This window comes from Pseudomonas sp. BF-R-24 (genome assembly GCF_019947335.1).
GTDB lineage: Bacteria > Pseudomonadota > Gammaproteobacteria > Pseudomonadales > Pseudomonadaceae > Aquipseudomonas > Aquipseudomonas jessenii.
In genome coordinates this window covers 1-48,514 of record NZ_JAGYGG010000041.1, presented here as the reverse complement: position 1 = coordinate 48,514, position 48,514 = coordinate 1, and the positions used below count along the sequence as shown (strand labels likewise).

Here is a 48,514-nt window from a genome sequence, read left to right as displayed (position 1 = left end):
CCCTCCCATATTCCCTGGTCTAGCCTTTTGATGATTTCATCATGAGAGAGGGCAAGGGAATGCCTGAGCTGTCAGCTTCACACCGCCTGCGCATCGGCCGGTACGCCGAGCAAAACCGCATCTATCTACTGACTGCCAATACCCTGAAGCGAGAGCCCGTTTTCAGGGACTACCGCTTGGGCAGGTTGGTGGTGAATCACTTCAGGCAAGCGCAGAGTGAGGGATTTGCCGATTCCTTGGCCTGGGTGGTCATGCCCGATCATTTTCATTGGTTGATTCAGTTGCAAAAGGGGACGCTGGCGCAATTGATGTGTCAGGCGAAATCCCTGAGCACTCGAGCAGTCAATTCGGCGCTCGGAAGAACAGGTAGCCTTTGGCAGCAAGGCTTTCATGATCATGCGCTGCGAAAAGAGGAAGATCTGGTAAAGCTGGCTCGATATGTCGTGGCTAACCCGTTGCGGGCAGGGTTGGTCGAGAAGCTTGGCGACTATCCGTTGTGGGATGCGATCTGGGTTTGATCTAAAACCGAGTTGTCGCCATTCGCGAGCAAGCCCGCTCCCACACTGGATTTTCAGCGCCCACCAATCCGCTGTGGGAGCGGGCCTGCTGGCGAAGGCCGCGCCGCAGTCTACCGCTCGGGCTCACACCCTTTGAGTACCAACCGGATAATCGTCTGCGCCGCCGCTTCATAGTCCACTTCATCCAGCTTCGCCTTGCCGGTGATGGCGGTGATTTGCCAGTCGAAGTCGGCGTAGGTCTGGGTCGCGGCCCAGATGCTGAACATCAGGTGGTTGGGATCGATGGGGGCGATTTGCCCGCGGTCGATCCAGGTCTGGATGCACTCGATGTTGTGTTTGGCCTGGCCATTGAGCTGTTCGACCAGATCGCTGCTCAGGTGGGGGGCGCCGTGCATGATTTCGCTGGCGAACACCTTCGAGGCGAAAGGCAGGTCGCGGGAGATGCGGATTTTCGAGCGGATGTAGCCGCTGAGCACTTCACCGGGCTCGCCGTCCGGATTGAACGGTGTCGAGGCCTGCAGGATGGGCTCGATGATGCTTTCCAGAACCTCGCGGTAGAGGTTTTCCTTGGACTTGAAGTAGTAGTAGACGTTGGGCTTTGGCAATCCCGCCTTGGCTGCGATGTCGCTGGTTTTGGTCGCAGCGAAGCCTTTGTCGGCGAATTCCTCACTGGCGGCACGCAGGATCAGTTGTTTGTTGCGCTCGCGGATAGTGCTCATAAACCGGGTGATTCCTTGCCTGTTCTGGCGGTTGCGCATGGTATCACCGGCCTCGCGCGGCGCTCAAGAATGCACCGTAGGCTCTTATGTCGCGCTATGCTGCTGCGCATTCATTGCAGAAGGAAACCTGATTCATGGCAGGAAGCAGTTTGCTGGTGCTGATCGACGACATCGCGACCGTGCTGGATGACGTGTCCTTGATGACCCAAATGGCCGCCAAGAAAACGGCCGGCGTACTCGGTGACGACCTGGCGCTCAACGCTCAGCAAGTCAGTGGAGTGCGTGCCGAACGGGAAATCCCGGTGGTCTGGGCGGTCGCCAAGGGTTCGTTCATCAATAAACTGATCCTGGTGCCGTCGGCGCTGGCGATCAGTGCGTTCATTCCGTGGCTGGTTACACCGCTGTTGATGGTCGGCGGTGCCTATCTGTGCTTTGAAGGGTTTGAGAAGCTCGCCCACAAGTTCCTGCACAGCAAGGCTGAAGACGCCGCCGAGCATGCGCAGCTGGTTGAGGCGGTGGCCGATCCTGCCACCGATCTGGTGGCGTTCGAGAAGGACAAGATCAAAGGCGCGATCCGCACCGACTTCATTCTTTCGGCGGAAATCATCGCCATCACCCTCGGCACCGTGGCCGGCGCTCCATTGACCCAGCAAATCATCGTGCTTTCGGGCATTGCCATTGTCATGACGGTCGGCGTGTACGGATTGGTAGCGGGTATCGTCAAGCTCGACGACCTTGGCCTGTGGTTGACCCAAAAACCCGGGCAGATGGCGAAAAGCATCGGTGGCGGGATTCTGCGTGCGGCACCGTACATGATGAAGAGCCTGTCGGTGATCGGCACGGCGGCGATGTTTCTGGTGGGCGGCGGGATTCTCACGCACGGTGTGCCGGTGGTGCATCACTGGATCGAAAGTGTCGGTGCGGCGGCGGGTGGCGGCGGATTTATCGTGCCGGTGTTGCTCAATGGCGTGGCGGGGATTGTGGCGGGGGCGGGGGTGTTGGTTGGCGTGATGGCTGTCAGCAAGATCTGGAAGGCGCTGAAAGGCTGAAAGCAACACAAGGCAAATGTGGGAGCGGGCTTGCTCGCGAAGAGGTCGTGTCAGTCACCAAATAGGTTGTCTGACACACCGCTTTCGCGAGCAAGCCCGCTCCCACAGTGTTTTTCGGTTGCCGGGCTTACTCGGCAACCTGCAACTTGCGCGCTTCGGTGTACACGTAACGCACTTTCTCGTACTCGAATGGCGAGTTCATCTGACCATAGCGGAAGCCGGTCTGGTGGCGCTTGTCGATGCCGCGCAGGATCACGACTTCCGGATGGTTGGAGCTGACTTCGGCCACGTTGAGGAAGTTGATCGCATTCTCGGCCGAGTAATCCACCAGCAGGCCGCCGGTGTCACGCAGGTTCGACGGACCGAGGATCGGCAGGACGAAATAAGCGCCGCCCGGCACGCCGTAGAAGCCTAAAGTCTGGCCGAAGTCTTCGCTCTGACGCGGCAGGCCCATGGCGGTGGCCGGGTCCCACAGGCCGGCGATGCCGATGGTGGTGTTGAGCAGTAGTCGCCCGGTGGTTTCCAGCGAGCGCTGGCCCTTGAGTTGCAGCAGGCTGTTCATCAGGTTCGGCACGTCGCCGAGGTTGTTGAAGAAGTTGCTGACACCGGTGCGCAGGAAGCTCGGGGTAACGTAGCGGTAACCATTGACCACCGGCAGGAACACCCATTGGTCGAAGCGGTAGTTGAAGTGATAGACGCGCCGGTTCCACTCCTCCAGCGGATCGTAGACGGCCAGCGCGTTGAGCGTCGAACGCTCGAACTCGCGTTGATCCAGGCCCGGGTTGAATTTGAGTTTGCTCAGCGGCTCCTTGAAGCCATCGCTGTCGACGACCACGGGGGCATTGGCTTTGCTGTTGTCGGCATTGGCGACGCCTGCACAGAGTAACGCTGCGAAAAGCAGGAGATATTTAGCCACGGAAAAACTCCAGCATGGCGTCGCTGTTGACGCGGTAGTTAATGTTGCCGCAGTGGCCGCCATACGGGTAAACGGTCAGGCGATCACCGAAGGTCTTGCGAAGGAAGCCCAGGTCGCCAGGACCGAGGATTACGTCATCGGCGTTGTGCATGACCGCGATTTTCGGGCTTTCGTGCAGGTAGTCCTTCAGTGCATACAGGCTCACCTGGTCAATCAGTTGCAGCAGGCTGCCGCCGTCGGTGCGGGCGCGCCACATCGGGATCACTTGTTCGGTGATGTAGCAGTCGAAGTCGCATTGCAGCGCACGCTTGAGGAATGGCGTGAGGCTGGTGCCCTCGGTGATCGGGAACTTGGGTGGGGTGATCAGGCCGCGACGATTGACCAGGTCCGAAGTGAAGGCGATGTCGGCCGCCGAAAAGCGGAACGAGGTGCCGATCAACATGGCCATCTGCTCGTTGGTCAGGTGCTGCTTGGACTGCTGGAAGTCGTAGAGCAGGGCGTCATTGAGGTCGATGTAGCCCTTCTGCTGGAAGTAGCGGGTGAGCTTGTCCAGTACCAGTTCATAGAATGTGGTGCTGGTGTTGATGCCCTTGACCTCGGTCTGGACCAGCTTGTCGAGGTTGGTGATCGAGGTGTAGAGGTTGACCGGCGGGTTGAGCAGCAGGACTTTCTTGAAGTTGAAGCTGCGGCGGGTTTCGTCCAGGTGAGAGACGAAAGCGGCATCCAGTGCACCCAGGCTGTACCCGGTCAGGTAGTAATCGGTGACCGGCACTTTTGGATTCTGTGCCCGTACGGCCTGCATCACCCGGTACAGATCTTCGGCGTCTTCCTTGGAAACACCCGGCGTGGCGAAGCGTGATGCGGCGCTCATGAAGTCATAGCTGGTGGGCGATGACAACTGCACCACGTGGTAGCCGGCTTTGTAATAGAGCTTCTTCAGGTATTCGTTCAGGGTGCTGTCATAGCGCGCGCCGGTGCCGGCGATCAGGAACATCAGCGGTGCGGCGTGATCCTGTGTGGCAATGCGATAGTCGAGCGTCTTGACCGCCCAGAAGTTGTTCGGCAATTCGAACGCCCGTTCCGGACGCAAGGTGACACTGCGCACCGTCTGATCGATGTCTTCGTCCAGGGGTAACTCCGGACGCAGGTCCGGCGGTGTGGTCGCGATGGTCGCCTCGAACGGGTTGGTCAGGGGGTAGCCATAGCTGGCGGCGTCAATGTCGGCCGCCAGTGCGGACGCACTCAATATAAGGCCGCCGAACAGGGCAGCGAAGCGCAAGGAACGGAGCATGACTAAATCCCTTAGAGGAAGGTACCGAATGAATTTCGCAGGCTATGACCACCGGATTTGCGCCAAAGTGCCAACCCTCGGCACCAAACAGGCTTAATTTCGAAGTAATAGTAGCTGGACGATACACTTTGCAGCGATTGAAAGACCAGTTAACAGTTGTTATCGCTTGCGAAACGCTTAAGGGCGATTAAGCTGGCCGCCGCTTTTCGCCAATTGGAGTGTTTCATGTCTCGCCGCTTGCCCGTGATTCTGCTGCTTGTTTTGCTGCCTTTATGGTTGGCCGCCAGTTATGGCGCGCGCTATGGCTTCATGGAGGATGCGCAGTGGGTCGGCATTTGCGTGGATGAAGCGAATCGTTGGGAATGCCTGGTACGTTCGAAGCTGGGGCTGATGATTCATTTCGGGGTGCTGGGCTGGGCTGCGCTGGGTGCGGCGATCATCGGCTTTGTCGTGCCGGGGCGGGCAGGCTGGTGGCTGGCGGTGCTGGCGCTGGTGTTCGGTTTTCCGGCACTGGCGTTGTACAACACCACGCTGGCAGTGTTTGCGGTGGTGATTGCGGGGTTGCGGTTGGTCAGGGCTTCTCGCAGCGCTTAAAAGTCCGTCTTCGCGAGCAAGCCCGCTCCCACATTTGATCTTTATCGCACGCAAACATTGTGTTCACAGAAGATCTACTGGGGGAGCGAGCTTGCTCGCGATGAGGTCAGTCAGGTCGCTAAAGAGTTAAACCTTGCGAACCCGCAAGCAGCGCCACAACGCAGCCACGATCAACACACTCACCAGCGCCCAACCCCAGGCCTGCTGGTTCTGCAAACCTTCACGGTACAGCTGCGGTGCAATGCCGGCACCGATGATGAAGGTCAGCAGCGCAATCTCGCGGCGCGGCACGTTCACCGGGCGGCACAGATAGACCAGTGCCGGCACGATGAACGCGACACTCGGGAAGCTGCGATAACGCGGATCGAGCACCAGTTCCAGCATCATCACGGCTGCTGCGAAACCTGTCGTTGCAACCAGCCAGCCAGCTCGGCGCTCAAGCAGGTTGAAAGCTCGCCCACGCCAACCGTTGCGAGGGCTCAATGTCAGCGCGGCATGAGCCAGCACCAGCAGATTCAGGGCGGTCAGCAATCCGACCCATAGCCATTCACTGGTAAAACGCGTGGTCACCCGTGCCAGGTCACCCCAGGCGCCAATCGAACACGCAGCCAAGGCACCGAGCAGGGGCAGCACCAGTGCCGACCGCGTCGTGCGGACCCGACCGCCGAGCAGCAAGGTGCCGATGAAGATCAAGCCGCCAACCGCCAGCCACTGCGACCAGTACGGTACGTTTGTCACGGGCCCCGCCAGCACGCCCTTGTCCTGGCGATCGGCGTCGAACAAGCCCCAGTACCCACCGACCGCACCTTCACTGGCGCGTTTCCAGGGCTGGTCGAAGGCTTCGATCAGGTTGTAGTGCCAACCCTGTTGCTCGGCCATGGCGACAAAGCCGCGAATGAACTTGGCTTCGTTGACCCGGCTCGGCAGGGCCGTTTCGCGCTGGCGACCTTCGCTTGGCCAGCCGGTTTCGCCGATCAGCACATCCTTGGGCGCGAACTTGTTGCCGAACACCTGGCGTACATCGGCCACATGTTGCAGGGCAGCGTCGATGTTCGACGGATCATCTTCCCAGTAGGGCAGCAAGTGAATGGTCAGGAAGTCCACGGCGGGGGCAATTTCCGGATGCTTGAGCCAGAACTCCCAGACGTCGGCGTAGGTGACAGGCTGTTTGACCTGGCTCTTGACCTTGTTGATCAGTTTCGCCAATTGAGCGCCAGTGATTTCCTTGCGCAGCAGGGTTTCGTTGCCGACGATCACTGCGCTCACCACATCCGGGTTGGCATTGGCCGAGGCGATCAGCAGGTCGACTTCTTTCTCGGTGTCCACCGGGTTGCTGTTGACCCAGGCACCGATCATCAGCTTCAAGCCATGCTTGCGCGCCAGGTCCGGCAGGGCTTCGAGGCCGGTCATGGAATAGGTGCGGATGCATTCGAAGCTTTTGGACAGCAGCGCGAGGTCGGCATCCATGCGCTCGGGGCGCAAGTTGAATGGCACGTCAAACGGCGATTGATCCTTGTCGAACGGGGTGTAGGAGGCGCATTGCAGCTTGTGCGTCGCGCTGGCGACGTCCGGTAGGATCACCGGTTTGCCGAGGCCGTACCAGAAGCCGCCAAGGGCAAACAGCCCGAGCAGGCAAGCGAATAGATAAGCAGCAAAAGGGAAGCGGGAGGTCGCGGACATGGTCAGGCCGTGTGGGAGCAAAGCGGCGCATGTTACCTGCATTTGCCGCGTGCTTGGTGGCCTGCATGATTTTGACATGCAAAGTTCGAGCGGATTGGCAGGGGTGTTTGTTGCGCTGAAGATTAATGGCTTTCTGATGTCGTTTCTCGATGCCTTGAGGTCGCTGGCAGAGCAGGTCGCCATGAGCGTCAGGTTGATTATCGCAAGTGTCAGTACTCCGCTGATGTTCGAACGAGTTTGCGGTGGGCGTGATGGGGGCGCTGTGCACCATAACAATACGTTTAAGCGACTCGGCATCCGTCGAGCGCAGCACTTTCGGGGAAGTAACGATGAAGATGCGACGACTCTTGGGCGCAGGTGCGGCTTTGGTGCTGGCGATCAGTTCGGCCGTGGCGAGCGCCGCCGGCAAGGACGTGACGCTCGGTTATGTCGACGGTTGGTCGGACAGTGTCGCCACGACCAACGTGGCGGCTGAAGTGATCAGGCAGAAACTCGGTTATGACGTGAAGCTGCAAGCCGTCGCTACCGGGATCATGTGGCAGGGCGTGGCCACCGGCAAACTCGACGCCATGCTGTCGGCCTGGCTGCCGGTGACCCACGGTGAGTACTGGACGAAGAACAAGGATCAGGTCGTCGACTACGGCCCGAACTTCAAGGACGCGAAAATCGGCCTGATCGTGCCGGAGTACGTCAAGGCCAAGTCCATTGACGACCTCAAGACCGATGACACCTTCAAGAACCGCATTGTCGGCATCGACGCCGGTTCAGGCGTGATGCTCAAGACCGATCAGGCGATCAAGGACTACGACCTGACAGGTTATCAACTCAAGGCCAGTTCTGGCGCCGGCATGATCGCCGAGCTGACCCGTGCCGAGAAGAAGAACGAATCCATCGCGGTCACCGGGTGGGTACCGCACTGGATGTTCGCCAAGTGGAAACTGCGCTTCCTCGAAGACCCGAAAGGCGTGTACGGCGCGGCTGAAACCGTGAACAGCATCGGCAGCAAGGGTCTGGAAGCCAAGGCGCCGGAAGTGGCCAAGTTCCTGAAGAACTTCCAGTGGGAATCCAAGGATGAAATCGGCCAGGTGATGTTGGCGATTCAGGATGGTGCCAAACCTGAAGCCGCGGCGAAGGATTGGATCGCCAAACACCCTGAGCGTGTGGCTGACTGGACTAAATAACAGGCACCTCGCTTTAAATTGTGGGAGCGGGCTTGCTCGCGAAAGCGGTGTAACAGTCAACAATAATGTTGAATGTTATGGCCTCTTCGCGAGCAAGCCCGCTCCCACACTTGTGTATGGCGTACTGAAATTTGGCGAAAACCCCCATGGGGTTCTAAGACTAAGGTCGTCTGGAACCTGCCCCGCAGCCGCATAGAGTGGATACCGTTCCAACTAAATCTGTGCTGCGAGGATAAAAACAATGAACGACAGCATTTACCTCTCGATTCAAAACAGCCCGCGCTTCAAGGAGCTGGTTAGCAAGAGGGAACGATTCGCCTGGATTCTTTCGGCGATCATGCTAGGGCTTTACTCCGGATTCATCCTTCTGATTGCCTACGGGCCGCAGGTGCTGGGGGCGAAAATCAGCCCTGAGTCCTCGATTACCTGGGGCATACCGATCGGTATCGGGCTGATCGTTTCGGCTTTCATCCTGACCGGTATCTACGTACGACGCGCCAACGGCGAGTTCGACGACCTGAACAATGCGATTCTCAAGGAGGCTCAGCAATGATCCGCCGTCTAATGGCTCTTTTGAGCATCGCAGCTTTCGCACCTGGCGCCTGGGCGGCTGACGCCCTGACCGGTGCCGTGCAGAAGCAACCGCTTAACGTGTCCGCGATCGTGATGTTTGTCGCCTTCGTCGGTGCCACCCTGTGCATCACCTACTGGGCTTCCAAGCGTAATAATTCGGCAGCCGACTACTACGCCGCTGGCGGCAAGATCACCGGTTTCCAGAACGGTCTGGCGATTGCCGGTGACTACATGTCGGCTGCGTCCTTCCTGGGTATTTCCGCGCTGGTGTTCACCTCTGGCTACGACGGCCTGATCTACTCGATCGGCTTCCTGGTGGGCTGGCCGATCATTCTGTTCCTGATCGCCGAGCGTCTGCGTAACCTGGGCAAATACACCTTTGCCGACGTGGCGTCCTATCGCCTGGGGCAAACCCAGATCCGCTCGCTGTCCGCTTGTGGTTCGCTGGTGGTGGTGGCGTTCTACCTGATCGCGCAAATGGTCGGTGCCGGCAAGCTGATCCAACTGCTGTTCGGTCTCGATTACCACGTTGCGGTGATCCTGGTCGGTATTCTGATGTGCCTTTACGTGTTGTTCGGCGGCATGCTGGCGACCACCTGGGTGCAAATCATCAAGGCTGTCCTGCTGCTGTCCGGCGCTTCCTTCATGGCGCTGATGGTGATGAAGCACGTCAACTTCGACTTCAACATGCTGTTCTCCGAGGCTATCAAGGTCCACCCGAAAGCTGATGCGATCATGAGCCCTGGCGGCCTGGTGAAAGATCCGATCTCGGCGTTCTCCCTCGGTCTGGCGCTGATGTTCGGTACCGCTGGCCTGCCACACATCCTGATGCGCTTCTTCACCGTGAGTGACGCAAAGGAAGCTCGCAAGAGCGTGTTGTACGCAACCGGTTTCATTGGCTACTTCTACATCCTGACCTTCATCATCGGCTTCGGCGCGATCCTGCTGGTCAGCACCAACCCGGCTTTCAAAGACGCTGCTGGCGCCTTGCTGGGCGGTAACAACATGGCGGCGGTGCACCTGGCCAACGCGGTTGGCGGCAGTATCTTCCTGGGCTTCATCTCGGCAGTAGCGTTTGCGACCATTCTGGCAGTGGTTGCCGGCCTGACCCTGGCCGGTGCTTCGGCGGTGTCCCACGACCTGTATGCCAGCGTGATCAAGAAGGGCAAGGCCAACGAGAAGGACGAGATTCGCGTCTCGAAAATCACCACCATCGCGCTGGCGGTGTTGGCGATCGGTCTGGGCATTCTGTTCGAAAGCCAGAACATCGCGTTCATGGTGGGCCTGGCGTTCTCCATCGCAGCGAGCTGTAACTTCCCGGTGCTGCTGCTTTCCATGTACTGGAAAAAGCTGACCACTCGCGGTGCGATGATCGGTGGCTGGATGGGGCTGGTCAGTGCCGTGGGCCTGATGGTGCTTGGTCCGACCATCTGGGTGCAGATCCTGCATCACGAGAAAGCTATCTTCCCGTATGAGTACCCGGCGCTGTTCTCGATGATGATTGCCTTTGTCGGGATCTGGTTCTTCTCGATCACTGACAAGTCCACTGCTGCGGATAATGAGCGGGCGTTGTTCTTCCCGCAGTTTGTTCGTTCGCAGACTGGCCTGGGTGCAAGTGGTGCTGTTTCGCACTAAGCGTTTGGGTTTGACTGTTTAAGTTGTGTTGAATGGAATGCCCCGGTCGAGAGATCGGGGCATTTTTTTATTGGGCGGTAATCGACCCGGTTTTTTGGATTTGCCCGTTTTACTGTAGGAGCGAGCCTGCTTGCGAAGACTTTGTGCCAGTTGGAGTGTTTTTTGAGGGTGTACATATCCATTCCTTCGGTAGCGGCGACTTATGGTTTCGCCCTTACGGCGAGTCACTTTTTTTACAAGCGCCTAAAAAAAGTAACCAAAAAAACGCTCGCCCCGAACGTACGGCCCCTCGCTAAGGCTCGGCGTTCCTTCGCTCCGGCATTCATCCGGGGGCATTGCCCTCCGGTCGGCTTCGCTTCGACCTACATGCAATGAGTTCGACTGCGTCGAACGGCGCTGCGCGCCAATCCCCGGATAAACACCTCCGCTCAGCCTTCCGAGGGGGCGGGTGGATCAAGATCAAGAGCTGCAGGCGAGCTAACGCTCGGCCTGATGAGTGGTGAAGGGCGTGGGGGTACGCGGCCCTGCTTTTGCTCTGCTCTTCTGTGGGAGCGAGCTTGCTCGCGATGGCGACCTGTCGGCCGATCGAAATTCTGCAGCGAGCTCAACCAGCAACCAGGCCGGCCGGTAGGCCGCCTCGGGTGCTGTGCGGTGTACGCCCCCTCGTGAGGCCGAGTGCAGGTTCTGCGCAGTGGGCAACCCGGCATGGATGCCGGGTTAGCCGCCCCCGGCCATGGATGGCCGATGGCGGCGGGCCCACGGAGCAGGACCGGAGCGAGGGAATGCCGAGCCTGGGCGAGGCACCGAATGTCAGGGGCAAAAGCGCTTGGTTACTTGGCGCTTTTCCAAGTGACCCGCCGTAAGGGCGGAACCAATAGCGGCCGTAACCGCAGAAACGGATATGTACACCATCAAAAAAGCGTACAAACAAAAACGGCCTCCTGCTCTTTATATAAAAAGCAGAGGCCGTTCCCGGTACAACTCAACACGCTACAGCAAGACAGATCTTACTTGCGGTCTTCCAGCTTGGTGATGTCACGCGACTCGTAGCCGGTGTACAACTGGCGCGGACGGCCGATCTTGTACGGGCTGGAGAGCATCTCTTTCCAGTGGGAGATCCAGCCGACGGTCCGCGCCAGGGCGAAGATCACGGTGAACATGCTGGTTGGAATGCCGATCGCCTTGAGGATGATCCCCGAGTAGAAGTCGACGTTCGGGTACAGCGAGCGTTCGATGAAGTACGGGTCGGTCAGGGCGATCTCTTCCAGGCGCATGGCCAGTTCGAGTTGCGGATCGTTCTGGATGCCCAGTTCCTTCAATACTTCGTCGCAGGTCTGCTTCATGACCGTGGCGCGCGGGTCGCGGTTTTTGTAAACGCGGTGACCGAAGCCCATCAGTTTGAACGGATCGTTCTTGTCCTTGGCCTTGGCGATGAACTTGTCGATGTTCGAAACATCGCCGATTTCATCGAGCATGGTCAGTACGGCTTCGTTCGCACCGCCGTGGGCAGGGCCCCACAGTGCAGCGATACCGGCGGCGATACAGGCGAACGGGTTGGCGCCCGAAGAACCCGCCAGGCGCACGGTGGACGTCGAGGCGTTCTGCTCGTGGTCGGCATGGAGGATGAAGATCCGGTCCATGGCCTTGGCGAGTACCGGGCTGATCGGTTTGATCTCGCACGGGGTGTTGAACATCATGTGCAGGAAGTTTTCCGCGTACGACAGGTCGTTGCGCGGGTACATCATGGGTTGGCCCATGGAGTACTTGTAAACCATCGCGGCCAGGGTCGGCATCTTGGCAACCAGGCGGATCGCGGAGATTTCGCGATGCTGCGGGTTATTGATGTCCAGGGAGTCGTGGTAGAACGCCGAGAGGGCGCCGACTACGCCGCACATGACGGCCATCGGGTGGGCGTCGCGACGGAAGCCGTTGAAGAAGGTCTTCAGCTGCTCGTGAACCATGGTGTGGTTCTTCACGGTGCTGACGAACTGGGCCTTCTGTTCTGCGGTCGGCAGTTCGCCGTTGAGCAGCAGATAGCAGGTTTCCAGGTAGTCCGACTTTTCAGCCAGCTGTTCGATCGGGTAGCCGCGGTGCAGCAGAATGCCGTTGTCGCCGTCGATATAGGTGATCTTCGACTCGCACGAGGCGGTCGACATGAAGCCAGGGTCAAAGGTGAAACGGCCCGTGGCCGTCAGGCCCCGAACATCGATAACATCGGGACCAACGGTGCCGGTTAAAATGGGCAGCTCGACGGGGGCTGCGCCCTCGATGATCAACTGCGCTTTTTTGTCAGCCATGTGGCCTCCTATTTATGCTTGAAATCATCAGACAGACCCCCCACGCAGGGCCCGCACCACTATAGTGAGATAAATTCGAATGTCAATTTGCCTAAAGTCTTGCTCCAGAAGGCTTTAACCGGACTTTTTTCTCGAAATTGGCTGCCATTTACGCCTTTTATGTCAGTTGCGCAATCAGCTGTTTGGGTTAGGTGTTTGCGTTGTCATTAGTAGCCTAACTGTCTATACTCGGCCACCGACCGCCAAGGGCTTTTGGGCTTGCTTTCATTGGGGGTCGCATCCCTGGGTGGTGGTTACCTGACCAGTGCACTCCCCAACAACTTTGCCCTGATTGTTAGGGGCTCTTCAGTGTGAAAAAAAAGCCGTGAAAAGCCAACGACCTGTAAACCTAGACCTAAGGACCATCAAACTCCCAGTCACTGCTTACACGTCCATCCTTCACCGAATCTCCGGTGTCATCCTCTTCGTGTGCCTTGCCATCATGCTTTACGCATTGGACAAGTCGCTGAGCTCCGAGGAAGGCTTCGGTCAGGTGAAAGCGTGTCTGACCAGTCCGCTAGCCAAGCTAGTGACATGGGGCATCCTGTCCGCTCTGCTTTATCACCTGGTAGCCGGTGTGCGCCATTTGATCATGGACATGGGCATCGGTGAGACGCTGGAAGGCGGCAAGCTGGGCTCGAAAATCGTTATCGCCGTTTCCGTGGTGGTAATCGTTCTGGCAGGAGTTTGGATATGGTAACTAACGTCACGAACCTGTCGCGTTCGGGCCTCTATGACTGGATGGCGCAACGTGTGTCTGCGGTCGTTCTCGCGGCTTACTTCATCTTCCTGATCGGATACATCGTGGCCAACCCTGGCCTCGAGTACGCCCAGTGGCATGAACTGTTCGCCCATAACGGAATGCGTATTTTCAGCCTCCTGGCCCTTGTTGCCCTCGGCGCTCACGCCTGGGTCGGCATGTGGACCATCGCGACCGACTACCTGACGCCAATGGCGTTCGGCAAGTCCGCGACCGCTATACGTTTCCTTTTCCAGGCAGTCTGCGGCGTTGCGATGTTCGCTTACTTCGTCTGGGGCGTGCAGATTCTCTGGGGTATCTGAGTCATGGCTAACATTCCAACGATTTCTTTCGACGCCATCATTATTGGTGGTGGCGGTGCCGGCATGCGCGCAGCGCTGCAACTGGCACAGGGCGGTCACAAGACTGCCGTGATCACCAAGGTTTTCCCGACCCGTTCGCACACTGTATCCGCCCAGGGCGGCATCACCTGCGCGATCGCGTCCGCTGACCCGAACGATGACTGGCGCTGGCACATGTACGATACCGTCAAGGGTTCCGACTACATCGGTGACCAGGACGCTATCGAATACATGTGTCAGGAAGGCCCGGCTGCCGTTTACGAGCTGGACCACATGGGTATGCCATTCTCGCGTACCGAGCAAGGTCGTATCTACCAGCGTCCATTCGGCGGTCAGTCCAAGGACTACGGTAAAGGCGGCCAGGCTGCGCGTACTTGCGCTGCGTCCGACCGTACCGGTCACGCTCTGCTGCACACCCTTTATCAGGGCAACCTGAAAGCCGGTACCGTGTTCCTGAACGAGTACTACGCTGTCGATCTGGTGAAGAACGGCGAAGGCGAGTTCGTCGGCGTGATCGCCATCTGCATCGAAACCGGCGAAACCACCTACATCCGCGCCAAGGCCACCGTACTGGCCACCGGCGGTGCAGGTCGTATCTACGCTTCGACCACCAACGCCCTGATCAACACCGGTGACGGCGTTGGCATGGCGCTGCGTGCTGGCGTACCGGTACAAGACATCGAAATGTGGCAGTTCCACCCGACCGGTATCGCCGGTGCTGGTGTACTGGTTACAGAAGGTTGCCGTGGTGAAGGTGGATACCTGATCAACAAGCACGGCGAGCGTTTCATGGAGCGTTATGCTCCGAACGCCAAAGACCTTGCCGGTCGTGACGTTGTTGCCCGTTCGATGGTTAAAGAGATCATCGCCGGCAACGGTTGCGGTCCGAACGGCGACCACGTGATGCTCAAGCTCGACCACCTGGGCGAAGAAGTGCTGCACAGCCGTCTGCCAGGCATCTGCGAGCTGTCGAAGACTTTTGCGCACGTTGACCCGGTTGTTGCTCCGGTTCCGGTTGTTCCGACCTGCCACTATATGATGGGCGGCGTTGCCACCAACATTCATGGCCAGGCAATCACCCAGAACGCCGAAGGCGTGGACGAGATCATCCCTGGTCTGTTCGCTGTAGGTGAAGTGGCTTGCGTATCGGTTCACGGTGCCAACCGTCTGGGCGGCAACTCGCTGCTCGACCTGGTGGTATTCGGCCGTGCTGCCGGTCTGCACCTGGAAAAGGCGCTGACCGACGGTATCGAATACGACGAAGCCACCGACGCCGACATCCAGGCTGCCCTGGCGCGCCTGTCCGCCCTGAACGAGCGTACCGAAGGCGAAGACGTGGCAACCCTGCGTCGCGAGCTGCAAAACTGCATGCAGAACTACTTCGGTGTATTCCGTACCGGCGAATACATGCAGAAGGGTATTGCCCAGCTGGCTGACCTGCGCAAGCGCATCGCCAACGTGAAGATCAACGATAAGTCGCAGGCGTTCAACACTGCACGTATCGAAGCTCTGGAGCTGCAGAACCTGCTGGAAGTGGCCGAAGCCACCGCCATCGCTGCTGAAGTGCGTAAAGAGTCCCGTGGTGCTCACGCCCGTGAAGACTTCGAAGATCGTGACGACGAAAACTGGCTGTGCCACACCCTTTACTTCCCGGGTGACAAGCGCGTGACCAAGCGTGCCGTGAACTTCTCGCCGAAGACTGTTCCGACTTTTGAACCTAAGATTCGGACTTATTAAGGGTGGCCGCCATGTTGCAAGTCAGCGTTTATCGTTACAACCCTGATCAGGACGCCGCGCCGTTCATGCAGGAATTCCAGGTTGATACCGGTGGTAAAGACCTGATGGTGCTGGACGTGCTGGCCCTGATCAAAGAGCAGGACGAGGGTTTCTCCTATCGTCGCTCTTGCCGTGAAGGTGTTTGCGGTTCCGACGGCATGAACATCAACGGCAAAAACGGCCTGGCGTGCGTCACGCCGCTGTCTGCTGTCGTAAAAGGTAACAAGTTGATCGTTCGTCCTCTGCCAGGTTTGCCGGTTATCCGTGACCTGGTCGTCGATATGAGCATCTTCTACAAGCAATACGAAAAGGTTAAGCCATACCTGCAGAACGACACGCCGGCTCCGGCCATCGAGCGCCTGCAGTCCCCTGAAGAACGTGAAAAGCTGGACGGTCTGTACGAGTGCATCCTGTGCGCTTGCTGCTCGACTTCCTGCCCGTCCTTCTGGTGGAACCCGGACAAGTTCCTGGGTCCAGCTGCCCTGCTGCAAGCGTACCGCTTCCTGGCAGACAGCCGTGACACCAAGACGTCCGAGCGTCTGGCTTCGCTGGATGACCCGTTCAGCGTATTCCGCTGCCGCGGGATCATGAACTGCGTCAACGTATGTCCGAAAGGCCTGAACCCGACTAAGGCCATCGGTCACATCCGTAACATGTTGCTCTCAAGCGGCGTGTGATTCAGCTGCTGTACCCGCTGTACCCGTAGATGCTACGGCGCAGGCTTCAACCGGCGCCGTAGTTTTAACCTGAGCAGCAGCTTAAAAGGCTGCGGCTCTTATTTTGAAGAAATGAGACAAGCAGGGGCATCCGGGCTGGTACCCGGACTATCAGTGTGATCCTAGTGGCTTGTTTTGGTCGCTGCATTCGGACTTCTGCAAGTTTGCTCGGTGTCGACATCGATGGTGTTCCCCTAACCGAGGGTGACCAAGCATGCAAGAAAGCGTGATGCAGCGCATGTGGAACAGCGCCTACCTATCCGGTAGTAACGCTGCCTATGTGGAAGAGCTTTACGAGCTCTACCTGCACGACCCTAACGCTGTGCCAGAAGAGTGGCGCACCTACTTCCAGAAGTTGCCTGCTGACGGCAACTCTGCCACCGATGTTTCGCACTCCACAATTCGCGATCATTTCGTCTTGCTGGCAAAGAACCAGCGCCGCGCCCAACCGGTTTCCGCCGGCAGCGTGAGCAGTGAGCACGAGAAGAAGCAAGTTGAAGTGCTGCGATTGATCCAGGCCTACCGTATGCGTGGCCACCAGGCAGCCCAGCTTGACCCGCTGGGGCTGTGGCAGCGTCCTGCACCTGCAGACCTGTCGATCAATCATTACGGCTTGACCAATGCCGATCTTGATACGACCTTCCGTGCCGGCGACCTGTTCATCGGCAAAGAGGAAGCGAGCCTACGCGAAATTCACGAAGCGTTGCAGCAGACATATTGCCGCACCATTGGCGCTGAATTCACGCACATCACCGATTCCGAGCAGCGCCAGTGGTTCCAGCAGCGTCTGGAAAGCGTGCGCGGTCGTCCGACGTACTCCGCCGACATCAAGAGCCACCTGCTCGAGCGCGTGACCGCCGGCGAAGGCCTGGAAAAATACCTGGGCACCAAATACCCGGGTACCAAGCGTTTCGGTCTGGAAGGCGGCGAAAGCCTGATTCCGATGCTCGACGAGCTGATCCAGCGTTCCGGTTCCTACGGCACCAAGGAAATCGTCATCGGCATGGCCCACCGTGGCCGTCTGAACGTGCTGGTCAACACCTTCGGCAAGAACCCGCGCGAGCTGTTCGACGAGTTCGAAGGCAAGAAGAAGGTCGAGCTGGGTTCCGGTGACGTGAAATACCACCAGGGCTTCTCGTCCAACGTGATGACCACCGGCGGTGAAGTTCACCTGGCCATGGCGTTCAACCCGTCCCACCTGGAAATCGTTTCCCCGGTGGTCGAGGGTTCGGTTCGCGCCCGTCAGGATCGTCGCAACGACCCGACCGGTGAGAAGGTTCTGCCGATCTCCATCCACGGTGACGCTGCATTCGCCGGTCAAGGCGTGGTCATGGAAACCTTCCAGATGTCGCAGACCCGCGGTTTCAAGACCGGCGGTACCGTGCACATCGTGATCAACAACCAGGTCGGTTTCACCATCAGCAACCCGCTGGACTCGCGTTCCACCGAGTACGCAACCGACGTTGCGAAAATGATCCAGGCGCCGATCCTCCATGTGAATGGTGATGATCCGGAAGCCGTATTGTTCGTGACCCAGCTGGCCATCGACTACCGCATGCAGTTCAAGCGTGACGTGGTGATCGACCTGGTCTGCTACCGTCGTCGCGGCCACAACGAGGCCGACGAGCCAAGCGGCACCCAGCCTCTGATGTATCAGCAGATCACCAAACAGCGCACCACCCGTGAGCTGTATGCCGATCGTCTGACCCAGGCCGGTGTGCTGGATGCTGAGCGTGTCAAGGCGAAAGTCGACGAGTACCGCAACGCCCTGGACAACGGTCTGCACGTGGTCAAAAGCCTGGTCAAAGAGCCGAACAAAGAGTTGTTCGTGGACTGGCGTCCGTATCTGGGCCACGCCTGGACCGCGCGTCACGACACTCGCTTCGACCTCAAGACCTTGCAGGAACTGTCCGCCAAGCTGCTGGAAATCCCGGAAGGCTTCGTGGTTCAGCGCCAGGTTGCCAAGATCTACGAAGACCGCCAGAAGATGCAAGCCGGCGGCCTGCCGATCAACTGGGGTTACGCCGAAACCATGGCGTACGCGACCCTGGCGTTCGAAGGTCACCCGATTCGCATGACTGGCCAGGACATCGGCCGCGGCACGTTCTCGCACCGCCATGCTGTCCTGCACAACCAGAAGGACGCGGGCACCTACATCCCGCTGCAGAACCTGTACGACGGTCAGCCACGCTTCGACCTGTACGACTCGTTCCTGTCCGAAGAAGCGGTATTGGCGTTCGAGTACGGTTACTCGACCACCACGCCGAATGCCCTGGTTATCTGGGAAGCCCAGTTCGGCGACTTCGCCAACGGCGCCCAGGTAGTTATCGACCAGTTCATCACCAGTGGCGAGCACAAGTGGGGCCGCCTGTGCGGTCTGACCATGCTGCTGCCGCACGGTTATGAAGGTCAGGGTCCGGAGCACTCCTCGGCTCGTCTGGAGCGTTACCTGCAGTTGTGCGCCGAGCACAACATTCAGGTGTGCATGCCGACGACGCCGGCTCAGATCTACCACTTGCTGCGCCGTCAGGTGATCCGCCCGCTGCGCAAGCCACTGGTAGTCCTGACTCCGAAGTCGCTGTTGCGCCACAAGCTGGCCATCTCGACGCTGGAAGATCTGGCCGAAGGTTCGTTCCAGACCGTTATCCCGGAAATCGATGCCCAAGACCCGAAAAAGGTCGAGCGCGTTGTTCTGTGTAGCGGCAAGGTCTACTACGACCTGCTGGAAAAACGCCGTGCCGAAGGTCGTGACGACATCGCTGTCGTGCGTATCGAGCAGCTGTACCCATTCCCTGAGGACGACTTGAAAGAAGTCCTGGCTCCTTATACCAACGTCAAGCATGCCGTCTGGTGTCAGGAAGAGCCGATGAACCAGGGTGCGTGGTACTGCAGCCAACACCACATGCGTCGCAGCATCAGCAACCTCAACAAGTCTCTCGTACTCGAGTACGCGGGCCGTGAGGCTTCTGCTGCACCTGCATGCGGTTACGCATCGATGCACGCCGAACAGCAGGAACAACTGCTGCAAGACGCCTTTACTGTTTAACGCCTTCGCGCACCTGAAACCGAATTTAAGGAACCACAGACAATGGCTATCGAGATCAAAGCCCCCACTTTCCCGGAATCGGTTGCCGATGGCACCGTTGCCACCTGGCACAAACAACCGGGCGACGCGGTCAAGCGCGACGAACTGATCGTCGACATCGAAACCGACAAAGTCGTGCTGGAAGTGCTGGCTACCGCTGACGGCGTGCTGGGCGCTATCGTCAAGAACGAAGGCGAAACCGTTCTGTCCGACGAAGTTCTGGGCTCCATCGTTGAAGGCGGCGCTGCTGCCGCTCCGGCTGCCGCTGCTGCTCCGGCCGCTGCTGCCGCAGCTCCAGCTGCCGGCGTTGACGAAGACGCTATCGCGGCTCCAGCTGCTCGCAAGCTGGCCGAAGAAAACGGCATCAACCTGGCTTCCGTCAAAGGCACCGGCAAAGATGGTCGTGTAACCAAGGAAGACGTGGTTGCCGCTGTCGAAGCCAAGAAAGCCGCTCCGGCTGCCGCGCCTGCCAAGGCTGCTGCACCTGCCGCCGCTGCTCCGGTATTCGCTGCTGGCGATCGCATCGAGAAGCGCGTACCGATGACCCGCGTACGTGCCACCGTGGCCAAGCGTCTGGTTGAAGCTCAATCGAACATGGCGATGCTGACCACCTTCAACGAAGTCGACATGACCGAAGTCATGGCGCTGCGTTCGAAGTACAAGGACCTGTTCGAGAAGTCCCACAACGGCGTGCGCCTGGGCTTCATGTCGTTCTTCGTGAAAGCAGCCACCGAAGCGCTGAAACGCTTCCCGGCTGTCAACGCGTCGATCGACGGCGGCGACATCGTTTACCACGGCTACGCTGACGTCGGCGTTGCAGTTTCCAGCGATCGCGGCCTGGTTGTACCGGTTCTGCGTAACGCCGAACTGATGAGCCTGGCTGAAATCGAAGGCGGCATCGCCACCTTCGGCAAGAAAGCCCGCGACGGCAAACTGTCGATGGACGAAATGACCGGTGGTACTTTCACCATCACCAACGGCGGTACTTTCGGTTCGATGATGTCGACCCCGATCGTCAACCCGCCACAAGCAGCCATCCTGGGCATGCACAACATCATCCAGCGTCCGATGGCCATCAACGGCCAGGTCGTTATCCGTCCGATGATGTACCTGGCACTGTCCTACGATCACCGTCTGATCGATGGCAAAGAAGCTGTGACCTTCCTGGTGACCATCAAGAACCTGCTGGAAGATCCGGCTCGTCTGTTGCTGGATATCTGATAGAAGCAGCCATGAGCTGCAAGCCCGGGCTGTCGGAAAACCCGCAGCCTGGCTTGCCGCTCGCGGCTTGAAGCTTTTCGCTAAAGAGGATTTTTTGAATGTCGCAGAAATTTGACGTAGTAGTGATCGGCGCTGGCCCTGGCGGCTATGTGGCTGCCATCAAGGCCGCTCAGCTTGGTCTTTCGACGGCCTGCATCGAGAAGTACACCGACAAGGAAGGCAAACTGGCTCTGGGCGGTACCTGCCTGAACGTCGGCTGCATTCCATCCAAGGCCCTGCTGGACAGTTCGTGGAAATTCCACGAAGCCCAGGACGGTTTCGCGATCCACGGTATCAATCACGCTGGCGTGACCATGGACGTGCCAGCGATGGTCGGCCGTAAAGCCAACATCGTCAAAGGCCTGACCTCCGGCGTTGCGACCCTGTTCAAAGCCAACGGTGTGACCTCGATCCAGGGTCACGGCAAGCTGCTGGCCGGCAAGAAAGTTGAAGTCACCAAGCCTGATGGCTCGGTAGAAATCATCGAAGCCGAAAACGTCATCCTGGCTCCAGGTTCGCGTCCGATCGACATTCCGCCAGCTCCGGTTGACCAGAATGTGATCGTCGACTCCACCGGTGCCCTGGAATTCCAATCCGTACCCAAGCGTCTGGGCGTGATCGGTGCTGGCGTGATCGGTCTGGAACTGGGTTCGGTCTGGTCGCGTCTGGGGGCAGAAGTGACTGTCCTGGAAGCCCTGGACACCTTCCTGATGGCAGCGGACACCGCTGTTTCCAAGGAAGCGCTGAAAACCCTGACCAAGCAGGGTCTGGACATCAAGCTGGGCGCTCGCGTCACCGGTTCCAAAGTGAACGGCGACGAAGTCGTGGTGAACTACACCGATGCCAAGGGCGAACAGAACATCACTTTCGACAAGCTGATCGTAGCCGTTGGTCGCCGTCCGGTGACCACTGATCTGTTGGCTGCCGACTGCGGCGTGACCCTGGACGAGCGCGGTTTCGTGCACGTTGACGATCACTGCGCCACCACCGTACCGGGCGTTTACGCCATCGGCGACGTGGTTCGCGGCATGATGCTGGCGCACAAGGCCTCGGAAGAGGGCATCATGGTTGTCGAGCGCATCAAGGGCCACAAGGCCCAGATGAACTATGATCTGATCCCTTCGGTTATTTATACTCACCCGGAAATCGCGTGGGTCGGTAAAACCGAGCAGGCCTTGAAAGCTGAAGGCGTTGAAGTTAACGTCGGCACCTTCCCGTTCGCAGCCTCTGGCCGTGCCATGGCTGCCAACGACACCGGTGGTTTCGTCAAGGTCATCGCAGATGCCAAGACAGACCGCGTATTGGGCGTCCACGTGATTGGCCCGAGCGCTGCAGAACTGGTTCAGCAGGGCGCGATCGGTATGGAATTCGGCACCAGCGCTGAAGACCTGGGCATGATGGTTTTCTCCCATCCGACCCTGTCTGAAGCCTTGCACGAAGCTGCTTTGGCTGTGAATGGCGGCGCCATCCACATCGCCAACCGCAAGAAGCGTTAAGACAATAAGAAACCACGGCGGAATGGCCCGTCGTGAGCCTTGCATGCAAGACTCACCGCGGAATATCCGCTGGACGCAGTCTTGCATAGCTGCACCGGGTATCCGGAAAGGCTATGCAAGCAGCAGTCACAGGTGGTGCGGCACTTGAATGAGTGCAGCACCGAATGCGCAGTACCTAACGAAGACGGTAATAAGCATGAATCTTCACGAGTATCAGGGTAAGCAGCTGTTCGCTGAGTACGGCCTGCCAGTTTCCACCGGTTACGCGGTAGACACCCCGGAAGCAGCAGCAGAAGCTTGCGACAAAATCGGCGGCAGCGAGTGGGTTGTCAAAGCCCAGGTCCACGCCGGTGGTCGCGGTAAAGCGGGCGGCGTAAAGCTGGTTCGCAGCAAAGAAGACGCCAAAGCCTTCGCACAGCAGTGGCTGGGCAAGCGTCTGGTGACTTACCAGACTGACGCCAATGGTCAGCCAGTCACCAAGATCCTGGTTGAATCGTGCACTGATATCGCTAAAGAGCTGTACCTGGGCGCTGTCGTTGACCGTTCGAGCCGTCGTATCGTGTTCATGGCTTCCACCGAAGGTGGCGTGGACATCGAGAAAATCGCTCACGACACTCCAGAAAAAATTCTGAAAGCCACTATCGATCCACTGGTTGGCGCTCAGCCATTCCAGGGTCGCGAGCTGGCATTCCAGTTGGGTCTGGAAGGCAAGCAAGTTGCCCAGTTCGCCAAGATCTTCGTAGGTCTGGCCAAACTGTTCAAGGATCACGACCTGGCCCTGCTGGAAGTGAACCCGCTGGTGATCAAGGCTGACGGCGATCTGCACTGCCTGGACGCCAAGATCAACATCGACGCCAACGCCATGTACCGTCAGCCTAAGCTGAAGACTTTCCACGATCCGTCGCAAGACGATCCGCGCGAAGCGCACGCTGCCAAGTTCGAACTGAACTACGTAGCGCTGGAAGGCAACATCGGTTGCATGGTCAACGGTGCTGGCCTGGCCATGGGTACCATGGACATCGTCAACCTGCATGGCGGCAAACCAGCCAACTTCCTCGACGTGGGCGGCGGTGCTACCAAGGAACGCGTTACCGAAGCGTTCAAGATCATCCTGTCCGACACTAACGTCGCTGCAGTACTGGTCAACATCTTCGGCGGCATCGTTCGCTGCGACATGATTGCCGAAGGCATCATCGGTGCAGTGAAGGAAGTCGGCGTGAAAATCCCGGTTGTTGTTCGCCTTGAAGGCAACAACGCTGAGCTGGGCGCTAAAGTACTGGCAGAAAGCGGTTTGAACATCATCGCTGCTACCAGCCTGACCGACGCTGCTCAACAAGTTGTCAAAGCTGCGGAGGGCAAATAATGAGCGTCCTGATCAATAAAGACACCAAAGTTATCTGCCAGGGTATTACCGGTTCGCAAGGTAGTTTCCACACCCAGCAAGCCATCGAGTACGGCACCAAGATGGTTGGTGGTGTAACTCCAGGCAAAGGCGGCACCGAGCACCTGGGCCTGCCAGTGTTCAACACCGTTAAAGACGCCGTAGCTGCCACTGGCGCCACCGCCAGCGTGATCTACGTTCCGGCTCCTTTCTGCAAAGATTCGATCCTGGAAGCTGCTTTCGGCGGCATCAAGCTGATCGTGTGCATCACCGAAGGCATTCCTACCCTGGACATGCTGGACGCTAAAGTTAAGTGCGACGAGCTGGGCGTAGTCCTGATCGGCCCTAACTGCCCAGGCGTGATCACCCCAGGCGAATGCAAGATCGGCATCATGCCAGGTCACATTCACTTGCCAGGCAAGGTCGGTATCGTTTCCCGTTCCGGCACCCTGACCTACGAAGCTGTGAAGCAGACTACTGACGCCGGTTTCGGTCAGTCGACTTGCGTCGGCATCGGTGGTGACCCGATCCCGGGTTCGAACTTCATCGACATCCTGAAGCTGTTCCAGGAAGACCCGAAGACCGAAGCGATCGTGATGATCGGTGAGATCGGCGGTTCGGCTGAAGAAGAAGCGGCTGCCTACATCAAGGCACACGTGACCAAGCCGGTTGTTTCCTACATCGCTGGTGTGACTGCTCCTCCGGGCAAGCGCATGGGCCATGCTGGCGCAATCATCTCTGGCGGCAAAGGCACTGCAGACGAGAAATTCGCTGCTCTGCAAGACGCAGGCGTTAAAACCGTGCGTTCGCTGGCAGACATCGGCAAGGCCCTGGCCGAGCTGACTGGTTGGGCTGTCAAGTAAGCCTCGCGCTTAGCTGACGCTTCACCAAACAAAGGCCACCTTCGGGTGGCCTTTGTCGTTTCCGGGATTTGTGTTGGCGGTACCGGCCTCTTCGCGAGCAAGCCCGCTCCCACATTGGAACGCGGTCAACTGTGGGAGCGGGCTTGCTCGCGAAGGCGGACTTACAGGCGACATCTATCAACATGCAGAAACGCGACACAAAGATGTCGTATATCGGATAGTTCGCCCTCTAACAGTGCGTTTATCGGTCAAATTCGTTAGTCTATGCGCCATTTTTGCGTCTGCGGCCCACAAGGCGCGCAACGCGCTAAAAGGGTCGGTCTTATACGGACTGACAGCATTTCCCTCACCCATAGGGAAATCCCTCTCTAAATTCCGATTCAGTAGTGTGGTATTTCCTTAATGAAAGTGTTGAAAGGCCAGGACATCCTGGCACTTGGTTTTATGACGTTTGCCCTGTTCGTCGGGGCTGGCAACATCATCTTCCCACCTATCGTCGGTTTACAGTCCGGGCCCAATGTCTGGATGGCGGCGCTGGGTTTCCTGGTCACGGCGGTCGGTTTGCCGGTGATCACCGTCGTGGCGCTGGCCAAGGTCGGCGGAGCAATGGATGCCTTGAGCAGCCCGATCGGTAAAGTGGCCGGTGGCCTGCTGGCAGCGGCTTGCTACCTCGCTGTTGGCCCGCTGTTCGCGACGCCACGTACCGCGACGGTATCCTTCGAGGTGGGCCTGGCGCCCCTGACCGGCGAGAGCCCGCTGGCACTGTTCCTCTACAGCTCGGTTTACTTCCTGCTGGTGTTCTTCATCTCACTGTATCCGGGCCGTTTGCTGGATACCGTAGGGCGCTTCCTCGCGCCGCTGAAGATCATCGCCCTGGCCGCGCTGGGCATTGCAGCATTCGCCTTGCCGGCCGGTGACATTGGCCATGCAACCCCTGAATACGTTGCAGCACCGTTTTCCCAAGGCTTCATCAATGGTTACCTGACCATGGATACCCTGGGCGCCCTGGTGTTCGGCATCGTCATCGTCAACGCCATCCGTTCCCGCGGCGTCGAGTCGCCAGCACTGATTACCCGTTATGCGATCATCGCCGGGCTCATCGCCGGCGTGGGTCTGGCGCTGGTGTATGTCAGCCTGTTCCGTCTCGGTTCGGGCAGCCATGAAGTGGCCACGGGCGCTACCAATGGCGCGGCGGTATTGCACGCTTACGTGCAGCACACCTTCGGTTCGCTGGGCAGTGGTTTCCTTGCCGTGCTGATCTCCCTGGCGTGCCTGGTGACCGCGGTCGGCCTGACCTGTGCCTGCGCCGAGTACTTCAGCCGTGTGGTGCCGTTGTCTTACAAGACACTGGTGATCATCCTGGCGGCGTTCTCGCTGCTGGTGTCCAACCTGGGCCTGACCAAGCTGATCGCGTTCTCGATCCCGGTACTGACCGCGATCTACCCGCCGTGCATCGTTCTGGTGGCGTTGAGCTTCTGCAAGGACTTCTGGCATGAGCAGGGTCGTATCCTCGGCCCGGTGATGCTGGTGTCGTTCATCTTCGGCCTGATCGATGCCCTGAAGGGGGCCGGCCTGGCGGACTGGATGCCGACACAAATGGCCCACCTGCCGCTTAGTGAGCAGGGCCTGGCGTGGTTGGTGCCGTCGGTGATGACGCTGGTGGTCGCCGTGGTCTGCGACCGTCTGCTGGGCAAGCGCGAAGAAGCGCTGGCTTAAGCATCGTCGGCCCGTCACAAGCGGGCCCGTTAGCAAAATTGAAATGCCCCGTATCAATCGATACGGGGCATTTTTTTCCAGATTTCAGGACTGATTGGTGGCCATGATCCGAGCCACACACCCGGTACTTTGGAAATTATGGCGAACGCCAGCCACAAGGATTTTGTGATCAGGTTGTACTGCCACTGACTCCCACCATTCCAGTTCACCAAATCCAACATGTGTTGTCAGAAACCCCCCATTGCCAAATGTGGGATCGGGTTGCCCTGTGTAGTCATAGCGTGCCACCAGGCCTCTCTCTTTGCTGTATTCACCTGTTAGACCTGCAACGACAATTCCATGGGCCGGGGCGTCACCGATGCTCCACCATGCATTCGGGGCTGTAGATGGAAGTTCCGTCACGACAGGTCTGCCACCATTGAAAACAAGATTCGGTTGGCCGTTGCCATTGAATGCAGTGATGATTCCTCTGCGTGCTCTACCCCAGATATCGCTCGGGTCTCTATCAAGGTTCCCTGTAACAAACGCACTTCCGTCATCGCGCAACAACAAACCGTAGAAAAGTGTCGAGGCGTCTTCTACGCGCATCTCGGTTCTACCGCCAATCCCAAATGTTTCGTCTGGAGCTCCACCGGTTTTATATCGGGCTATCACGCCTCCTTGTTGCGAAGCGCCGATGACGGTAATGCTTCCATTTCTTGACACCCCGACTGCATAGATAGCGAAGTCTACGATGAGGTTACCGGTTCCGTTGAAAGACAGATCCGGTTCGCCGTTCTGATCGAATCTACTGATGGAAGACTGTGAGGCCATAACGATCTCCCCGTTAGGGCCTATGGCTAAAGTGCTTGAGGGGCTATTTGTTGGACTGTTTGATGTAGCGGAACGGTTTTGGTTCTCCAAATGGATACTTCGCGGCCGGAGAACCAAGCCGTTATCGCCAAAAGTAGTATCGGGAGCACCGTTTTCAAGGAATCGGGCAAATGCCAGATATTCCATTTTCCCGTAGTGGGTGCCAACCAGCAGTATCTTGCCATCCGGATAGACTTTGGCTCCAAAGGGAAAGGCCTCAGCGCCGTCCTTGAAACCACCTGTTAGGATGCCGTTTTGACCGAAGTTCGAATCCAGGGCGCCACTTTCCAGGAGTTGTACGAGCTGGAAGTCTATTCGCCCTTCCCAGTGCACACTACTCACCAAAAGGATCTTTCCATCAGGTCGTAGCGAGACGATTTGCATATTTGCATCGCCTGGAGAAATGTTTCCGACTACGCCACCCGACCCAAATTCAGGGTCCAGGCTGCGCCGGACGTTGACTATGCCATCGGAGTTATTTTCAAGGGGAGTCATTTTTGTCTCCTGTTTGTCGCGGGTTGTTTGGGGAAAATGAAAGGGTGACAATCTGGAGACTAACCATCGGTGGTTGAGTTGAATACTGTCAGAATTGACAGGTATTGGGTTTGTGTTTTTGATAGATTTGTTCGAAACACAAACTTTTAAACGAAAGTGGAAAGCGACTTCGGAACCTTGGCGGTTATGCTTTTCTAATATTGTTTCTTCAAATCCCACTCACAAGGACCTGCATGTCGTTCATCCAAGCCAACCTGATCCACATTCTTGCCGCCGTCTGGTTTGTTATCTGCTGGGGCGGGTACACCCGCTATGCCACATGGAAAGGCCGTGACACCGCGTGCCTGGCCAGTGTGCTGCACCTGTATCGTGAAGACTGGATGCGCCGCATGCTGCTGCGCGACAACCGCATCGCCGATGCCAGCGTGATCGGCAATCTGGAGCGCAATGCGTCGTTCTTCGCCTCCAGTACATTGATTATCCTGGCCGGTATTCTCACGGTATTGGGGGCTTCGGAACGGGCGGTATCCTTGCTGGCGGATATTCCGATGGTGCAACAGGCGTCCCAGGGCATGTCGGAAATCAAGTTGCTGTGCCTGGCGCTGGTGTTTGTCTATGCGTTCTTCACGTTCAGCTGGTGCATGCGCCAGTACAACTTTGCGGCGGTACTGGTGGGTTCGGCGCCGATGGTCGGTGAGCGCCATGTATCGGAGCAAGAGCGCAAAGCATTCGCTTCACGCGCCGCCCGCGTCATCTCCATGGCTGCCAACCAGTTCAACTTCGGGCTGCGTTCCTACTACTTCGGCATGACCATGCTGGCCTGGTTTGTCAGCCCGTGGCTGTTCATGTCGATGAGTGCCGGCGTCGTGTTTGTGTTGTACCGCCGCGAGTTTCATTCCGACGTTCTTGACGTGATGGTCTATACCCCTACAGAGGCGCCGTTGCCGGAGGCAATTAAAGAGGCAGCTTGATGAGTATTCCATTCTGGTGCGTGTTTATCAGTGCGGTGTTGATTTATCTGGCGCGAATGCCCGTGACCAGGGCCATGAAAGAGCAGGGTGGTTACGATAACCACCTGCCGCGCCAACAGCAGATGCAACTCACAGGTCTGGGAGCCCGGGCGCTGGCGGCGCATCAGAACAGTTTCGAAGCGTTCATATTGTTCGCGGTGGGTGTGTTGATGGCGCATACCACGCAGACGGCGGGCTGGCTGATCGATTGCCTGGCGATCATCTTCGTGATCACGCGGGTTATCTACCTGGTGTGCTACTGGAAGGACCTGGCCTGGCAACGCAGTCTGGTTTGGCTGGTGGGATTGATCTGTTCGCTGTTGCTGATGATTAGTCCGACTTTTCGAACGATTTTGCTCTAACCACTTTTATCAAGGCAAAAGAAAACCCGCACTTGGCGGGTTTTCTTTTGTCACGCTAAAAACCGTATTAGTTCTTAGGCGCTTCCGGGGCAGCTGGAGCAGTCGGAGCGGCTGGAGCAGCCTCTTTTACCGCTTCTGCGTTCGATTCAGCCTGATCTTTGGCGGCTTCGGCGTTTTCTTTCGCCGCGTCGTTCACTTTATCCTGAGCTTTGCTCATGTCTTGCTGAGCTTGCTCAGCATGTTTGGCAGCATCTTGAGCTTTGTCCTCGGATTTTTTATCGCAGGCCGCGAGACCGAGGGAAGCGGTCAACATCAAGGCAATAGCTAAAGTCTTACGCATGGGGTGTTTCTCCTGATGAAAAGCATCTACTGGCATTAAGAGCTCACGCATCAGGGTTAAGTTCCTTAATTTTTTCAGATATATAAGTTTGTTCTAGTGCGGAACTTTTACCCGGACCGCCACTGCACTGTACAGACATAAACAAGAGTTTTTATCAAATGACTGAAAACCCCGTTTTTGAGCGTGCGAAGCGCTTTCTGTCAGCGCTGCGACATTGCCAGGTACTTGGACTAAGCGTTCACAGCGCCAGCAACGAAGGGCTGACGATTGTGCTGCCGTACAGCCCGCAGATCGTCGGCAATCCCGAAACCGGCGTGATTCATGGCGGAGCGCTGACTTCGCTGATGGACACCGCCTGTGGCATGGCGACCCTTTGCGTGCTCCCGGAATTCGAAGTCTGCCCGACCCTGGACCTGCGCATCGACTACATGCACGCCGCCGAACCACATAAGGATGTCTACGGCTTTGCCCAGTGCTATCGGGTCACCACCGACGTGATTTTTGCCCGTGGCTTCGCCTATCAGGATGACCCCGGGCAACCCATTGCCCATGTGATGGGCACTTTCATGCGCATGGGAAAGAACATCAAAGGCACCAAGGGCTTTGGTGGCGCGGTTGCCGGAGGTGCGCAATGAGCGAGTCGCTGAAAGAGCAATTGCAAAAGGCCCATGAGCAGGGCGATTACGCCTCGTTGCTGGATTTGATTCCCTATGCCCGGCTGATCGGCGTCGAATGTTCCCGGGTGGGAGATGAGTTGCTGTTCAAGCTGCCAGCGAACCAGGACAACATCGGTAACCCCTTGTTGCCGGCGATTCATGGCGGTGTGATCGCCGGTTTCATGGAATTGGCCGCGGCGCTGCACCTGTTGGTGTTTACCGGAACGCCCGGGGTGCCGAAGATCATCGACTTCTCCCTGGATTACCTGCGAGCCGGGCAGTTTCGCGATACCTGGGCCCGATGCCAGGTTTGGCGTCAGGGGCGCCGGGTCGCCAATGTGGCGATTACCGCCTGGCAAAGCACCGAAGCCGAGCCCATTGCCACGGCCCGTGCACATTTCAAACTCGAAGAGCCCTTGAAATCCTGAACTCAGCCCCAAACTCTGAGGACAACCCGCCGTCGATCCTCAAGGTCGCGGCTTATGCCATCTGATTGGAGTTTGATGACCATGAGTGTGGAAACTCAAAAGGAAACCCTGGGCTTCCAGACCGAGGTGAAGCAGCTGCTGCATCTCATGATCCATTCGCTGTATTCCAACAAGGAAATTTTCCTTCGCGAATTGATCTCGAACGCCTCTGACGCTGTCGACAAGTTACGTTTCGAAGCCCTGGCCAAGCCAGAGCTGCTGGAAGGTGGTGCCGAACTGAAAATCCGTGTGAGCTTCGACAAGGACGCTAAAACCGTCACCCTCGAAGACAACGGTATTGGCATGAGCCGCGAAGACGCGATCACCCACCTGGGTACCATCGCCAAGTCCGGCACCGCCGATTTCATGAAGCACCTGACCGGCGACCAGAAGAAAGACTCGCACCTGATCGGCCAGTTCGGTGTCGGTTTCTACTCCGCCTTCATCGTCGCCGACAAAGTTGATGTGTTCAGCCGTCGCGCCGGCAGCCCGGCCAGCGAAGGCGTGCATTGGTCGTCCAAAGGCGAAGGCGATTTCGAAGTCGCAACCGTCGACAAGGCCGAGCGCGGCACTCGCATCGTCCTGCACCTGAAGTCCGGTGAAGACGAGTTCGCCGATGGCTGGCGTCTGCGCAACATCATCAAGAAGTACTCCGACCACATCGCTTTGCCGATCGAGCTGCCGAAAGAAGTGGCCGCTGCCGAAGGTGAAGAGCAGCCGGCCGTTGAGTGGGAAACCGTCAACCGCGCCAGCGCCCTGTGGACCCGTCCGCGTACCGAGATCAAGGACGAGGAATACCAGGAGTTCTACAAGCACATCGCTCACGATTTCGAAAATCCGCTGAGCTGGAGCCACAACAAGGTCGAAGGCAAGCTCGAATACAGCTCATTGCTGTACGTGCCGACCCGTGCGCCGTTCGACCTGTACCAGCGTGAGGCGCCGAAAGGCCTGAAGCTGTACGTGCAGCGCGTGTTCGTCATGGATCAGGCCGAGTCCTTCCTGCCGCTGTACCTGCGCTTCATCAAGGGCGTGGTCGATTCCAACGACCTGTCGCTGAACGTGTCGCGGGAAATCCTGCAGAAAGATCCGATCATCGACTCGATGAAGTCGGCGCTGACCAAGCGCGTCCTGGACATGCTGGAAAAACTGGCGAAGAACGAGCCTGAGCAATACAAGGGCTTCTGGAAGAACTTCGGCCAGGTCATGAAAGAGGGCCCGGCAGAAGATTTCGCCAACAAGGAGAAAATCGCCGGCCTGCTGCGTTTCGCATCGACCCATGGCGACGATGGCGAGCAGGTTGTTGGTCTGGCCGAGTACCTGGCGCGCGCCAAGGAAGGTCAGGACAAGATCTACTACCTGACCGGCGAAACCTACGCCCAGGTCAAGAACAGCCCGCACCTGGAAGTCTTCCGCAAGAAAGGCATCGAAGTGCTGCTGTTGACCGATCGTATCGACGAGTGGCTGATGAGCTACCTCAGCGACTTCGACGGCAAGAGCTTTGTCGACGTGGCGCGCGGTGACCTGGACCTGGGCAACCTGGACTCGGAAGAGGACAAGAAGGCCGCGGAAGAAGTCGCCAAGGCCAAAGAAGGTCTGGTCGAGCGTCTGAAAACCGCATTGGGCGAGTCCGTTGCTGAAGTGCGGGTTTCCCATCGCCTGACCGACTCCCCGGCAATCCTGGCCATCGGCGAGCAGGACTTGGGCTTGCAGATGCGCCAGATCCTGGAAGCCAGCGGTCAGAAGGTTCCGGATTCGAAGCCGATCTTCGAATTCAACCCGGCTCACCCGCTGATCGAGAAGCTCGACAACGAGCAGAGCGACGAGCGCTTCGGCGACCTGTCGCACATCCTCTTCGATCAGGCGGCCCTGGCGGCCGGCGACAGCTTGAAAGACCCGGCGGCCTATGTACGCCGTCTGAACAAGCTGTTGGTCGAGCTATCGGCCTGACGGTGTTGTAGAAAAACCCGCTTCGGCGGGTTTTTTCATTTCGGTGCTAAAACATCAGGAGTCAGAAATGAGCCAAATCACTGTACGTTCCGTTGCCTATCAGATTGACGGCCAGGCTTACGAAAGCCGTCTGGCCTTCGATGCCGACCATAAAGGCCCGCGCCCGGGTTTATTGATGGCGCCGAACTGGATGGGCGTCAGCGCCGGTGCCGAGGAGATCGCCAAGTCGGTGGCTGCCAAGGGTTATGTGGTGTTGATTGCAGACCTTTACGGCCAATCGGTTCGACCGACGAACAATGACGAGGCCGGCGCGGCCATGATGCCGTTGAAGAATGATCGCCCATTGCTGCGCAAGCGCATGCAGGTGGCGTTCGAACAGCTGCAAAGCCAGGGTGAAGTGGCTGTCGATACTTCGAAACTGGCCACTTTCGGTTTCTGCTTCGGCGGTTGCTGCGCCCTGGAGTTTGCCCGTACCGGCGCGCCGGTGAAGGTCGCGGTGTCGTTCCACGGCACGCTGGACACACCGAATCCGGCTGATGCGAAAAACATCAAGGGTAAGGTCCTGGTGCTGCATGGCGCATCCGATCCATTGGTGCCGAAGGAGCAGTTGCCGGCGTTCGAAGACGAAATGAACGCGGCAGGTGTGGACTGGCAGTTGCTGAGCTACGGCGGTGCGTTCCACTCGTTCACCGACCCGCACGCCAATGTGCCGGGCATGATGATGTATGACGCCAAGGTGGCCGCCCGGGCGTTCACGTCGATGCACAATCTGCTGGATGAAGTGTTCAAGGGCTGATCTGTTGCCTGACACCGACTTTGTCAGAGCCTGAACCGGCCTCTTCGCGAGCAAGCCCGCTCCCACATTTAACCGCGTTCCAATGTGGGAGCGGGCTTGCTCGCGAAGGCGGTTCCACAGGTAACTAAAATCTCAGGGCAGTTCGATCCTCTCAACTTCCCCGGGCACCGTCGGCCAATCCCCGGCCGCCCAACGCCGGCGCGCTTCATCAATCGCCGCCGGATCGCTCGCGACAAAATTCCAGTTGATCCGCCGTGGCCCGTCCAGCGGAGCACCGCCGAACAACACGGCGTGACTGTCGCTTTCGGCAAACAGTGTCATCTCTTCCCCCGCAGGCAGTACCACCAGCGAGTACGGCTCTATTGGCTCGCCATCGAGTTGCACTTCGCCACTCAACACATACAGCGCACGTTCTTCATGCTCCGTGGGAATCAGCAATGTCGTCGCCGTTTGCAGGTGCAGTTCCGCGTACAGCGTAGGAGAAAGCACTGGCACTGGCGATTCCAGGCAAAAGCCTGACCCGGCAATCATGCGAATCTTCACCCCCAGGTTTTCGCTGACCGGCAATGTGGACGCTGGATGGTGGCTGTAATGCCCCGGACCTTGTTCTTTATCCTTGGGCGAAGCCAGCCAGATCTGCAAGCCGTGCATCGTGAAGCCGCTTTCCTTCAGGGCCTCGGGCGTGCGTTCGACGTGGGCGATGGCGCTGCCGGCCGTCATCCAGCTGACGTCGCCAGTCCCGACCACTTGATCGGAACCAAGGCTGTCCTTGTGCTGGATCTGCCCCTGGAACAAGTAGGTGAGGGTGGACAGGCCAATGTGTGGATGCTGGCGAATGTTCATGCCTTTGCCCGGTGGATAACGGGTTTCCAGCATGTGGTCGAAAAACACGAATGGCCCGACGCTGCGGCACTTGGCCGATGGCAGCGGGCGGAGAATCGGCTGGCCCTCGACATCTTCGGTGCGGGGGCGGATCACGAGCGGAGTGTTCATGGTGCGTTCCAGGCTGAGCGGGTAATGCGTTCGAGCATAACCCGCTTGGGCAACCCTTGCCGCTATTGGCTGAACGCGCCTTCGGACAAATGCGTTTCGATGCTGACTTCAGACGTGGTCATCAGCTTGTGGATCGGGCAGCGATCGGCCACGCGGTGCAGTTCATCGCGCTGGGCGTCGGTGAGTACGCCCTTGAGGGTCAGTTTGACGTGCAGCGCGTACTGGCCTTTCTGTTCCAGGCTGTTGTCGCGCTTGACCTCGACGCCGACACCGGTCAGCGGGATGTCTTTCTTCCTGGCATACAGCTTCAGGGTCAGGGCTTTGCAGGCACCCAGCGCGGCATCGAAATAATCGTGTGGCTCCGGCGCCGAGCCCTCTCCGCCAGCCGTGGCGGGCGCGTCGGCGAAGAGTTCGTGGTCATCGATCTGGACGCTGTGGCGCAAACCTTCGGCAGAAACGGTATTGACGGTAACAGTCATGGCAAACCTCGCAGGCGACAGGAAAACTCATTCGATCAAAAAGGACCTTGAAGGTGTAGAGCCATCGCGTTTGTCGGGTGTTCCAATCTGTAGGAGCGAGCTTGCTTGCGATGATCTCACTGGCACTGCGTGTATCCGCCAGGGCGAGTCATCGTTAAAGTCCATCGCGAGCAAGCTCGCTCCTACTGGTCTCGATCCGGATCAGCTGCCTTTGACTGGCTTGCCGTTGACCGTGCCGTCCAGGAGCATGATGTTGTATTCCTTGCCGTCGGTTTCGACCTGTTGCAGGCGGACCAGCAGGTAGTCCCAATCCTTGGCGAACCACAGCACGGTGATGCGCTTGCTTTGCGTCGGATCGCGTACGCGCTCGACCTTGATCGCATCGATCTGGCCAGCCTTGGTGTCGACTTTTTCCGAGCCCAGCACACGGAAGTCATAGGTATCGACTTCGCCATCATCGACAACCTGATAGCTCATGCTCTTTTTGCCGGCAGCCACGTCATGTTGCAGCGCCAGTTGATAGGTGGATTTGTCGACCATGCCGCGGTTCAGCGGAATATCGACCGCGTCACCACGATCGGTGCCGGTGACCTTTTTCGCGGCCCAGTCGAAATCCAGGTCGGCTTTCTTGGCTTTGCCCAGGCCGCCACGCTCGAAGTGGTAGGACTGGGGCAGCAAGGTGTCCTTGTCCACGGTCAGGGTGCTTTCTTCGGACAGGCTGGCGATCATCATCGAAGCCTTGAAGCTGAGCTTCCAGACGCCGTTGGCTTCCTTGGTCAGGCTGCGCTCGGCAGTGCCACTCATGGGCAGCTGTTTCCAGTCGGCGGTGTAGCTGGCGGAGAAAGGTTGAAGGTCTGCCGCCTGGGCGAAGGGCAAGGCGAGCAGAGCGCAAGCGAAGAGCAGGGCGCGACGCATAAAATCTCCTAGTTTCGAATCAAGTGGCCGCTGGCCGCGAGTAACTGTCCATCCAGTAAAGCACCTTGCTCGCCGAGGGCCAGACGACCTTCGGCAAACCAGCGTACGGCCATCGGGTAGATCAGGTGTTCCTGAACATGGACCCGCTGCGCCAGACTCTGCGGCGAATCCTGTAACTCTACCGGTATTACAGCTTGTACGACCAGTGGTCCGCCATCGAGTTCCTCGGTGACGAAGTGCACGGAGCAGCCGTGCTCGGTGTCGCCAGCCTCCAGCGCGCGCTCATGGGTGTGTAACCCTTTGTATTTGGGTAGCAGCGAGGGATGGATATTGAGCAGGCGACCCTGATAGTGGCGTACGAAACCAGCGCTGAGAATGCGCATGAATCCGGCGAGTACCACGAGTTTGGGATTGAAGGCGTCGATCAGTTCGATCAGCGCGGCGTCGAAGGCCTCGCGACCTTCGAAAGCCTTGTGATCCAGGGCGCGGGTGTCGATACCCGCGTCCCTGGCGCGTTGCAGGCCGTAGGCGTCGGCGCGGTTGGAAATCACCGCAGCGATGCGGACCGGGCTGTCGCCGGTCCGCGTGCTGTCGATCAGGGCCTGCAAGTTACTGCCGGTGCCGGACAACAGCACCACGACATCACAGGTCTTAGGCATCAGTGAGCCTTGAGGTTCTTCAGTTCAACCTGAGCTGCGCCTTCGGCAGCGGTGGAGATCTGGCCGATGACCCAAGGCTGCTCGCCCGCTTCGCGCAGAACGTTCAGGGCGGCTTCAACGTGCTCCTGAGCCACGCAGATGACCATGCCCACGCCGCAGTTCAGCACGCGGTGCATTTCGTTCTCGTCAACGTTGCCTTTCTCTTGCAGCCAGTCGAACACTGCCGGGCGGTTCCAGCTTGCCACGTCAACCACGGCTTGAGCGCCTTTTGGCAGAACGCGCGGGATGTTGTCCAGCAGACCGCCGCCAGTGATGTGGGCCATGGCTTTGACAGCGCCGGTTTCCTTGATCAGCTTGAGCAGCGGCTTCACGTAGATACGGGTCGGGGCCATCAGCAGGTCGGTCAGCGGCTTGCCGTCGAGCTGGATGTTCTCGATGTCGGCGCCGGATACTTCGATGATCTTGCGGATCAGCGAGTAGCCGTTGGAGTGCGGGCCGGAAGACGGCAGGGCGAGCAGGGCATCGCCGGCAGCAACCTTGGAACCGTCGATGATTTCGGATTTTTCCACGACGCCGACGCAGAAACCGGCCAGGTCGTAGTCTTCACCTTCGTACATGCCCGGCATTTCAGCGGTTTCGCCGCCAACCAGCGAGCAGCCCGACAGTTCGCAGCCAGCGCCGATGCCGGTCACAACCTGGGCAGCGGTGTCGACGTTCAGTTTGCCGGTTGCATAGTAGTCGAGGAAGAACAGCGGCTCGGCGCCGCACACCACCAGGTCGTTGACGCACATGGCAACCAGGTCGATGCCGATGCTGTCGTGCTTGTTCAGATTCAGTGCCAGGCGCAGCTTGGTGCCGACGCCGTCAGTACCGGAAACCAGCACAGGCTGCTTGTAGCCGGCCGGGATTTCGCAGAGGGCGCCGAAACCGCCCAGGCCGCCCATGACTTCCGGGCGCGCAGTGCGCTTGGCGACGCTCTTGATGCGTTCGACCAATGCTTCACCGGCGTCGATGTCTACACCGGCGTCCTTGTAGCTCAGGGAGGGTTGCTTGCTCATGATCCAGGCCTTTAGGGGGGGATTTCTGGGTAACGACCGAGTCCATCGGGACCGCCGAAACAGGCGAAGGCGAGGGCCATGCACGAATTTCAGGGTGCCCGGCTGTTGCCGGTCTGCGAAGGCGCGCGATTTTATCAGGCTTGAGCCGCAGCGGCCATCCTCAGGCCGACAGCAGGGCCATATCCGTTCAAAAAAACCGTTAATGCGCGGTGTCGGTGGCATCCTGCATGGCTGTATAAGGTATCGCATTAACCGTCTATCGTTATGACAGTGCGAAAACTTACCCGGAACGTGTGAATGTTTTGCGTCGGGCAACGGTCACAGTCTTGCTCGATTGTCTTCATGCGGTCTGTTCCAGCCGCTCTTGTCGTCAGGAATCCTCCATGCGTTTCTGTAAATTCTTGCTTGTGAGTTGTTTGTCAGTGGTCAGCCTGGTCAGTCAAGCCGAAACCGTCAAAGGCCTTTACCTGGTACGCGAACCGGTGAATGGCCAGTCGCCCGAGGAGCGCGACCAGGCGACTCAGCGGGCGTTGGACACATTGGTATTGCGCCTGACCGGCGACCCCAAGGCCGCTCAAAGTCCGGGGTTGGCAGCGATTCGCAAAGACCCGCAACAGATCATCAGCCAATATGGCTTTGAGGCCGGGCCCCCGGAAGTCCTGAAGGTCGATTTCGATCCGGGTACCACCGAGCAGGCCTTGCGCCGCGCCGGCCTGGCCATGTGGGGGGCCAATCGGCCGTCGATCCTCGGCTGGTGGTTGAATGATTCCACCGAGGGTTCAAGCCTGGTGGGCGACGGCCAGGCCAGCGCGGCGCCGCTGCGTCGGGCTGCCCAGCATCGGGGCTTGCCATTGCGCTTGCCATTGGCGGACCTGAACGAACAGATCGTCGCAACCGCGCCGAATCTGGAGGGCGCAGATCCCGCACCTTTGCATGCGGCATCGGAACGCTACAATGCCGACGCCCTGCTTGCGGTACACGCCAGGGAAGAGGGTGGGCAATGGCAAGCCAAGTGGCAATTGTGGCTGGGGGATAAAAAAGAGGCCGGCAGTGTGCAGGGCGCCGATCAGGCCGCCGTGGCCGATGCGGTGATGCTGGCCGTCAACGAGCGCCTGGCGCCGCGGTTTGTCGCCAGGCCGGGTGCTTCGAGCGAGCAATTGCTGGAAGTGCAAGGCATGAATCTTGAGCGCTACGCGTCGCTCGGACGATTGCTGGAACCGTTTGGCGGGCGTGTGCGCAGTGTCGACGGTGACCGGATTCTTTATCGGGTCAATGGCAGCGTCGATCAGTTGCGTGCGCAACTGTCGCTGGCCAGACTGCAGGAGGCGCCGGCGGGTCAGGCCCCGGTCCCGGCCCCGGTAGCGCCCGTTCAACCAACCACCGGCAGCCCGGTGCCACCCGCCGCGCCGGCCCCGATCCCGCAGCTACGTTTTCGCTGGTAGTTTTTCTTTCTTTATATAGAAGCAATGGAGTGGTTCATGGCCGATACGCGGCGTTGGTTCTGGCTCGGCGGGGTGGTCCTGCTGTGTGTGTTTGTCTGGTTGTTGCATCCGATCCTGACGCCGTTCCTGGTGGCGCTGCTGTTGGCCTACCTGTTCGACCCGCTGGTGGATCGGCTGGAGAAGGCAGGCCTGTCCAGAACCTGGGGTGTCGTGGCGGTGTTTACCCTGTTTACATTGATCTTCACCGCGCTGCTGTTGGTGTTGGTGCCCTTGCTCGCCAGGCAGTTGTTTCGTTTGTATGAGCTGGCCCCGCAAATGCTCGACTGGCTGCAGCACACTGCGTTGCCCTGGGCGCAATCGAAGTTCGGCCTGTCGGACGGTTTCTGGAAGTTCGACAAGCTCAAGGCCGCCATCAGCGAGCATATGAGTCAGACCACTGATGTTGTCGGCGTGGTGCTGAGCCATGCCACGGCCTCGGGACTGGCGTTGATCGGCTGGCTGGCGAACCTGGTGTTGATTCCGGTGGTGAGCTTCTACCTGTTGCGGGATTGGGACCTGATGATGGCCAAGGTCCGCAGCCTGCTGCCCCGTGATCGTGAAGCGCGCGCGGTGTCGCTGGCGGGTGAATGCCATGAAGTGCTCGGAGCGTTTGTGCGCGGACAGTTGCTGGTGATGGTGGCCTTGGGTGTGATCTATGCAGCCGGCCTGATGCTGGTCGGGTTGGAACTGGGTCTGCTGATTGGCCTGATTGCCGGTCTGGCGGCGATCGTGCCGTACATGGGGTTTATCATCGGGATTGGCGCGGCGCTGCTTGCGGGGCTGTTCCAGTTCGGTGGTGATCTTTATCCAATGCTCGGCATTGTCGCGGTGTTCATGGTCGGCCAGGCGCTGGAGGGTATGGTGCTGACGCCGTTGCTGGTCGGTGACCGGATTGGTCTGCACCCGGTGGCGGTGATTTTCTCGATCCTGGCCGGTGGTGAGCTGTTTGGCTTTACCGGCGTGTTGCTGGCATTGCCGGTCGCCGCGGTGATCATGGTGCTGGTGCGCCATGTGCATGATTTGTATAAGGATTCTGAAATCTACGGGAGAGCCGACGAGCCGCAGGTGTAAGGGCCGTCGATAGCCGATGGCGGGCTGCCCGGGTTCGTACCGGATCAGCCTGCTGGCGTCGCCCGGCTGTCACATGCACCGCCAAAGAATCTGTCACAAAACCAATGCATTAACGCAAACCTTTGATTTTGCTTGTGGTCTGTCGCATTGTGCGGTCCGCTTCACGGGTATAAACTTCGCAAACTTTACACAGAGGCCACTAACGGTTCCTTTGGAACTGTTCAGTCAGCATGAAACCGATTCAGCTGCCCCTAGGTGTGCGTCTGCGTGACGACGCCACCTTTATCAACTACTACCCAGGCGCCAATGCCGCTGCACTCGGCTATGTCGAGCGGCTGTGCGAAGCCGACGCCGGCTGGACCGAAAGCCTGATTTACCTTTGGGGCAAGGACGGGGTAGGGCGTACGCACCTGTTGCAGGCCGCCTGCCTGCGCTTCGAGCAATTGGGCGAGCCGGCGGTGTATCTGCCGTTGGCCGAGCTGCTCGATCGCGGCATTGAAATCCTCGACAACCTCGAACAGTACGAGCTGGTCTGCCTGGATGATTTGCAGGTGGTCGCCGGACGAGCAGATTGGGAAGAGGCGCTGTTTCATCTGTTCAATCGCTTGCGCGACAGCGGTCGGCGCTTGCTGATTGCCGCGTCGACATCCCCTCGGGAGCTGCCGGTGAAGCTGGCGGATCTCAAATCCCGCCTGACCCTGGCCTTGATCTTCCAGATGCGTCCGCTGTCCGATGAGGACAAACTGCGTGCCCTGCAATTGCGCGCCTCCCGTCGCGGTCTGCATCTGACCGATGAAGTCGGGCATTTCATTCTGACTCGCGGTACCCGCAGCATGAGTGCGCTGTTCGAGTTGCTCGAGCGCCTCGACCAGGCCTCCCTCCAGGCTCAGCGCAAGCTGACAATCCCGTTTTTGAAAGAAACCCTCGGCTGGTAAACCCGCTGAAACCGGGGCGTTTAGCCGTTTCGGCATATTTCAGGCGCCAGAAATCCCGCTTTCCTGCAAGGTTGCAGGCCGCGTGTGTGTTTAAAATGGGCTTAAGCGCTTAGATGTAAACGAGAAACGGATAAGTCACAAAAAGATCGATTGAATTTGCAAATGAGGTTGATAGCGGGCATAGTCTCGGCTTCTTTACAACTTTCAGCCACGGTCGTGCCCATGCTAAATCGCTTCGCACCCCTCGTGCCTCTCGCACTCGTTACCCTGTTGTTCGGTTGCGCTGCCCACACTCCAGTGGCCCAGCAGGCTCCGCAACAGCAGGTTCAAAACTCGGCTACCGCCCAGTCTTCCGCTCTCTTCCAGGAAGAACTGGCTACCGAAAAAGAACTCGCAGACTTCGCTGGCGGCAAGTCCTACCAGCTTCCGGTCCTGGCCGACAGCATCCTCGAACGTGGCATGTCCCTGATCGGTACCCGCTACCGTTTCGGCGGTACTTCTGAAGCCGGCTTCGATTGCAGTGGTTTCATCGGTTACCTGTTCCGCGAAGAAGCGGGCATGAACCTGCCACGCTCCACCCGCGAAATGATCAACGTGGACGCTCCGCTGGTCTCGCGCAGCAAGCTTGAACCGGGCGACCTGCTGTTCTTCGCAACCAACGGTCGTCGTGGTCGCGTCAGTCACGCCGGGATCTACCTGGGTGACAACCAGTTCATCCACTCCAGCAGCCGCCGCAGCGGCGGTGTGCGCATCGATAGCCTGGGTGACAGCTACTGGAGCAAGACCTTCATCGAAGCCAAGCGCGCCCTGGCAATGGCACCTAACGCGTCGCCAATCGTCACTGCACGCAAATAAGCGGACAATTTGTAAGGCGAACTTAAAGTCTTACTTGAAGTTTGTCGTGTAGCCGCTAGAATCTTGATCTACAAATGATGGCAAACCGCCTGCGTCCCACGCAGGCGGTTTTCTTTTCTGCGCTCCCCGCAGAAAAAGCCGCAGCCAGATCAGGATGTTCTGCTTATGACGACGTCGGCCCGCCTCGCAATCATGTTCTTCGCAGCGCTGCTCAGTGCCTGCGCCAGCCGCACACCGCCTCCTGCGCCGGTGGTTCGCGCTCCCATCGTATTTGGTTCCTCACAAGCTTTTTCGCCCGAAGCGGAAGACGTGCTGTTTCGCGCGCTCGGTCTGGTGGGCACGCCTTATCGCTGGGGTGGCAATACGCCGGATTCCGGATTTGATTGCAGCGGCCTGATCGCTTATGTGTACCGCGATGTCGCCGGTATTGCCTTGCCGCGTACCACGCGCGAGATGATCTCCATGCAAGCGGCGAATGTGGGCAAGGACGGCTTGCAGACCGGCGACCTGCTTTTCTTTGCCACCAATGGCGGTTCCCAGGTCAGTCATGCTGGCATCTATGTGGGAGAGGGGCGTTTCGTCCATGCGCCGGCCACTGGCGGCACTGTGAAGCTCGACAGTCTGTCCAAGGCGTATTGGCAAAAAGCTTACCTGAGCGCCAAGCGTGTTCTGCAGCCTGAACATTTGGCGCGCAATCCGTAATCTCCGGAGCTGGTGGTCATGACTGCTCGCACGCTCAATCTCGACGACGCCCTGTACCAATACCTGCTCGATGTTTCCCTGCGCGAAACGCCTCTGCTCAAGCGCTTGCGCGATGAGACCCAGGCGATGCCGATGGCACGCTGGCAGGTGGCGCCTGAACAGGGGCAGTTTCTTGCTTTGCTGGTGAAACTGACAGGGGCCAGGCGTTTGCTCGAAGTCGGCACCTTTACTGGTTACAGCGCACTGTGCATGGCGGCGGCATTGCCCGCTGGTGGCTCGCTGATTTGCTGTGACATTCCCGGTGACTACAACGCCACGGCCCTGCGTTACTGGCAGGAAGCCGGGCTGGCCGGACGCATCGATCTGCGCCTGGCGCCTGCGCTGGAAACCCTCGGCAAGCTGGACCAGCCAGGCCAGTTCGATCTGGTTTTCATCGATGCCGACAAGGCCAACTACCCGGCTTATCTGGAGCACGCCCTGCGATTGCTGCGGGTCGGCGGGCTGGCGGTGTTCGATAACACGCTATGGAGCGGGCGCGTGCTCGAGACCAGTCCCGAGAGCGCGGACACCCGGGCGATCCAGGCGCTCAACCGGGCGTTGAAGGACGATGCGCGGGTGGATCTGTCGTTGTTGCCGTTGGGTGATGGGCTCACACTCTGTCGCAAACGCTAGACCCCTGAACCCTGTGGGAGCGGGCTTGCTCGCGAATGCGCAATGTCAGACGCCACATCTGTTGACTGATACACCGCCTTCGCGAGCAAGCCCGCTCCCACAGGGGAATATGTTGGCAGTTGGAATTTATTTTGCTGCCGACACCCGCCACACCTTGTTCCCCACATCATCGGCCACCAACAGGTCACCCTGTCGGTCGATCGCCACGCCCACCGGGCGGCCCATGGCTTCTTCCTTGCCATTGAGAAACCCGCTGAGCACATCAACCGGATTCCCGACCGGCTTGCCGGCGCGGAAGGGCACGAAAATCACTTTGTAGCCGCTGTGCGGCTTGCGGTTCCAGGAGCCGTGCTGCCCGATGAATGCCCCTTGGGTGAAGGGCGGCGGCAGTTTGCTGTTTTCAGCGAAGGTCAGGCCCAGTGACGCCGTGTGCGGCCCGACCGCGTAGTCCGGGGCGATAGCCTTGGCCACCAGGTCCGGGTTTTGCGGCTCGACGCGAATATCGACATGCTGGCCGAAGTAACTGTACGGCCAGCCATAGAATGCGCCGTCTTTCACCGAGGTGATGTAGTCGGGTACCAGGTCGCTGCCGATTTCATCCCGTTCGTTGACCGCGGTCCACAGCGCGCCACTGTGCGGTTCCCAGGCCATACCGTTGGGGTTGCGCAGGCCGGACGCAAAGATCCGCTGCTGGCCGGTGGCGCGATCCACTTCCCAGATCGCCGCGCGACCTTCTTCCTTGTCCATGCCGTGTTCCGCAACGTTGCTGTTGGAACCTACGGTGACGTACAGCTTGCTGCCGTCCTTGCTGGCGATGACGTTTTTGGTCCAGTGGTGATTCAGCAGGCCGCCCGGCAGGTCGACCACTTTTGCCGGCGGTGACTTGATCTGCGTATCGCCACTTTCATAGTGAAAGCGCAGCAGCCGATCAGTGTCGGCCACATACAGGTCATTGCCGACCAGGGTCATGCCGAAGGGCGAGTTGAGGTTTTGCAGAAACACCGTGCGGGTTTCCGCGACCCCATCGTGGTCCTTGTCGCGCAGCAAAGTGATGCGGTTGGCGCTGGGCACCCTGGCTCCGGCACGCCCCATGAATTTCTTCATGACCCAGCCGCGAATGCCTTTGCCGTCTTCGGGTTTGGGGGGGGCACTGGTTTCCGCGACCAGCACATCGCCATTGGGCAGTACATAAAGCCAGCGCGGGTGATCCAGGTCTTCGGCAAAAGCGGCCACTTGGGTGCCATTGGCGGCGATGGGCTTCGCACCCTGCGGCCAGCCGATGGCCGGGGCGATGTTCACGGTCGGGATCAGGGTTTTGTCGGGTTCTGGCAGTTGAGGCGAAGGACCGGTGCCGTCTGAGACTTGCAGGCGGGCGGTCCCGCCACAAGCGGCGAGCCCTCCGCAGAACGCGATAACGAGAACGAGCGGGGGCGTGCGCATACGGTCTTCCCTATGAGTGCCTTGTTCTAATCATAGAGGCGCGTTGTCGTCCGATGGTTCAACCCTTAGCCACGTGCCTCCTTGAACAGCACTGCTATGCCGGGGTGATAGTTGCCGGCTTCGTTGCGCAACTTGCGGTAGGCATAAGGGAAATACCAGGCGACAGCGCAGCTGTGTTCCTTTTGCAGGTCGTCGACCATGTCCTGGAGCTCTTCCGGTGTGGCGCCCTGCTGGGCTTTTTGCGGGGCGACGAACAGGCAGCCGAGTTTCAGGTCGCTGGCGTGGCTCAGGCGCTTGGCATCGCTGGCGATGTCGAGCAGGGCCTGGGTCAGATTGAGGCCGTTGACCCGTGGCCAGCGCTGGCTGGTCTGGATGTAGGCGCGGGTTTCGGGCGAGGCCAGGAGCAGGTCGGCGCGGCTGTTGCGTTCGCCTTCTTCGGTCTGCTTGCGGGTGGGCGTCTGTTGCAGTGTGACCATCTCGGCCATCCAGGCGGCGGCAGACAGTAGTCCGAGATTGGCCTTTTCGTCGTGCCAGTACGGTGTGTCGCCATCACCGCGGACGGCGTTATAACGGTCGATGCATTCGAACCAGTGTTCGAGCACCGGGCGCAGGAATTCCAGCTTTGGATTGCTGATGATCATGCCTTGCATGGGCTCACCCTTGTTGTTGTGTTGTGAGGTTGTGGCTCTTTGATATCACTGCTGAGGGCGTGGCACAAGATTGACGTCAGTTTATTGATTGATGGCAGTTATTCGGTCGATGGCCTCCCGGCTTTAATTGACGCTCCACCCCCAACCCTCTAACCTTCGCGGCTTGTTTCAGGTGCTCTGTGGCTTGGGTCGACAGAGTGAAACAGGGAAGCCGGTGAGTGAGTCCTTCTGTTGGTCGAAGGCCTGCAATTCCGGCGCTGCCCCCGCAACGGTAAATGAGTGAAAACTGTGTGTGATGCCACTGTGTCGATTTGATGCGGGAAGGCGCACGGTCTGGCCCCGCGGCCACTCATGAGCCCGGAGACCGGCCTGATTCATCCAGCGGCATCACGGTGGGCGATGCCAGGCTTGTTGCCTTCTATTCTTGTGCCTGCCCGCCGTTATTCCTGCCTCAACGGAGAGCTCCCCCATGACTGATACCCCCGATCGTGACGAACGCCATCTGGCGCGCATGCAGCGCAAAAAAGCCGTGATCGACGAGCGCATCGCCAATTCCCCGAACGAGTGTGGCCTGCTGCTGGTGCTGACCGGCAACGGCAAGGGCAAGAGCAGTTCGGCCTTCGGCATGCTTGCCCGCGCCATGGGGCACGGCATGCAATGCGGCGTGGTGCAGTTCATCAAGGGCCGCAACAGTACGGGGGAGGAGTTGTTCTTCCGGCGCTTTCCCGAGCAGGTGCGTTTTCATGTGATGGGCGAGGGCTTTACCTGGGAAACCCAGGACCGCCAGCGCGACATCGCCGCCGCCGAAGCGGCCTGGGCGGTGTCGCAGCAACTGCTGCGCGATCCGTCCATCGGTCTGGTGGTGCTCGATGAGCTGAACATCGCCCTCAAGCACGGCTACCTCGATCTCGATCAGGTGCTCAGCGACTTGCAGGCCCGACCGCCGATGCAACACGTGGTGGTCACCGGTCGTGCCGCCAAGCCGGAGATGATCGAGATGGCTGACACCGTCACCGAAATGGGCGTGATCAAGCACGCCTTTCAAGCCGGGATCAAAGCGCAGAAAGGCGTCGAATTGTGAGTCAGCCTCGGCACTGTCCGGCGGTACTGATTGCCGCGCCGGCCTCTGGCCAGGGCAAGACCACCGTCACCGCGGCACTGGCCCGATTGCATCGCAATCAGGGGCGCAAGGTCCGAGTGTTCAAGTGCGGGCCCGACTTTCTCGATCCGATGATCCTCGAGCGCGCCAGCGGTGCGCCGGTGTATCAGCTGGACATGTGGATGGTCGGCGAGCAGGAGAGTCGCCGGTTGCTGTGGGAAGCCGCCGCTGAAGCCGACCTGATCCTGATCGAAGGCGTCATGGGGTTGTTCGACGGTACGCCGTCGAGCGCTGATTTGGCGCGGCATTTCGGTGTGCCGGTGCTGGGGGTGATCGATGGCACCGCCATGGCCCAGACCTTTGGCGCATTGGCCCTGGGGCTGGCGCGTTATCAGCCGGACTTGCCGTTTGCCGGCGTGCTGGCCAATCGTGTCGGCACGCAGCGCCACGCGCAACTGCTCGAAGGTAGCCTGACTGAGGGTTTGCGCTGGTACGGCGCGCTGTCCCGGGAAACCGGGATCGAACTGCCGAGCCGGCACCTGGGGCTGGTGCAGGCCAGTGAGTTGAACGATCTCGACCTGCGCCTCGACGCGGCAGCCGATGCCCTGGCCAGCAGTTGCGAGGTCGCGCTGCCACCGGCAGTCGAATTCGCCGCCCCTGATGTCATCGCGGCCGAACCGCTGCTGGCCGGTGTACGCATTGCCGTCGCCCGCGATGAAGCCTTTGCGTTCACCTATGGCGCGAGCCTGGATCTGCTGCGGGCGATGGGCGCCGAGTTGTCATTCTTCTCGCCGATCCGCGACCGTGTGTTGCCGCAGGCGGACAGCCTGTATCTGCCGGGCGGCTACCCGGAACTGCACCATGTTGCGCTGGCGCAAAACACCGCGATGCTCGATGCGATCCGCGCCCACCACCAGGCAGGCAAACCGTTGCTCGCCGAGTGTGGCGGCATGCTGTATCTGCTCGACTCCCTGACCGATGTCGAAGGCACTCGCGCCGAACTGGTTGGCTTGCTGGCCGGTGATGCGGTCATGCAAAAGCGCCTGGCAGCGCTGGCTTTGCAAGCGGTGGAACTGCCGGAAGGCTCGCTGCGTGGGCACACCTATCACCATTCGCTGACCACCACTGAACTGGCGCCGATTGCCCGTGGCTTGAGCCCTAACGGCGGGCGCGGAGCGGAGGCGGTCTACCGTGAGGGGCGGATGACTGCCTCTTACGTGCACTTTTATTTTCCGTCGAACCCCTCGGCGATTGCCGCGCTGTTTGCGCCTGACCTTGAAGCCGCCTTCGCGAGCAAGCCCGCTCCCACAGGGGATTGCGTTTCAAATGTGGGAGCGGGCTTGCTCGCGAAGCGGCCATGAGCGACAACGCATTCTCCGAAGCCGAGCGCGCGGCGGTGTACCGCGCCATTGCCGAGCGCCGCGACATGCGCCACTTCAGCGGCGGCACCGTCGAGCCCGAATTGCTCCGTCGCCTGCTCGAAGCCGCGCATCAGGCACCCAGTGTCGGCCTGATGCAGCCCTGGCGCTTCATTCGCATCAGCGATCGCGCCTTGCGCGGGCAAATCCAGGCCCTGGTAGAAGAAGAACGCATTCGCACCGCCGAAGCCCTTGGCGAGCGCAGCGATGAGTTCATGAAGCTCAAGGTGGAAGGCATCAACGATTGCGCCGAGGTGCTGGTCGCCGCACTGATGGACGACCGCGAGCAGCATATCTTCGGCCGCCGCACGCTGCCGGAAATGGACATGGCTTCGTTGTCCTGCGCGATCCAGAACCTGTGGCTGGCGTCCCGTGCCGAAGGGCTGGGCATGGGGTGGGTGTCGCTGTTCGAACCACAGGCACTGGCGGACCTGTTGAGGTTGCCGCCGGGTGCCAAGCCGTTGGCCGTGCTGTGCCTGGGGCCGGTCAAAGAGTTCTATCCGGCACCGATGCTGGTGCTCGAAGGCTGGGCGCAGGCGCGTCCGCTACATGAATTGCTGTATGAAAATTATTGGGGAGTGAGTCAATGAGTGTGGCGTTGTTGAGTGTCGCCGCGGTTGCGCTGGATGCGCTGCTGGGTGAACCCAAACGCTGGCATCCGCTGGTGGCGTTCGGCCGTTTTGCCGAGCGCATCGAGCAACGTTTCAACGGCGGCGGTCGCGGCTGGCGCAGCCATGGCGTCACCGCGTGGGTGATTGCCGTGTTGCCACTGACGCTGCTGGCCACGGCATTCTCCTGGGCGCCTTATGTCGGCTGGATCGTCGAGATTCTCGCGCTCTATTGCGCCCTCGGCATGCGCAGCCTCGGTGAGCACGTCACGCCTGTGGCCAAGGCCCTGCGCAGTAATGACCTGGAAGCGGCGCGCACGCGGGTGGGCTATCTGGTCAGTCGCCAGACCAGCGAACTGGATGAAACCGAAGTCGCCCGTGCCGCTACCGAGTCGGTGCTGGAAAACGGCAGCGATGCGGTGTTCGCGGCGTTGTTCTGGTTTGCCGTGGCGGGCGCGCCGGGCGTGGTGCTCTACCGCCTGAGCAATACGCTGGATGCGATGTGGGGTTATCGCAATGAGCGCTTCGAACGGTTCGGCTGGGCGGCGGCGAAGGTCGACGACGTACTCAATTACATTCCTGCGCGCCTGGTGGCACTGACATACGCGCTGCTGGGCAAAACCCGGCTGGCATTGAAATGCTGGCGCACCCAGGCCCCGACCTGGGAT

General features: G+C 59.2%; 46 protein-coding genes and 1 riboswitch. Of the genes, 32 read left to right on the top strand and 14 right to left on the bottom strand.

The annotated features are described in order from the left end of the window. Positions 1-59 precede the first annotated feature (59 nt). Positions 60-518: an REP-associated tyrosine transposase gene (locus tag KGA98_RS24295; protein WP_218543195.1), complete on the top strand. Its 459-nt coding sequence runs from the start codon at positions 60-62 to the stop codon at positions 516-518. A 110-nt stretch (positions 519-628) separates the two neighbouring features. On the opposite strand, the gene KGA98_RS24290 is transcribed toward KGA98_RS24295, so the two are convergent. After that, complete coding sequence (locus KGA98_RS24290) at positions 629-1,237, bottom strand: TetR/AcrR family transcriptional regulator (RefSeq protein WP_150814896.1); 609 nt, start codon at positions 1,235-1,237, stop codon at positions 629-631. Between the two features lie 134 nt (positions 1,238-1,371). Between KGA98_RS24290 and KGA98_RS24285 the strand changes: the two genes are divergently transcribed. Continuing rightward, positions 1,372-2,286 carry a DUF808 domain-containing protein gene (locus KGA98_RS24285; RefSeq protein WP_223504143.1) on the top strand — a complete coding sequence of 305 codons (915 nt, stop codon included), beginning with the start codon at positions 1,372-1,374 and terminating at the stop codon, positions 2,284-2,286. A 127-nt stretch (positions 2,287-2,413) separates the two neighbouring features. Here the strand turns inward: KGA98_RS24285 and KGA98_RS24280 are convergent, their stop codons facing one another. Further along, on the bottom strand, positions 2,414-3,202 hold the full coding sequence (locus tag KGA98_RS24280) for a VacJ family lipoprotein (protein ID WP_057715837.1): 789 nt from the start codon (positions 3,200-3,202) through the stop codon (positions 2,414-2,416). Next, entirely contained in the window at positions 3,195-4,493 is a 1,299-nt protein-coding gene (locus KGA98_RS24275; RefSeq protein ID WP_057715836.1) for a serine/threonine protein kinase, read from the bottom strand. The genes KGA98_RS24280 and KGA98_RS24275 overlap by 8 nt, the downstream gene beginning before the upstream one ends. Before the next feature lie 225 nt (positions 4,494-4,718). Between KGA98_RS24275 and KGA98_RS24270 the strand changes: the two genes are divergently transcribed. Next, positions 4,719-5,087, top strand: coding sequence for a hypothetical protein (locus KGA98_RS24270; protein WP_150814894.1), 369 nt, complete (start codon positions 4,719-4,721; stop codon positions 5,085-5,087). Between the two features lie 126 nt (positions 5,088-5,213). Here the strand turns inward: KGA98_RS24270 and KGA98_RS24265 are convergent, their stop codons facing one another. Beyond that, complete coding sequence (locus tag KGA98_RS24265; RefSeq protein WP_154909966.1) at positions 5,214-6,809, bottom strand: beta (1-6) glucans synthase; 1,596 nt, start codon at positions 6,807-6,809, stop codon at positions 5,214-5,216. A gap of 287 nt (positions 6,810-7,096) precedes the next feature. Here KGA98_RS24265 and KGA98_RS24260 point away from each other — a divergent pair, with 287 nt between their 5' ends. From KGA98_RS24260 to KGA98_RS24250, 3 genes are all read left to right on the top strand, one after another. Then, a complete protein-coding gene (locus KGA98_RS24260) occupies positions 7,097-7,948 on the top strand; it encodes a glycine betaine ABC transporter substrate-binding protein (RefSeq protein WP_057715833.1) in 852 nt (283 codons plus the stop codon). A gap of 241 nt (positions 7,949-8,189) precedes the next feature. Continuing rightward, a complete protein-coding gene (locus tag KGA98_RS24255) occupies positions 8,190-8,501 on the top strand; it encodes a DUF485 domain-containing protein (protein ID WP_102669691.1) in 312 nt (103 codons plus the stop codon). Next, complete coding sequence (locus KGA98_RS24250) at positions 8,498-10,156, top strand: cation acetate symporter (protein WP_154909967.1); 1,659 nt, start codon at positions 8,498-8,500, stop codon at positions 10,154-10,156. The genes KGA98_RS24255 and KGA98_RS24250 overlap by 4 nt, the downstream gene beginning before the upstream one ends. A gap of 1,007 nt (positions 10,157-11,163) precedes the next feature. On the opposite strand, the gene gltA is transcribed toward KGA98_RS24250, so the two are convergent. Beyond that, a complete protein-coding gene (gene gltA, locus KGA98_RS24245; protein ID WP_007977501.1) occupies positions 11,164-12,453 on the bottom strand; it encodes a citrate synthase in 1,290 nt (429 codons plus the stop codon). Positions 12,454-12,817: 364 nt separating this feature from the next. Between gltA and sdhC the strand changes: the two genes are divergently transcribed. The 10 genes from sdhC (at position 12,818) to brnQ (ending at position 25,886) form a co-directional block, all read left to right on the top strand. Then, complete coding sequence (sdhC, locus tag KGA98_RS24240; protein ID WP_032829628.1) at positions 12,818-13,192, top strand: succinate dehydrogenase, cytochrome b556 subunit; 375 nt, start codon at positions 12,818-12,820, stop codon at positions 13,190-13,192. Beyond that, entirely contained in the window at positions 13,186-13,554 is a 369-nt protein-coding gene (gene sdhD / locus KGA98_RS24235) for a succinate dehydrogenase, hydrophobic membrane anchor protein (RefSeq protein ID WP_008049683.1), read from the top strand. The genes sdhC and sdhD overlap by 7 nt, the downstream gene beginning before the upstream one ends. 3 nt (positions 13,555-13,557) lie before the next feature. After that, positions 13,558-15,330: a succinate dehydrogenase flavoprotein subunit gene (gene sdhA, locus KGA98_RS24230; RefSeq protein WP_057715828.1), complete on the top strand. Its 1,773-nt coding sequence runs from the start codon at positions 13,558-13,560 to the stop codon at positions 15,328-15,330. An 11-nt stretch (positions 15,331-15,341) separates the two neighbouring features. Next, on the top strand, positions 15,342-16,046 hold the full coding sequence (locus KGA98_RS24225) for a succinate dehydrogenase iron-sulfur subunit (protein WP_008063297.1): 705 nt from the start codon (positions 15,342-15,344) through the stop codon (positions 16,044-16,046). Positions 16,047-16,299: 253 nt separating this feature from the next. Then, the gene (locus tag KGA98_RS24220; protein WP_090453893.1) at positions 16,300-19,131 is read left to right on the top strand and encodes a 2-oxoglutarate dehydrogenase E1 component; all 2,832 of its coding nucleotides are present in this window, start codon (positions 16,300-16,302) and stop codon (positions 19,129-19,131) included. 42 nt (positions 19,132-19,173) lie between these two features. Further along, positions 19,174-20,391 carry a 2-oxoglutarate dehydrogenase complex dihydrolipoyllysine-residue succinyltransferase gene (odhB, locus tag KGA98_RS24215; RefSeq protein ID WP_218542792.1) on the top strand — a complete coding sequence of 406 codons (1,218 nt, stop codon included), beginning with the start codon at positions 19,174-19,176 and terminating at the stop codon, positions 20,389-20,391. Between the two features lie 98 nt (positions 20,392-20,489). Further along, positions 20,490-21,926: a dihydrolipoyl dehydrogenase gene (gene lpdA, locus KGA98_RS24210; protein WP_007998079.1), complete on the top strand. Its 1,437-nt coding sequence runs from the start codon at positions 20,490-20,492 to the stop codon at positions 21,924-21,926. Positions 21,927-22,122: 196 nt separating this feature from the next. Beyond that, positions 22,123-23,289 (top strand): ADP-forming succinate--CoA ligase subunit beta, encoded by a 1,167-nt coding sequence (gene sucC / locus KGA98_RS24205; protein ID WP_007919879.1) that lies wholly within the window; start codon positions 22,123-22,125, stop codon positions 23,287-23,289. Continuing rightward, positions 23,289-24,170, top strand: a complete 882-nt coding sequence (gene sucD / locus KGA98_RS24200; protein WP_007919877.1) for a succinate--CoA ligase subunit alpha — start codon at positions 23,289-23,291, stop codon at positions 24,168-24,170. Before sucC ends, sucD begins: the two co-directional genes overlap by 1 nt. 402 nt (positions 24,171-24,572) lie before the next feature. Next, positions 24,573-25,886 (top strand): branched-chain amino acid transport system II carrier protein, encoded by a 1,314-nt coding sequence (brnQ, locus tag KGA98_RS24195; RefSeq protein ID WP_218542794.1) that lies wholly within the window; start codon positions 24,573-24,575, stop codon positions 25,884-25,886. An 84-nt stretch (positions 25,887-25,970) separates the two neighbouring features. Here the strand turns inward: brnQ and KGA98_RS24190 are convergent, their stop codons facing one another. Further along, positions 25,971-27,452, bottom strand: coding sequence for a hypothetical protein (locus tag KGA98_RS24190; RefSeq protein WP_223504141.1), 1,482 nt, complete (start codon positions 27,450-27,452; stop codon positions 25,971-25,973). Between the two features lie 14 nt (positions 27,453-27,466). On the opposite strand from KGA98_RS24190, the gene KGA98_RS24185 reads away from it, so the two are divergent. Together KGA98_RS24185 and KGA98_RS24180 are read left to right on the top strand one after the other, a co-directional pair. After that, positions 27,467-28,204 (top strand): DUF599 domain-containing protein, encoded by a 738-nt coding sequence (locus KGA98_RS24185; protein WP_150814889.1) that lies wholly within the window; start codon positions 27,467-27,469, stop codon positions 28,202-28,204. Then, a complete protein-coding gene (locus tag KGA98_RS24180) occupies positions 28,204-28,605 on the top strand; it encodes an MAPEG family protein (protein WP_150814888.1) in 402 nt (133 codons plus the stop codon). Before KGA98_RS24185 ends, KGA98_RS24180 begins: the two co-directional genes overlap by 1 nt. A gap of 67 nt (positions 28,606-28,672) precedes the next feature. On the opposite strand, the gene KGA98_RS24175 is transcribed toward KGA98_RS24180, so the two are convergent. After that, a complete protein-coding gene (locus tag KGA98_RS24175; RefSeq protein WP_150814887.1) occupies positions 28,673-28,945 on the bottom strand; it encodes a hypothetical protein in 273 nt (90 codons plus the stop codon). Positions 28,946-29,103: 158 nt separating this feature from the next. Here KGA98_RS24175 and KGA98_RS24170 point away from each other — a divergent pair, with 158 nt between their 5' ends. The 4 genes from KGA98_RS24170 to KGA98_RS24155 all read left to right on the top strand — a co-directional run bounded on the left by KGA98_RS24170 (position 29,104) and on the right by KGA98_RS24155 (position 32,811). Beyond that, positions 29,104-29,580 carry a PaaI family thioesterase gene (locus KGA98_RS24170; protein ID WP_057715822.1) on the top strand — a complete coding sequence of 159 codons (477 nt, stop codon included), beginning with the start codon at positions 29,104-29,106 and terminating at the stop codon, positions 29,578-29,580. After that, on the top strand, positions 29,577-30,029 hold the full coding sequence (locus KGA98_RS24165) for a PaaI family thioesterase (RefSeq protein ID WP_090453899.1): 453 nt from the start codon (positions 29,577-29,579) through the stop codon (positions 30,027-30,029). Before KGA98_RS24170 ends, KGA98_RS24165 begins: the two co-directional genes overlap by 4 nt. Before the next feature lie 81 nt (positions 30,030-30,110). Beyond that, positions 30,111-32,015, top strand: a complete 1,905-nt coding sequence (htpG, locus tag KGA98_RS24160) for a molecular chaperone HtpG (RefSeq protein WP_057716650.1) — start codon at positions 30,111-30,113, stop codon at positions 32,013-32,015. 67 nt (positions 32,016-32,082) lie between these two features. Continuing rightward, positions 32,083-32,811: a dienelactone hydrolase family protein gene (locus KGA98_RS24155; RefSeq protein ID WP_150814884.1), complete on the top strand. Its 729-nt coding sequence runs from the start codon at positions 32,083-32,085 to the stop codon at positions 32,809-32,811. A 132-nt stretch (positions 32,812-32,943) separates the two neighbouring features. On the opposite strand, the gene KGA98_RS24150 is transcribed toward KGA98_RS24155, so the two are convergent. The 5 genes from KGA98_RS24150 to purM all read right to left on the bottom strand — a co-directional run bounded on the left by KGA98_RS24150 (position 32,944) and on the right by purM (position 36,915). Beyond that, entirely contained in the window at positions 32,944-33,804 is an 861-nt protein-coding gene (locus KGA98_RS24150) for a pirin family protein (RefSeq protein WP_057715819.1), read from the bottom strand. A gap of 62 nt (positions 33,805-33,866) precedes the next feature. After that, complete coding sequence (locus tag KGA98_RS24145; RefSeq protein WP_057715818.1) at positions 33,867-34,283, bottom strand: OsmC family protein; 417 nt, start codon at positions 34,281-34,283, stop codon at positions 33,867-33,869. Positions 34,284-34,484: 201 nt separating this feature from the next. Next, a complete protein-coding gene (locus KGA98_RS24140; RefSeq protein ID WP_057715817.1) occupies positions 34,485-35,198 on the bottom strand; it encodes a DUF3108 domain-containing protein in 714 nt (237 codons plus the stop codon). Positions 35,199-35,206: 8 nt separating this feature from the next. After that, entirely contained in the window at positions 35,207-35,857 is a 651-nt protein-coding gene (gene purN / locus KGA98_RS24135; RefSeq protein WP_102671757.1) for a phosphoribosylglycinamide formyltransferase, read from the bottom strand. Next, positions 35,857-36,915, bottom strand: coding sequence for a phosphoribosylformylglycinamidine cyclo-ligase (gene purM / locus KGA98_RS24130; protein ID WP_090457782.1), 1,059 nt, complete (start codon positions 36,913-36,915; stop codon positions 35,857-35,859). Before purM ends, purN begins: the two co-directional genes overlap by 1 nt. Positions 36,916-37,298: 383 nt before the next feature. Between purM and KGA98_RS24125 the strand changes: the two genes are divergently transcribed. From KGA98_RS24125 to KGA98_RS24100, 6 genes are all read left to right on the top strand, one after another. Further along, a complete protein-coding gene (locus KGA98_RS24125) occupies positions 37,299-38,357 on the top strand; it encodes a DUF2066 domain-containing protein (protein WP_218542799.1) in 1,059 nt (352 codons plus the stop codon). Between the two features lie 36 nt (positions 38,358-38,393). Next, on the top strand, positions 38,394-39,467 hold the full coding sequence (locus KGA98_RS24120) for an AI-2E family transporter (protein ID WP_154909972.1): 1,074 nt from the start codon (positions 38,394-38,396) through the stop codon (positions 39,465-39,467). A 230-nt stretch (positions 39,468-39,697) separates the two neighbouring features. After that, positions 39,698-40,402, top strand: a complete 705-nt coding sequence (gene hda, locus KGA98_RS24115) for a DnaA regulatory inactivator Hda (RefSeq protein ID WP_007984552.1) — start codon at positions 39,698-39,700, stop codon at positions 40,400-40,402. A gap of 222 nt (positions 40,403-40,624) precedes the next feature. Beyond that, positions 40,625-41,257, top strand: a complete 633-nt coding sequence (locus tag KGA98_RS24110; protein WP_057715813.1) for a C40 family peptidase — start codon at positions 40,625-40,627, stop codon at positions 41,255-41,257. Positions 41,258-41,422: 165 nt separating this feature from the next. Further along, entirely contained in the window at positions 41,423-41,959 is a 537-nt protein-coding gene (locus KGA98_RS24105; protein WP_057715812.1) for a C40 family peptidase, read from the top strand. An 18-nt stretch (positions 41,960-41,977) separates the two neighbouring features. Then, positions 41,978-42,631, top strand: coding sequence for an O-methyltransferase (locus KGA98_RS24100; RefSeq protein WP_218542802.1), 654 nt, complete (start codon positions 41,978-41,980; stop codon positions 42,629-42,631). 126 nt (positions 42,632-42,757) lie between these two features. On the opposite strand, the gene KGA98_RS24095 is transcribed toward KGA98_RS24100, so the two are convergent. Both KGA98_RS24095 and KGA98_RS24090 read right to left on the bottom strand, forming a co-directional pair. Beyond that, positions 42,758-44,071 carry a PQQ-dependent sugar dehydrogenase gene (locus tag KGA98_RS24095; protein WP_218542804.1) on the bottom strand — a complete coding sequence of 438 codons (1,314 nt, stop codon included), beginning with the start codon at positions 44,069-44,071 and terminating at the stop codon, positions 42,758-42,760. A gap of 65 nt (positions 44,072-44,136) precedes the next feature. Then, positions 44,137-44,721, bottom strand: a complete 585-nt coding sequence (locus tag KGA98_RS24090) for a hypothetical protein (RefSeq protein ID WP_154909976.1) — start codon at positions 44,719-44,721, stop codon at positions 44,137-44,139. Positions 44,722-44,874: 153 nt separating this feature from the next. Further along, a riboswitch (cobalamin riboswitch) is annotated at positions 44,875-45,109 on the top strand. Between the two features lie 81 nt (positions 45,110-45,190). Between KGA98_RS24090 and cobO the strand changes: the two genes are divergently transcribed. From cobO to KGA98_RS24070, 4 genes are all read left to right on the top strand, one after another. Next, on the top strand, positions 45,191-45,802 hold the full coding sequence (gene cobO, locus KGA98_RS24085) for a cob(I)yrinic acid a,c-diamide adenosyltransferase (protein ID WP_057715808.1): 612 nt from the start codon (positions 45,191-45,193) through the stop codon (positions 45,800-45,802). After that, positions 45,799-47,181, top strand: coding sequence for a cobyrinate a,c-diamide synthase (locus KGA98_RS24080; RefSeq protein WP_218542806.1), 1,383 nt, complete (start codon positions 45,799-45,801; stop codon positions 47,179-47,181). Before cobO ends, KGA98_RS24080 begins: the two co-directional genes overlap by 4 nt. After that, positions 47,178-47,828: a 5,6-dimethylbenzimidazole synthase gene (gene bluB / locus KGA98_RS24075; RefSeq protein WP_090453914.1), complete on the top strand. Its 651-nt coding sequence runs from the start codon at positions 47,178-47,180 to the stop codon at positions 47,826-47,828. The genes KGA98_RS24080 and bluB overlap by 4 nt, the downstream gene beginning before the upstream one ends. Further along, a partial coding sequence (locus KGA98_RS24070) for a CobD/CbiB family cobalamin biosynthesis protein (RefSeq protein ID WP_223504139.1) occupies positions 47,825-48,514 on the top strand: 690 nt, incomplete at its 3' end. The genes bluB and KGA98_RS24070, both read left to right, overlap by 4 nt.

Bases quoted from the DNA above. Each gene is read 5' to 3' on its own strand.
- KGA98_RS24105 (WP_057715812.1), top strand. From the start codon at position 41,423: ATGACGACGTCGGCCCGCCTCGCAATCATGTTCTTCGCAGCGCTGCTC.
- KGA98_RS24265 (WP_154909966.1), bottom strand. From the start codon at position 6,809: ATGCAGGTAACATGCGCCGCTTTGCTCCCACACGGCCTGACCATGTCC.
- hda (WP_007984552.1), top strand. From the start codon at position 39,698: ATGAAACCGATTCAGCTGCCCCTAGGTGTGCGTCTGCGTGACGACGCC.
- KGA98_RS24175 (WP_150814887.1), bottom strand. From the start codon at position 28,945: ATGCGTAAGACTTTAGCTATTGCCTTGATGTTGACCGCTTCCCTCGGT.
- KGA98_RS24295 (WP_218543195.1), top strand. From the start codon at position 60: ATGCCTGAGCTGTCAGCTTCACACCGCCTGCGCATCGGCCGGTACGCC.
- brnQ (WP_218542794.1), top strand. From the start codon at position 24,573: ATGAAAGTGTTGAAAGGCCAGGACATCCTGGCACTTGGTTTTATGACG.
- KGA98_RS24165 (WP_090453899.1), top strand. From the start codon at position 29,577: ATGAGCGAGTCGCTGAAAGAGCAATTGCAAAAGGCCCATGAGCAGGGC.
- KGA98_RS24285 (WP_223504143.1), top strand. From the start codon at position 1,372: ATGGCAGGAAGCAGTTTGCTGGTGCTGATCGACGACATCGCGACCGTG.
- sdhA (WP_057715828.1), top strand. From the start codon at position 13,558: ATGGCTAACATTCCAACGATTTCTTTCGACGCCATCATTATTGGTGGT.
- KGA98_RS24225 (WP_008063297.1), top strand. From the start codon at position 15,342: ATGTTGCAAGTCAGCGTTTATCGTTACAACCCTGATCAGGACGCCGCG.
- KGA98_RS24260 (WP_057715833.1), top strand. From the start codon at position 7,097: ATGAAGATGCGACGACTCTTGGGCGCAGGTGCGGCTTTGGTGCTGGCG.
- KGA98_RS24090 (WP_154909976.1), bottom strand. From the start codon at position 44,721: ATGCAAGGCATGATCATCAGCAATCCAAAGCTGGAATTCCTGCGCCCG.
- KGA98_RS24100 (WP_218542802.1), top strand. From the start codon at position 41,978: ATGACTGCTCGCACGCTCAATCTCGACGACGCCCTGTACCAATACCTG.
- sucD (WP_007919877.1), top strand. From the start codon at position 23,289: ATGAGCGTCCTGATCAATAAAGACACCAAAGTTATCTGCCAGGGTATT.
- KGA98_RS24125 (WP_218542799.1), top strand. From the start codon at position 37,299: ATGCGTTTCTGTAAATTCTTGCTTGTGAGTTGTTTGTCAGTGGTCAGC.
- purN (WP_102671757.1), bottom strand. From the start codon at position 35,857: ATGCCTAAGACCTGTGATGTCGTGGTGCTGTTGTCCGGCACCGGCAGT.
- KGA98_RS24270 (WP_150814894.1), top strand. From the start codon at position 4,719: ATGTCTCGCCGCTTGCCCGTGATTCTGCTGCTTGTTTTGCTGCCTTTA.
- KGA98_RS24275 (WP_057715836.1), bottom strand. From the start codon at position 4,493: ATGCTCCGTTCCTTGCGCTTCGCTGCCCTGTTCGGCGGCCTTATATTG.
- gltA (WP_007977501.1), bottom strand. From the start codon at position 12,453: ATGGCTGACAAAAAAGCGCAGTTGATCATCGAGGGCGCAGCCCCCGTC.
- KGA98_RS24150 (WP_057715819.1), bottom strand. From the start codon at position 33,804: ATGAACACTCCGCTCGTGATCCGCCCCCGCACCGAAGATGTCGAGGGC.
- KGA98_RS24120 (WP_154909972.1), top strand. From the start codon at position 38,394: ATGGCCGATACGCGGCGTTGGTTCTGGCTCGGCGGGGTGGTCCTGCTG.
- KGA98_RS24220 (WP_090453893.1), top strand. From the start codon at position 16,300: ATGCAAGAAAGCGTGATGCAGCGCATGTGGAACAGCGCCTACCTATCC.
- KGA98_RS24180 (WP_150814888.1), top strand. From the start codon at position 28,204: ATGAGTATTCCATTCTGGTGCGTGTTTATCAGTGCGGTGTTGATTTAT.
- sucC (WP_007919879.1), top strand. From the start codon at position 22,123: ATGAATCTTCACGAGTATCAGGGTAAGCAGCTGTTCGCTGAGTACGGC.
- lpdA (WP_007998079.1), top strand. From the start codon at position 20,490: ATGTCGCAGAAATTTGACGTAGTAGTGATCGGCGCTGGCCCTGGCGGC.
- KGA98_RS24170 (WP_057715822.1), top strand. From the start codon at position 29,104: ATGACTGAAAACCCCGTTTTTGAGCGTGCGAAGCGCTTTCTGTCAGCG.
- bluB (WP_090453914.1), top strand. From the start codon at position 47,178: ATGAGCGACAACGCATTCTCCGAAGCCGAGCGCGCGGCGGTGTACCGC.
- KGA98_RS24250 (WP_154909967.1), top strand. From the start codon at position 8,498: ATGATCCGCCGTCTAATGGCTCTTTTGAGCATCGCAGCTTTCGCACCT.
- KGA98_RS24145 (WP_057715818.1), bottom strand. From the start codon at position 34,283: ATGACTGTTACCGTCAATACCGTTTCTGCCGAAGGTTTGCGCCACAGC.
- cobO (WP_057715808.1), top strand. From the start codon at position 45,191: ATGACTGATACCCCCGATCGTGACGAACGCCATCTGGCGCGCATGCAG.
- sdhD (WP_008049683.1), top strand. From the start codon at position 13,186: ATGGTAACTAACGTCACGAACCTGTCGCGTTCGGGCCTCTATGACTGG.
- KGA98_RS24095 (WP_218542804.1), bottom strand. From the start codon at position 44,071: ATGCGCACGCCCCCGCTCGTTCTCGTTATCGCGTTCTGCGGAGGGCTC.
- purM (WP_090457782.1), bottom strand. From the start codon at position 36,915: ATGAGCAAGCAACCCTCCCTGAGCTACAAGGACGCCGGTGTAGACATC.
- htpG (WP_057716650.1), top strand. From the start codon at position 30,111: ATGAGTGTGGAAACTCAAAAGGAAACCCTGGGCTTCCAGACCGAGGTG.
- odhB (WP_218542792.1), top strand. From the start codon at position 19,174: ATGGCTATCGAGATCAAAGCCCCCACTTTCCCGGAATCGGTTGCCGAT.
- KGA98_RS24110 (WP_057715813.1), top strand. From the start codon at position 40,625: ATGCTAAATCGCTTCGCACCCCTCGTGCCTCTCGCACTCGTTACCCTG.
- KGA98_RS24290 (WP_150814896.1), bottom strand. From the start codon at position 1,237: ATGAGCACTATCCGCGAGCGCAACAAACAACTGATCCTGCGTGCCGCC.
- KGA98_RS24155 (WP_150814884.1), top strand. From the start codon at position 32,083: ATGAGCCAAATCACTGTACGTTCCGTTGCCTATCAGATTGACGGCCAG.
- KGA98_RS24140 (WP_057715817.1), bottom strand. From the start codon at position 35,198: ATGCGTCGCGCCCTGCTCTTCGCTTGCGCTCTGCTCGCCTTGCCCTTC.
- KGA98_RS24185 (WP_150814889.1), top strand. From the start codon at position 27,467: ATGTCGTTCATCCAAGCCAACCTGATCCACATTCTTGCCGCCGTCTGG.
- KGA98_RS24255 (WP_102669691.1), top strand. From the start codon at position 8,190: ATGAACGACAGCATTTACCTCTCGATTCAAAACAGCCCGCGCTTCAAG.